General features: G+C 72.3%; 44 protein-coding genes and 1 other RNA gene (1 of these 45 running past the window's edge). 17 read left to right on the forward strand and 28 right to left on the reverse strand.

Features of this window, described 5'->3' with window-relative positions:
* Positions 1–182: 182 nt before the first annotated feature.
* The 7 genes from ACZ7G1_RS37525 to ACZ7G1_RS37555 form a co-directional block, all read right to left on the reverse strand.
* Positions 183–464, reverse strand: coding sequence for an HU family DNA-binding protein (locus ACZ7G1_RS37525; RefSeq protein ID WP_017237029.1), 282 nt, complete (start codon positions 462–464; stop codon positions 183–185).
* Positions 465–785: 321 nt separating this feature from the next.
* On the reverse strand, positions 786–2,216 hold the full coding sequence (locus ACZ7G1_RS37530; protein ID WP_470876632.1) for an NAD-dependent malic enzyme: 1,431 nt from the start codon (positions 2,214–2,216) through the stop codon (positions 786–788).
* A gap of 423 nt (positions 2,217–2,639) precedes the next feature.
* Positions 2,640–4,973 (reverse strand): HelD family protein, encoded by a 2,334-nt coding sequence (locus ACZ7G1_RS37535; protein WP_470876634.1) that lies wholly within the window; start codon positions 4,971–4,973, stop codon positions 2,640–2,642.
* Between the two features lie 63 nt (positions 4,974–5,036).
* Entirely contained in the window at positions 5,037–5,564 is a 528-nt protein-coding gene (locus ACZ7G1_RS37540) for a GNAT family N-acetyltransferase (RefSeq protein ID WP_470876636.1), read from the reverse strand.
* Between the two features lie 29 nt (positions 5,565–5,593).
* On the reverse strand, positions 5,594–6,730 hold the full coding sequence (locus ACZ7G1_RS37545) for a uroporphyrinogen-III synthase (protein WP_470876638.1): 1,137 nt from the start codon (positions 6,728–6,730) through the stop codon (positions 5,594–5,596).
* An 84-nt stretch (positions 6,731–6,814) separates the two neighbouring features.
* On the reverse strand, positions 6,815–8,170 hold the full coding sequence (locus ACZ7G1_RS37550; protein ID WP_470876640.1) for a nitrate/nitrite transporter: 1,356 nt from the start codon (positions 8,168–8,170) through the stop codon (positions 6,815–6,817).
* A gap of 208 nt (positions 8,171–8,378) precedes the next feature.
* Positions 8,379–9,347, reverse strand: a complete 969-nt coding sequence (locus tag ACZ7G1_RS37555; RefSeq protein ID WP_470876642.1) for a LysR family transcriptional regulator — start codon at positions 9,345–9,347, stop codon at positions 8,379–8,381.
* Positions 9,348–9,430: 83 nt separating this feature from the next.
* On the opposite strand from ACZ7G1_RS37555, the gene ACZ7G1_RS37560 reads away from it, so the two are divergent.
* The gene (locus ACZ7G1_RS37560) at positions 9,431–10,693 is read left to right on the forward strand and encodes an MFS transporter (RefSeq protein WP_470876644.1); all 1,263 of its coding nucleotides are present in this window, start codon (positions 9,431–9,433) and stop codon (positions 10,691–10,693) included.
* Here the strand turns inward: ACZ7G1_RS37560 and ACZ7G1_RS37565 are convergent.
* The 6 genes from ACZ7G1_RS37565 to ftsE form a co-directional block, all read right to left on the reverse strand.
* Positions 10,690–11,766 (reverse strand): glycoside hydrolase family 18 protein, encoded by a 1,077-nt coding sequence (locus ACZ7G1_RS37565; protein ID WP_470876646.1) that lies wholly within the window; start codon positions 11,764–11,766, stop codon positions 10,690–10,692. The two genes, ACZ7G1_RS37560 and ACZ7G1_RS37565, sit on opposite strands and share 4 nt — an antisense overlap.
* 149 nt (positions 11,767–11,915) lie before the next feature.
* Positions 11,916–12,309: a transfer-messenger RNA gene (ssrA, locus tag ACZ7G1_RS37570) on the reverse strand.
* An 80-nt stretch (positions 12,310–12,389) separates the two neighbouring features.
* The gene (smpB, locus tag ACZ7G1_RS37575; RefSeq protein ID WP_470876648.1) at positions 12,390–12,938 is read right to left on the reverse strand and encodes an SsrA-binding protein SmpB; all 549 of its coding nucleotides are present in this window, start codon (positions 12,936–12,938) and stop codon (positions 12,390–12,392) included.
* Positions 12,939–12,956: 18 nt separating this feature from the next.
* Positions 12,957–14,132 (reverse strand): S41 family peptidase, encoded by a 1,176-nt coding sequence (locus ACZ7G1_RS37580; protein WP_470876649.1) that lies wholly within the window; start codon positions 14,130–14,132, stop codon positions 12,957–12,959.
* A gap of 78 nt (positions 14,133–14,210) precedes the next feature.
* Positions 14,211–15,128, reverse strand: a complete 918-nt coding sequence (gene ftsX / locus ACZ7G1_RS37585; protein WP_470876651.1) for a permease-like cell division protein FtsX — start codon at positions 15,126–15,128, stop codon at positions 14,211–14,213.
* 29 nt (positions 15,129–15,157) lie between these two features.
* Positions 15,158–15,847: a cell division ATP-binding protein FtsE gene (ftsE, locus tag ACZ7G1_RS37590; RefSeq protein ID WP_030692056.1), complete on the reverse strand. Its 690-nt coding sequence runs from the start codon at positions 15,845–15,847 to the stop codon at positions 15,158–15,160.
* A 234-nt stretch (positions 15,848–16,081) separates the two neighbouring features.
* Between ftsE and ACZ7G1_RS37595 the strand changes: the two genes are divergently transcribed.
* Positions 16,082–16,264 carry a hypothetical protein gene (locus ACZ7G1_RS37595; protein WP_470876653.1) on the forward strand — a complete coding sequence of 61 codons (183 nt, stop codon included), beginning with the start codon at positions 16,082–16,084 and terminating at the stop codon, positions 16,262–16,264.
* Positions 16,265–16,348: 84 nt separating this feature from the next.
* On the opposite strand, the gene ACZ7G1_RS37600 is transcribed toward ACZ7G1_RS37595, so the two are convergent.
* Entirely contained in the window at positions 16,349–16,549 is a 201-nt protein-coding gene (locus ACZ7G1_RS37600) for an LPXTG cell wall anchor domain-containing protein (protein ID WP_470876654.1), read from the reverse strand.
* On the opposite strand from ACZ7G1_RS37600, the gene ACZ7G1_RS37605 reads away from it, so the two are divergent.
* Positions 16,542–17,453, forward strand: coding sequence for a hypothetical protein (locus ACZ7G1_RS37605; protein ID WP_470876656.1), 912 nt, complete (start codon positions 16,542–16,544; stop codon positions 17,451–17,453). The genes ACZ7G1_RS37600 and ACZ7G1_RS37605 overlap by 8 nt on opposite strands.
* A 232-nt stretch (positions 17,454–17,685) precedes the next feature.
* Here ACZ7G1_RS37605 and prfB read toward each other — a convergent pair whose 3' ends face one another.
* From prfB to ACZ7G1_RS37620, 3 genes are all read right to left on the reverse strand, one after another.
* Positions 17,686–18,789, reverse strand: a complete 1,104-nt coding sequence (gene prfB / locus ACZ7G1_RS37610; RefSeq protein WP_470876657.1) for a peptide chain release factor 2 — start codon at positions 18,787–18,789, stop codon at positions 17,686–17,688.
* Positions 18,790–18,825: 36 nt separating this feature from the next.
* Entirely contained in the window at positions 18,826–20,067 is a 1,242-nt protein-coding gene (locus tag ACZ7G1_RS37615; RefSeq protein WP_470876658.1) for a serine/threonine-protein kinase, read from the reverse strand.
* Between the two features lie 106 nt (positions 20,068–20,173).
* Positions 20,174–22,012, reverse strand: a complete 1,839-nt coding sequence (locus ACZ7G1_RS37620; RefSeq protein ID WP_470876660.1) for a serine/threonine-protein kinase — start codon at positions 22,010–22,012, stop codon at positions 20,174–20,176.
* Positions 22,013–22,524: 512 nt separating this feature from the next.
* On the opposite strand from ACZ7G1_RS37620, the gene ACZ7G1_RS37625 reads away from it, so the two are divergent.
* The 4 genes from ACZ7G1_RS37625 to ACZ7G1_RS37640 all read left to right on the forward strand — a co-directional run bounded on the left by ACZ7G1_RS37625 (position 22,525) and on the right by ACZ7G1_RS37640 (position 29,854).
* Entirely contained in the window at positions 22,525–26,088 is a 3,564-nt protein-coding gene (locus tag ACZ7G1_RS37625) for an FHA domain-containing protein (protein WP_470876661.1), read from the forward strand.
* Positions 26,089–26,208: 120 nt separating this feature from the next.
* Positions 26,209–27,558, forward strand: coding sequence for an ABC transporter substrate-binding protein (locus ACZ7G1_RS37630; RefSeq protein ID WP_470876663.1), 1,350 nt, complete (start codon positions 26,209–26,211; stop codon positions 27,556–27,558).
* Positions 27,559–27,566: 8 nt separating this feature from the next.
* The gene (locus tag ACZ7G1_RS37635; protein ID WP_470876664.1) at positions 27,567–28,958 is read left to right on the forward strand and encodes a carbohydrate ABC transporter permease; all 1,392 of its coding nucleotides are present in this window, start codon (positions 27,567–27,569) and stop codon (positions 28,956–28,958) included.
* Positions 28,955–29,854 (forward strand): carbohydrate ABC transporter permease, encoded by a 900-nt coding sequence (locus ACZ7G1_RS37640; protein ID WP_470876666.1) that lies wholly within the window; start codon positions 28,955–28,957, stop codon positions 29,852–29,854. Before ACZ7G1_RS37635 ends, ACZ7G1_RS37640 begins: the two co-directional genes overlap by 4 nt.
* 6 nt (positions 29,855–29,860) lie before the next feature.
* Here the strand turns inward: ACZ7G1_RS37640 and ACZ7G1_RS37645 are convergent, their stop codons facing one another.
* Positions 29,861–30,460 (reverse strand): TetR/AcrR family transcriptional regulator, encoded by a 600-nt coding sequence (locus tag ACZ7G1_RS37645; RefSeq protein WP_470876668.1) that lies wholly within the window; start codon positions 30,458–30,460, stop codon positions 29,861–29,863.
* 153 nt (positions 30,461–30,613) lie between these two features.
* On the opposite strand from ACZ7G1_RS37645, the gene ACZ7G1_RS37650 reads away from it, so the two are divergent.
* The 3 genes from ACZ7G1_RS37650 to ACZ7G1_RS37660 are packed head-to-tail and all read left to right on the forward strand — an operon-like array spanning position 30,614 to position 33,682.
* Positions 30,614–31,522 carry an ABC transporter permease gene (locus tag ACZ7G1_RS37650; RefSeq protein WP_470876669.1) on the forward strand — a complete coding sequence of 303 codons (909 nt, stop codon included), beginning with the start codon at positions 30,614–30,616 and terminating at the stop codon, positions 31,520–31,522.
* Complete coding sequence (locus tag ACZ7G1_RS37655) at positions 31,515–32,327, forward strand: ABC transporter ATP-binding protein (protein ID WP_470876670.1); 813 nt, start codon at positions 31,515–31,517, stop codon at positions 32,325–32,327. Before ACZ7G1_RS37650 ends, ACZ7G1_RS37655 begins: the two co-directional genes overlap by 8 nt.
* An 11-nt stretch (positions 32,328–32,338) precedes the next feature.
* A complete protein-coding gene (locus ACZ7G1_RS37660; protein WP_470876671.1) occupies positions 32,339–33,682 on the forward strand; it encodes a glycosyltransferase 87 family protein in 1,344 nt (447 codons plus the stop codon).
* Between the two features lie 100 nt (positions 33,683–33,782).
* Here the strand turns inward: ACZ7G1_RS37660 and ACZ7G1_RS37665 are convergent, their stop codons facing one another.
* Complete coding sequence (locus ACZ7G1_RS37665) at positions 33,783–38,747, reverse strand: NAD-glutamate dehydrogenase (RefSeq protein ID WP_470876673.1); 4,965 nt, start codon at positions 38,745–38,747, stop codon at positions 33,783–33,785.
* A gap of 430 nt (positions 38,748–39,177) precedes the next feature.
* Between ACZ7G1_RS37665 and ACZ7G1_RS37670 the strand changes: the two genes are divergently transcribed.
* Entirely contained in the window at positions 39,178–39,732 is a 555-nt protein-coding gene (locus ACZ7G1_RS37670; protein WP_470876674.1) for a DJ-1/PfpI family protein, read from the forward strand.
* Between the two features lie 117 nt (positions 39,733–39,849).
* On the opposite strand, the gene ACZ7G1_RS37675 is transcribed toward ACZ7G1_RS37670, so the two are convergent.
* Together ACZ7G1_RS37675 and ACZ7G1_RS37680 are read right to left on the reverse strand one after the other, a co-directional pair.
* Positions 39,850–40,506, reverse strand: coding sequence for an HAD family hydrolase (locus tag ACZ7G1_RS37675; protein ID WP_470876675.1), 657 nt, complete (start codon positions 40,504–40,506; stop codon positions 39,850–39,852).
* A 67-nt stretch (positions 40,507–40,573) separates the two neighbouring features.
* Positions 40,574–41,080, reverse strand: coding sequence for a DUF6912 family protein (locus tag ACZ7G1_RS37680; protein ID WP_470876676.1), 507 nt, complete (start codon positions 41,078–41,080; stop codon positions 40,574–40,576).
* A gap of 287 nt (positions 41,081–41,367) precedes the next feature.
* Between ACZ7G1_RS37680 and ACZ7G1_RS37685 the strand changes: the two genes are divergently transcribed.
* Positions 41,368–41,877: an Rv3235 family protein gene (locus tag ACZ7G1_RS37685; protein WP_470876677.1), complete on the forward strand. Its 510-nt coding sequence runs from the start codon at positions 41,368–41,370 to the stop codon at positions 41,875–41,877.
* Positions 41,878–41,962: 85 nt separating this feature from the next.
* Here the strand turns inward: ACZ7G1_RS37685 and secA are convergent, their stop codons facing one another.
* Positions 41,963–44,770, reverse strand: a complete 2,808-nt coding sequence (gene secA, locus ACZ7G1_RS37690) for a preprotein translocase subunit SecA (RefSeq protein WP_470876678.1) — start codon at positions 44,768–44,770, stop codon at positions 41,963–41,965.
* A gap of 239 nt (positions 44,771–45,009) precedes the next feature.
* On the opposite strand from secA, the gene ACZ7G1_RS37695 reads away from it, so the two are divergent.
* Complete coding sequence (locus ACZ7G1_RS37695; RefSeq protein WP_470876679.1) at positions 45,010–45,597, forward strand: GNAT family N-acetyltransferase; 588 nt, start codon at positions 45,010–45,012, stop codon at positions 45,595–45,597.
* A 36-nt stretch (positions 45,598–45,633) separates the two neighbouring features.
* Positions 45,634–46,824 carry a winged helix-turn-helix domain-containing protein gene (locus ACZ7G1_RS37700; RefSeq protein ID WP_470876680.1) on the forward strand — a complete coding sequence of 397 codons (1,191 nt, stop codon included), beginning with the start codon at positions 45,634–45,636 and terminating at the stop codon, positions 46,822–46,824.
* A gap of 7 nt (positions 46,825–46,831) precedes the next feature.
* Here ACZ7G1_RS37700 and ACZ7G1_RS37705 read toward each other — a convergent pair whose 3' ends face one another.
* From ACZ7G1_RS37705 to mtrA, 6 genes are all read right to left on the reverse strand, one after another.
* The gene (locus ACZ7G1_RS37705) at positions 46,832–47,584 is read right to left on the reverse strand and encodes a response regulator (RefSeq protein ID WP_470876681.1); all 753 of its coding nucleotides are present in this window, start codon (positions 47,582–47,584) and stop codon (positions 46,832–46,834) included.
* A gap of 212 nt (positions 47,585–47,796) precedes the next feature.
* The gene (hpf, locus tag ACZ7G1_RS37710; protein WP_469759686.1) at positions 47,797–48,477 is read right to left on the reverse strand and encodes a ribosome hibernation-promoting factor, HPF/YfiA family; all 681 of its coding nucleotides are present in this window, start codon (positions 48,475–48,477) and stop codon (positions 47,797–47,799) included.
* Between the two features lie 297 nt (positions 48,478–48,774).
* Positions 48,775–49,581, reverse strand: a complete 807-nt coding sequence (locus ACZ7G1_RS37715) for a ComF family protein (protein WP_470876682.1) — start codon at positions 49,579–49,581, stop codon at positions 48,775–48,777.
* 217 nt (positions 49,582–49,798) lie between these two features.
* Entirely contained in the window at positions 49,799–51,664 is a 1,866-nt protein-coding gene (locus tag ACZ7G1_RS37720) for an LpqB family beta-propeller domain-containing protein (RefSeq protein WP_470876683.1), read from the reverse strand.
* Positions 51,654–53,672 (reverse strand): MtrAB system histidine kinase MtrB, encoded by a 2,019-nt coding sequence (gene mtrB, locus ACZ7G1_RS37725; protein ID WP_470876685.1) that lies wholly within the window; start codon positions 53,670–53,672, stop codon positions 51,654–51,656. The genes ACZ7G1_RS37720 and mtrB overlap by 11 nt, the downstream gene beginning before the upstream one ends.
* A gap of 1 nt (position 53,673) precedes the next feature.
* On the reverse strand, positions 53,674–54,351 hold the full coding sequence (mtrA, locus tag ACZ7G1_RS37730) for a two-component system response regulator MtrA (protein ID WP_010356958.1): 678 nt from the start codon (positions 54,349–54,351) through the stop codon (positions 53,674–53,676).
* A gap of 430 nt (positions 54,352–54,781) precedes the next feature.
* Here mtrA and ACZ7G1_RS37735 point away from each other — a divergent pair, with 430 nt between their 5' ends.
* The 3 genes in view from ACZ7G1_RS37735 to ACZ7G1_RS37745 are tightly spaced (at most 4 nt apart) and all read left to right on the forward strand, a layout consistent with a single transcriptional unit that may run on beyond the window.
* Positions 54,782–55,996 (forward strand): hypothetical protein, encoded by a 1,215-nt coding sequence (locus ACZ7G1_RS37735; RefSeq protein WP_470876687.1) that lies wholly within the window; start codon positions 54,782–54,784, stop codon positions 55,994–55,996.
* Between the two features lie 4 nt (positions 55,997–56,000).
* Complete coding sequence (locus tag ACZ7G1_RS37740) at positions 56,001–56,696, forward strand: DUF4129 domain-containing protein (protein ID WP_470876688.1); 696 nt, start codon at positions 56,001–56,003, stop codon at positions 56,694–56,696.
* Positions 56,693–57,671 carry the 5' portion of a DUF4350 domain-containing protein gene (locus tag ACZ7G1_RS37745; RefSeq protein WP_470876690.1) on the forward strand. It continues 215 nt past the right edge of the window, so the window shows 979 of its 1,194 coding nt (coding positions 1–979); its start codon is at positions 56,693–56,695; the stop codon falls past the right edge of the window. Before ACZ7G1_RS37740 ends, ACZ7G1_RS37745 begins: the two co-directional genes overlap by 4 nt.

Here is a 57,671-nt window from a genome sequence, read left to right on the forward strand (position 1 = left end):
ACAACCGCGGGGGCCCCCGCTGGATGGGGCACCGTGTGTGTTGGTCCCTTCGTTTCGTGTGCCCCCTACCCCTCGAGGTACCTCACACCCCCCCCCCCCCCCCCCCGGGCCCGTACAGGCGCAAACGGAAGGGCGGCCACCCCCTGACAGGGTGGCCGCCCTCACGGCGCCTCTAGGCTGCCTTACTTGCCCTTGGCGGCTTCCTTGAGCTTCGAGCCCGCGGAGACCTTCACGCTGTAGCCGGCCGGGATGTTGATCGGGTCGCCGGTCTGCGGGTTACGAGCGGTGCGAGCGGCACGGTGGGTGCGCTCGAAGGTCAGGAAGCCGGGGATGGTGACCTTCTCGTCACCCTTGGCGACGACCTCACCGACGGTCTCGGCGAGAGCGGCCAGCACGGCGTCGGCGTCCTTGCGGGTCACCTCGGCGCGGTCGGCCAGGGCGGCCACCAGCTCACTGCGGTTCATGTTGTTACTCCCGTGTTCTTCTTGCCTGTGAGGCGTGCCACGCGGCGGAAGCCGCGCGATTGGGTACAGCGAAGCCGATGCTGCCAGGGCCCTCGGACAGTCCCCGGACCCGGGTCTAATGACAGACCCTCGCGCCCAAACACGCATCCTGCCCCCACCAGCGGCGGGAACGCCAATCCGGCACCCCCTGGGGTCACACGAAAAGCGCCAGGGCCCCGTCGTGGTGACGTTCTGTCGACTCCTGCCGACTCCGCGCATGTCCGCGGAGCCGAAAAGCAACCCTAAAGGCGGGTTTACGGCTCCGCGAATCGCGACGCGCCGTCAGCGCCCGCTCGGCGCACCGCCGGCGGCCGCCGCCTTCGCCGCGGTGCGCACCGCGCCGGCGACCGCGCCCGCGACCTTGTCGTTGAAGACCGACGGGATGATGTAGTTCGGGTTCAGCTCGTCCTCGGTGACGACGTCGGCGAGGGCCGAGGCGGCCGCCAGCATCATCTCCGTGTTGACCGTACGCGACTGGGCGTCGAGCAGGCCGCGGAAGACACCGGGGAAGACCAGCACGTTGTTGATCTGGTTCGGGAAGTCCGAGCGGCCGGTGGCGACGACGGCGGCGGTCTGGCGCGCGGCGGCCGGGTCGACCTCCGGGTCGGGGTTCGCGAGCGCGAACACGATGGAGCCCTCCGCCATGGCGGCGACGTCCTCCGCGCCCAGCAGGTTCGGGGCCGAGACGCCGATGAAGACGTCCGCGCCGACGACGGCCTCCTTGAGGGTGCCGGTGACGCCCTCCGGGTTGGTGTTGTCGGCGATCCAGCGCAGCGGGGTGCCGGGCGCGGCATCGACCAGGTCCTCGCGGTCCGCGTGCACGACGCCGTGGATGTCGGCGACGACGGCGTGCTTGACGCCCGCCGCGATCAGCAGCTTCAGGATGGCCGTACCGGCCGCGCCGGCACCGGACATGACGACCCGTACGTCGCCGATGCCCTTGCCGACCACGCGCAGCGCGTTGGTGAGGGCGGCGAGGACGACGATGGCGGTGCCGTGCTGGTCGTCGTGGAAGACGGGGATGTCGAGGGCCTCGCGCAGCCGGGCCTCGATCTCGAAGCAGCGGGGCGCGGAGATGTCCTCCAGGTTGATGCCCGCGAAGCCGGGGGCGATCGCCTTGACGATCGCGACGATCTCGTCGGTGTCCTGGGTGTCGAGGCAGATCGGCCAGGCGTCGATGTCGGCGAAGCGCTTGAAGAGGGCCGCCTTGCCCTCCATGACCGGCATGGCGGCCATCGGGCCGATGTTGCCGAGGCCGAGGACGGCGGAGCCGTCGGTGACGACCGCGACGGTGTTGCGCTTGATGGTGAGGCGGCGGGCGTCCTCGGGGTTCTCGGCGATCGCCATGCACACGCGGGCGACGCCCGGGGTGTAGATCATCGAGAGGTCGTCACGGTTGCGGATGGGGTGCTTGGACGCCATCTCGATCTTGCCGCCGAGGTGCATCAGGAACGTACGGTCCGAGACCTTGCCGAGGACGACGCCCTCGATGGTCTTCAGCTGCTGCACGATCTCGTCGGCGTGCGCCGTGGAGGTCGCGGCGATGGTGACGTCGATGCGGAGCTTCTCGTGGCCGGAGGCGGTCACGTCGAGGCCGGTGACGGACCCGCCGTGGGACTCGACCGCCGTGGTGAGCTGGGAGACCGCGGTCCCGCTCGCGGGTACCTCAAGGCGGACCGTCATCGAGTACGAGACGCTGGGCGCCGTTGCCATGGCCGGGTTCCTCTGCTTTCCCTGAGCTTCGTTGCTACGCCGCCCCGGCTGGTTGCCTGGCGGCGCCCTCCGATGGTCGCACCTACCTGCCGGTAGCAGGTAATGCGGTCATTTTGTCTTCGGAAAGTAGTTTCCACCATACGAGAAGTCCTGGGGAAACAGAAGAGGCCCCCGTCACCCGGTGGTGACGAGGGCCTCGACTTCGTACGTACGTCTAAGTGGCACCGACCCGCCATGCTCGCCTCGCGGCAAGTGGTCCCTCTGAGGGACGAAGGTTGGGCCCGGGGGCTTGGATCGAGCCGGTGCCACGACAAGGCTAACAAACCACCCTGCTCGGTGATTCCAGCGCCACAGGTTGACCTGAAATCAGCCCCGCGGTCTTGACGGACCGCGACGGGACCGCCGGAGCCGGATAAGCGCCGGTCAGTCCCGCAGCAGGTCCGGGACCCCCGCCGCGTCCGGCATGTCCCGGTCGCCCGAAAGGACGGTCAGGGCCTGCGTCGACCGGGTGAGGGCCACGTACAGCACCCGCAGTCCGGCCGGAGACTCGTCGGCGATCTCCGCGGGCGAGACGACCACCGTGGCGTCGTACTCCAGGCCCTTCGCCTCGAGGGAGCCGAGCGCCACCACCCGGTCGCCCAGCTCGGCGAGCCAGCGGGCCGCCTCGGCGCGCCGGTTCATGGCGACGACGACACCGACCGTGCCCTCCACCCGCTCCAGGAGCAGCCGCGCCTCGGACCGTACGGTTTCGGCCAGATCCGCCTTGTCCGGGACCGCCACGAAGCGGGGCTCGACGCCCGTCGAGCGGACCGCGCGCGGCGACTCCTTGCCCGGCATGGCCAGGGCGAGGACCTTGGCGGCGAGCTCGGCGATCTCGGCCGGGTTCCGGTAGTTCACGGTCAGCTCGAAGCGGCGCCGCGGCCGGGTGCCGAGGGCCTCGTCGCGGGACTCGGCGGCCTCGTCCGGGTCCGACCAGGAGGACTGCGCCGGGTCGCCGACGACCGTCCAGGTGGCGTGCCGGCCGCGCCGGCCGACCATCCGCCACTGCATGGGCGTCAGGTCCTGGGCCTCGTCGACGATCACGTGCGCGTACTCGGTGCGCTCCGCCGCCAGCCGCTCGGCCCGCTCCCGCTGCGTCTCCTCGCGGACGGGCATCAGCTCCTCCAGGCCCGTCAGCTGGTCCAGCGGGTCGTACTCCCGCTTCTTGCGCGGCCGCGCCGGGGCGCCGAGCAGGGTGTGCAGCTCGTCGAGGAGGGCCACGTCGTGCACGGACAGCTCGGAGCGGCGCAGCGAGCGGGCCAGCCGGCGCACCTCGCCCGGGTTGAGGATGCGGCGGGCCCAGCGGCCGAGCCGCCGCTCGTCGGCCATCGCGTCGAGGACCTGGCGGGGGGTGAGCTCGGGCCACCAGGCGTCGAGGAAGGCGAGGAAGGAGTCCTCCGTCGACACGTCCTCGTCGAAGGAGGACCGCAGCTCGGCGGCGAGCTCGGGGTCGCTGTGCCGGCCGGACGCGCCGGACCGCGCGTACAGCGCGTCGAGGAGCAGCCTGCGGGCGCGCGGGCGGAGCAGGTTCACCGGGGCGCTGCCGCCGAGGACGTTGTGGCGGATGCGCCGCAGGTCCTCGGCCTCCAGCTCGATCCGCCGCCCGAAGGCGACGACCCGCAGGCGCGTGGGGGTGCCGGCGGGCTCGGTGGCCTCGTCCTCCCCGAGTTCCGGCTGGCGGTTCTTCGGGGCGGGGGTCTCCAGGGCGCCGCGGGCCGCCTTGCGCAGCACGTGGACCATGCGGGAGGAGCCCTTGATCCGGGCGACGGCCGGATCGTCGTACGCGGTGGCCTCGGCGCCGTCGACGAGCGAGCCGACGGCGCGGATGGCGACCTGGCCCTCCTCGCCGAGCGAGGGCAGGACGCCCTCGGTGTACGAGACGAGCAGCGGGGTCGGCGAGACGATCAGGATGCCGCCCGCGTACCGCCGCCGGTCCTGGTAGAGCAGGTAGGCGGCCCGGTGCAGCGCGACCGCCGTCTTCCCGGTGCCGGGGCCGCCCTCGACGTAGGTGACGGAGGCGGCGGGGGCGCGGATGACGAGGTCCTGCTCCGCCTGGATCGAGGACACGATGTCGCGCATGGTGTGGCTGCGGGCCTGGCCGAGCGCGGCCATCAGGGCGCCGTCGCCGATGACGGGCAGCTCGTTCCCGCCGAGGGTGGCCTTCAGCTCCGGGCGCATCAGGTCGTCCTCCACGCCGAGGACCTGGCGGCCCTTGGAGCGGATGACCCGGCGGCGTACGACCCGGCCGGGGTCGACGGGGGTGGACCGGTAGAAGGGCGCGGCGGCGGGCGCGCGCCAGTCGATCACCAGGGGCGCGTAGTCGGAGTCGAGGACACCGATCCGCCCGATGTGGAGGGTCTCCCCGATCTCGGCCGTGTTGTCGGGCCGTACGGCGTCCTCCGCGGGCTCGACGGACGTGTAGGCGCCGTCGGGCCCCCTCTTCCCGTCCTTGCCGTACAGCAGGTCGATCCGGCCGAAGAGGAAGTCCTCGAACTCGTTGTTGAGCCGGTTGAGGTGGATGCCGGCGCGGAACACCTGGGCGTCGCGCTCGGCGAGAGCGCCGGGTGTGCCGACATGGCCCTTCTGGGCCGCGTCGTTCATCAGGAACTCCGCCTCGTGGATCTTCTCCTCGAGGCGGCGGTAGACCTGATCCAGATGTTCCTGCTCGACACCGATCTCACGGTCCCTGACCGTGTCCACGGCTTCCTGCGCGGCCACCTAAGGCCCCCTTCTCACGTGCACTGGGCAGCCGTCGAGCGTACGCCACCAGGGGGCGCCGTGTCAGGCGCGGGGAACACCCGGCGGCGGGTCGTCGTGCAGCACCAGCTGGAGGAGGTGGTGATCGCGCCACTCCCCGTCGATGTGGAGGAACTTCGGCGCGGTCCCGATCAGCGCGAACCCGCTCTTCTCCAGGATCCGTCGGGAGGCGTGGTTGTCCGGCATCGTCGACGCCTCGATCCGGTGCAGCCCGAGCTCGTCGCGCGCCTCCCGGCACACGACCTCGACCATGGCCGAGGCGACGCCCCGCCCGGTGTACGCCTCGTCCACCCAGTACCCGAGCGAGGCACTGCACAGCGGCCCGCGCACGACCCCGGCCAGGTGCGCCATCCCCACGATCCGCCGCGCGTCCATGGCGAACCACCGGACGCCGCCGTCCGCCAGCCGCTCCGCCTGCGCCGCTTCCGTGTAGTACGTCTCCGCCCGGTAGGGCTCTCTCGGACGCATGTACGCCCGGTTCCTCACCAGCGCCCGCGCCAGCTCCGCCGCGTCGCCGACCCCGCCCCGCCGTACCGAAATCCCCTGGATCATGGCCCCACGCTATCCGGGGGCGCGGGCCGTCAGGATTCGTACTTGTCGTCGGCGACGGCGTCGAGGGCCAGCCGGTAGCCGCGCTTGACGACCGTCTGGATCAGCTTGGGCGTGCCGAGGGCCGTACGGAGGCGGGCCATCGCCGTCTCGACGGCGTGCTCGTCGCGCCCCGCGCCCGGCAGTGCGCGCAGCAGGTCGGCGCGGGAGACGACCCAGCCGGGGCGGTGGGCGAGGAGGCCGAGGAGGGCCATGCCGGCCGGCGGGACGGGCCGGAGGTCGCCGTCGACGAGGACGGCGTGGCCGCGGATCTCGACGCGGTGGCCGGCCACGGGCAGGACCCGGGAGCGGGTGGGGAGTTCGCGGCAGAGGAGCTGGACGAGGGGGCCGAGGCGGAAGCGCTCGGGCTGGTGGGTGTCGATGCCCTCGGCCTGCAGCGGCAGGGCGGTCACGGGCCCGACGCAGACGGCGAGGACGTCGTGCCGCAGCGCCTCGACGAGCCCGGCCCGTACGCCCTTCTGCTCGGCGCGGGAGAACAGCGAGGCGGCGGCCGGGGCGGAGGTGAAGGTCACGGCGTCGAGGCTCCGCGCGAGCACCCCGTCGAGGAGCCGGTCGAGCGGGCCGATGTCCTCCGGCGGCATCCAGCGGTAGACGGGGACGCCCACGACCTCCGCGCCACCGGCTTCGAGGGTCTCGACGAAGCCGGGCAGCGGCTCGCCGTGGAGCTGGAGCGCGATCCGCCGTCCTTCGACGCCTTCGGCGAGGAGCCGGTCGAGGACCTCGGCCATGGATTCCGAGGAGGGCGACCAGGACTCGGTGAGCCCGGCGGCCCGCACGGCCCCCTTGACCTTGGGGCCGCGGGCGAGGAGTTCGACGCCTCGCAGGACGGCGAGGAGTTCCTCCCCGTACCCCCAGCCCTCGGCGGCCTCGACCCACCCCCGGAAGCCGATCGCCGTGGTGGCGACGACGACCTCCGGGGGGTGGGCGATGAGTTCCTTCGTGGCGGCGAGGAGTTCGGTGTCGTCGGCGAGGGGCACGATCCGCAGCGCGGGTCCGTGGACGACGGCCGCGCCGCGCCGGCGCAGCAGCGCGATGAGTTCGTCCGCGCGCCGCGCCGCGGTGACGCCCACGGTGAAGCCGGCGAGGGGGCCGTGTTCTTGCTCGTCCATGGCTCCAGAGCCTGACGGGACCGCGTGACGGATGAGGTTCGCGCGTATTTCCTGGTCGTTACGGTCCGCGCCGGGCATCGGGCGTCACACCTTCGCGTATCCGGGCCGGGGCTCCGGCTCCGTGACGGCCTCGGCGGTCTCGGGGACGGTGGTGGGGTTGCGAAGGTATACCGCCCAGGTGACGACCATGCAGGCCGCGTAGAAGGCGAGGAAGGCGACGAAGGCCCCGGTGCCGGTGCCGGCGGTCTGGAAGGACTGGCGGAAGGCGAGGTTGATGCCGAGTCCGCCGAGCGCGCCGACCGCTCCGATGAGGCCCATGGAGGCACCGGAGAGCCGCCGCCCGTAGGCCTCGGCGGGCTCGCCGACGAGGCCCTTGCGGTGCCCCTGGGCGAGGAAGATCGCCGGGATCATCTTGTACGTGGAGCCGTTGCCGAGGCCGCTGAGGACGAAGAGTCCGATGAAGCCGACGAGGAAGACGGTCAGCGATTCGGCGACGGAGGCGTAGATCACCACCGAGGTGGCGACGGCCATCGCGGCGAAGGTGCCGAGGGTGATGCGGGCGCCGCCGTGCCGGTCGGCGAGGGAGCCGCCGACGGGCCGGATGAGGGAGCCGAGGAGCGGGCCGATGAAGGTGAGCGAGGCGGCCTGCAGGGGGGTGCGGCCGAACTGGGTCTGCAGGACGAGGCCGAAGGCGAAGCTGTACCCGATGAACGAGCCGAAGGTGCCGATGTAGAGGAAGGCCATGATCCAGGTGTGGCGGGCCGTCACGGCCTCCTTGACCGCGCCGGTGTCGTTCTTGACCGGGGCGAGGTTGTCCATGAAGAGCGCGGAGCAGACGGCGGCGACCACGATGAGCGGCAGGTAGACGCCGAGCACGACCCGGGGGTGCAGGGCTCCGGCGGTGCCGATGACGAGGAGGCCGACGAGCTGGACGACGGGGACGCCGATGTTGCCGCCGCCCGCGTTGAGGCCGAGCGCCCAGCCCTTCTTGCGCAGCGGGAAGAAGGCGTTGATGTTGGTCATCGAGGAGGCGAAGTTGCCGCCGCCGACGCCGGTCAGCGCCGCCACCAGGACGAAGGTGGTGTACGAGGTGCCGGGCTCCATCACCGCGAACGCGACGCCGGTGGGCAGCAGGAGCAACAGGGCGCTGAAGACCGTCCAGTTGCGGCCGCCGAAGCGGGCGACGGCGAAGGTGTACGGGATGCGGATGAGCGCGCCGACGAAGGTCGCGGTCGCGATCAGGAAGAACTTGCCGGCCGGGTCGATGCCGTACTGCGGGCCCATGAAGAGGACCATGACGGACCACAGGCTCCAGATGGAGAAGCCGATGTGCTCGGAGAACACGGAGAAGATCAGGTTCCGTCGTGCGATCCGCTCCCCCTTCTCGCGCCAGAAGGTCTCGTCCTCCGGCTCCCACCGTTCGATCCAACGGCCGCCCATGTCGTACCTCCGCGGTGTCGGGTCCTGAGGCGTCCACAGCCCCGGTCCTCCTGCTCTCCGACGCTAGGGAGGCCGCGTTTCAGGCCGGTGCCGCGAGGTGACGGGTGCGGAACCTTGCTCTCACCCGGCGCGCGGGGCTCCTGTGAGCGCCCCCGCATTCTCGGCCGAGCCCGCTCCGGGTCCGGTCAAGGGGTACTGGACCTTCCGCTCACCCGACCGCCGGCAGCCCCGGTTCGTCCGCCGGCAGCCAGGAGCCGGCCGGCCGCGACCGGCCGCCCTCCAGGGCGCCGATCTCCGCCGCCGCGGTCCGCAGCGCGTCCAGACCGGGGTGCCGCAGCCCCTTGCGCCACACCAGACTCACCGGTGACAGGGGTACGGGGTCGACGAGCGGCCGCAGGACGCAGCCGGGCATGTCCGGGAAGTCGACGACGACGAGCACCGGGCGGCGGTGCTTCTCCATGACCCTGAGGAACTCCTCGTGGCCGACGGCGAGCGGCGCGGGCGGGGCCAGCTCGATGCCGCGCCCGGCGAACAGCCGGGCGGCGAGGTCGGTCCACTCGGTCGTGCGGTCGTTCCCCGCGCCCGCGTAGACCCGCTCCCCGGCGAGCCGGGCGAGCGGCACCTCGGGCAGCGCGGCGAGCGGATGGTCCTCGGGCAGCAGCACGGCCATCGGCTCGTACCGTACGAACTGGGCGTCGAGCCTCGCCCTGAGCCCGGCGTCGAGCCCTCCGTACCGGCCGAAGGAGGTGTCGAGCCGCCCCGCGAGGATCTCCCGCGCGGCGCCGGTCAGGCCGCTCTCGAAACGGGCCATCAGCTCGTGCTCGGGGGCGAGTTCGCGGGCCCGGCGCAGTATGCGGTCCTGGACGAGGCCGGGGGTGTTGAGGTCCACGAGCAGCGGCCTCGCCCCGGCCCGGAAGGCGTCGAGCAGCTCGTCGTGCGCGGCCGACACCCTTCGCGCGTACGGGAGAAGGCGCTCGCCCTCGGGCGTGAGCGCCACCTGCCGGGTGGTCCGTACGAACAGCTCGACGCCCAACTCCCGCTCCAGGCGCCGGATGTCACGGCTCAGCGCCTGCTGGGCGACGTAGCGCCGGGCGGCGGCGCGGGTGAAGTGCAGCTCCTCGGCGACGGCGGTGAACGCGCGCAGCAGCCGGGGGTCGATGTCGTGCGAGGGGGCCATCGCCGCATTCAACAACACAGGTGCGTGAATGGCCACCGATCAGGTGTTGGACCCCTCCGCCCCACCCCCGCGAACCTTGGTCCATGCCACCGGCCGACCTCACCCTCACCCCGGCGGGCCCCGCCCTGGCCCCCCGCTACCGCCCCGCCACCGCCGCGCGCGAGCCGCGCAACCCCTACCTCCGCCTCTTCACCCGCCCCGGCACCCGGGCCTTCACCGCGGGCAACCTCATCGCCCGTCTCCCGATCGGCATGTTCGGCGTGAGCGCCGTCATCATGATCGCGGGCCGGTACGACTCGTACGCCCTCGCCGGCGCCGTCACCGCCACCGGCCTGGCCGTCGGATCGCTCACCGCCCCCTGGATCGCCCGGCTCGTCGACCGGTACGGGCAGGCCCGCGTCGCGGTCCCGGCCGCCGCGTACGCCGCCCTCGGCCAGCTGGTCCTGCTCCTCTGCGTGCACCAGAAGACCCCGGTCTGGGCGCTCTTCCTGACCTGCGCGCTCACCGCGACCCAGCCGAACATGGGCGGCATGTCCCGAGCCCGCTGGGCGCACCTCCTGCGCGACGACCCGGACGCCCTGCACACGGCGAACGCCTTCGAGCAGGCCGTCGACGAGCTCTGCTACATGGTCGGGCCGGTGCTGGCGGCACTCCTCTGCTCGGCGCTCTTCCCCGAGGCGGGCACCCTCCTCGCCGCCGTCCTCTACCTCACCGGGGCCCTGATCTTCACGGCCCAGCGCTCCACCGAGCCGCCGGTCGCGCCCCGCACCGCCGCGGGCTCCCCGCTGCGGACCCCCGGCATGGTCCCGCTGCTCGCGGTCTTCCTCGCCACCGGCGCGATCTTCGGCTCGATGGAGGTGGTCGCCCTCGCGTACGTGGACGGCCCCGTCGCCGGCCCCGTGCTCGCCCTCCAGGCGGCGGGCTCCTGCGCGGCCGGCCTGCTCTACGGCCGGCTCCGCCGCACCTTCACGCTCCGCACCTGCCTCGCGGCGATGACCGTCACCATGGCGATGCCGCTGCTCGCGGCCACCACCGGCTCGCTCCTCGCGCTCGCCGCCGGCCTGCTCGTCGCCGGCATGGCGACAGCCCCGACCATGATCACCGGCATGGGCCTCGTCCAGCGCCTCACTCCCCCGGCCCAGCTCAACGAGGGCATGACCCTCGCCGTGACCGCCCTGCTCGCCGGCATCGCGGCCGGCTCCGCCACCGGCGGCTGGTCCGCCGACCACGCCCCCTTCCCGTCCTTCGGCTTCCTGGTCCCGGTGGGGGCGGCCGCGGTGGCGCTGGTGCTGTGCGCGGCGACCGGGGTCGGCCGCCGCGCACGGGCCTCCGTGCGACTCGGCTAGCTCTGCCGCAGCGGCGGCATCGGCACCTGGACGCCGTAAGCGGTCGCCCCGGCGCCCGCGCCGCCCGCGCACCCGTTGGGTTCCTGGGTGCCGAGGCCCCGCGTGGACGGCTTCTCGGCGGCCCAGAACATGTACCCGAGCAGACCCGAGGTCGTCCCCGCCCCGTTGGGCGCCGCGTTCCGCACCCAGTCCCCCGTCGCCTTCTGCAGCGAGTTCGCGAAGTCCGTGCACTCGGGCAGCGGGCTGCGGCCGTACGCGAGGTAGAGCCCGGCCGTGAACTTGGCGGGGGCCAGCGGCGCGACCGGCGGCGAGAACTGCGACTTGCCGTCGAGGTGCTCCTGCCAGTTGGCGATGTGGGTGCTCGCCGAGGAGGGCCGGGCGGTCACCATCGCGTTGGCGTAGTCGAGGACGGGCTTGTCGGTGCGCAGCCAGTCGGCGGTGGCCTTGCGGTTGATGTCGATGAGCCAGCGGTCGCCGGCGGCGGTGTCGAGGGTGAGGCGCGCGGCCAGCCGCGTACCGGAGGCGTCGTAGGGGTGGACCGACCGGTAGGCGTCGATGAAGGCCTGGAGACCGGTGAGGTTCGGCCCGGTGTTCTGCTCGTAGTCGATCTCGATGCCGACGCCGAGGTCCGCCGCGACGGCGGCGGCGTTCAGCCCCAGCTGGGTGGCGTTCTCGGCGAGGGCCGCGTCCCACTCGTCGGTGTACGTGATCCCGCCGATCGACAGCATCACGCGGACCCCGCGGGAGGTGAAGTACTGGACGATCTCGCGGCTCATGCCGACGGGAACGCCGTGCGCGGTGGTGGCGTCATCGGTGCGGCGCAGCAGTTTGAGGGGTTCGACGAAGCTGAGGACGACCAGGTTGACGGAGGGGCGCCCGTCGCCGCGGTCGATCAGCCAGTGGTTCTTGGCGTCGAACTCGGCGACGGAGCGGACCGTGCCCCAGGTGCAGTAGTCGTCCCCGCAGTGCCACGCGCCGTAGACCTGCACGGGGGCGGCGGCCGAGGCCGGGGCGGCGGTCGGGATCAGGAGGGCGAAAAGCATGAGCAGGACCGCGAGGGGTCTGTGACGCATACGTACCTCCGGGAGTGCCGTGGCGTGAGGGGCGGCCCCGGCAGGGTGGCAGGTACAGACCAAGTCGACAAGAGGGCGGACACGACGACACCCGGCATGACAAAGGCCCGGCCGTCGTGATGACTGCCGGGCCTGTGCCCACATGGGATGAGTGGAGATGGCGGGAATCGAACCCGCGTCCAACGGTGCGGAATCAGGGCTTCTCCGTGTGCAGTCTGGTACGAGTTTCTCAGCCCTCCGGATCACCCAGACAAGTCCGGAACGGGCTCAGTCACTGTTTGATTTCCCCCCTGCCCCCGTGACCGGGGCAGGAGGTTTAGATCCCTAAATGACGCCAGGATCCGGGTCGGGACCACCCCCGGGCTGACGCTCCTCACAGAGGCTTCTGTTCGTTACCTAAAATTAGGCAGCGAGGGCGAAGCGGGAGTTATCGCTCTTGGAGTTGGCGATTATTGGTTGCGACATATGGTTTACGAGATCATTGCCGCTTCCTCGACACGCTTCCCACTGCTTCGACATCCGCTGTCGAAACCGATCATCCCCATGTTGTGTTTTCAATGCGTGCACCCTCGGTGGGGTGCGTGACCCATCGTACGTGACCGACGGGTGCGGTTGCCAGCGAATTAGCCGCGCGCGGCAGCCTGGGCCGCCCGCTGACGCCGCTTCGCCGACGCGATCGCCCGCGCGGTCTCGCGCGTGTCCTGCTGCTCCCGCAGGGTCTGGCGCTTGTCGTACTCCTTCTTGCCCTTGGCGAGCGCGATCTCGCACTTCACCCGGCCGTTCAGGAAGTACAGCGCGAGGGGCACGATCGTGTGACCCGTCTCCTGCGACTTCGACTCCAGCTTGTCGATCTCGGCCCGGTGCAGCAGCAGCTTCCGCTTCCGCTTCGCCGAGTGGTTGGTCCAGCTGCCCTGCATGTACTCGGGCACGTGGATGTTGTGCAGCCACGCCTCGTGGTTGTCGATCTGGACGAAGCCGTCGACCAGCGAGGCCCGGCCCATCCGCAGCGACTTCACCTCGGTGCCCATGAGCACGACACCGCACTCGTAGGTGTCGATGATGTGGTAGTCGTGGCGCGTCTTCTTGTTCTGCGCGATCAGCTTGCGCTCGGGCGCCTTGTCCGTCGTCTTCTTCGCAGGCTTGCCCTGCACGTTCACGAGTCCCTTTGCCATAGTGCGGTCATTTTCGCACTACGAGCCCCCTCCGAGGCCACTCAATACCGTACGAGCCCGCTCCTCGGCCCGGTCCCCCGCCGCCAGGTCCGGCGTGATGCCCCGGCCGTCCAACGCGTGCCCCGCCGGGGTGCGGTAGTGGCCGACGGTCAGCTCGGCGACCGAGCCGTCCGGCAGCGCGCTCGGCATCTGCACCGAGCCCTTCCCGAAGGTCCGCGAGCCCACCGTCACCGCCCGGCCCCGGTCCTGCAGGGCGCCCGTCAGCAGTTCGGCCGCGCTCATCGTGCCGCCGTCGATCAGCGCCACGAGCGGCCGCCCGGTGTCGCCGCCGCCCTCCGCGTACACGGCCCGCTGCTCGCCCTCGACGTCATACGTGGCGACGAGCCCGCCGTCCAGGAACGCGGACGCGGCCACCGCGGCCTCCGCGACCAGGCCCCCCGCGTTCCCCCGCAGGTCGAGCAGGACCCCGGCACCCGCGGGCGCGGCCCGTACCGCGTCCCGCACGCGCGCGCCCGCGCCCTTGGTGAAGGCGGCCACCCGGATCAGCAGCGTCCCGTCGTCCAGCCGCCGTACGGTGACCGGCTCCGTGGCGAGCCGCGCCCGCCGCAGGGTCCGCGTCCAGGAGGCCCGCCCCCGCTCCACGCCGAGGGCCACCGGCGAACCGGCCACGCCGTCCCCGCGGAGCAGCGACACCACCTCGGAGACCGAAAGCCCGCCGACCGGGCGTCCGTCGACGGCCACCAGCCGGTCCCCGACCCGCAGCCCGGCCCGCTCCGCCGGTCCGCCGGCCTGCACCCGGGTCACCTTGACCCCGTCGGCCCCGGCGCGTCCCGCCGAAAGCCCGACCCCCGTGTAGGTCCCGTCCAGGGCCTGCTCGAACTCGGCGTACTCCCTCTTGTCGTACACCGCCCCCCAGCGGTCCCCGCTCCGGCTGACGAACTCCTCCGCCGCCTGCTTCCCCGACTTCCCGTCCGCCATCGCCGCGGCGGCCGCCCGGCTCAGGGCCCCCCTGTCGACGGTCCCCGCCTTGCCGGCGGATGTCGCGGTCTCCCGGGTCACGCCCCCGGCCTCCTGCCGGGGCAGCACGCCGGTGACCGCGGCCGCGCCCAGGACGCCGGCGAACACCAACGTCAGAACGGCCCCACGGAGCACTCCGCGGGGCCGGATACAGAAGAGATCACCGCCGGCCGGCATGCCGCCCACTCTAGGACAAGGCGATGGCGCCGCACGGGCTTTGGCCGTGCGGCGCCATCCGCCGTCAGGGGTGTCTTCTCACACCTTCAGGTACTTGCGCAGGGCGATGAAGGCGGCCACGGCGGGCATGAGCAGGCCGATGGCGATGACGAGGGGGAGCTTGGCGAGGACGGCGTCCCAGCCGATGAAGTTGACCAGCTGCATCTTGTCGGCGAGCGCGATGCCGTGGTCGATGAGGAAGTACCGGCCGACGAGCAGCAGGACACAGGCGACCGCGCCGCCCAGGAGCCCGGCGAAGGCGGCCTCCATGATGAAGGGCATCTGGATGTAGAAGCTGGACGCTCCGACGAGCCGCATGATGCCGGTCTCGCGGCGGCGGCTGAAGGCCGAGACGCGGACCGTGTTGACGATCAGCATCAGCGCGATGATCAGCATGAGGCCCATGACGCCGAGGGCGGCGATGTTCATGCCGTTCATCAGGTCGAAGAGGTTCTGCAGGATGTTCCGCTGGTCCTGGACCGATTCGACGCCGTCGCGGCCGGCGAAGGCCGTGGCGACCACCTTGTACTTCTCCGGGTCCTTGAGCTTGACCCGGAACGACTCCTGCATCTGGTCCGGCGTGATGACGGAGGCGATGGCGGTGTCGCTGTACTGCTCCTTGTAGTGCTTGAAGGCCTCGTCGGCCGACTCGTGGTGGACGTCCTCCACGATGTCCATCTTCTTCAGATCGGCTTCGATCTGTTCCTTCTGCTGAGCGGTGACCGCGCCCTTGGAGCACTTGGGCGCGGTGGCCGCGTCGGTCTTGTTGCAGAGGAAGATGGAGACGTTGACCTTGTCGTACCAGTAGTCCTTCATCGTGCTGACCTGCTCGCGCATGAGCAGCGCGCCGCCGAAGAGGGCGAGCGAGAGGGCCACGGAGACGATGACGGCGAAGGTCATCGTCAGGTTGCGCCGGAGTCCGACGCCGATCTCGGAAAGCACGAACTGAGCGCGCATGGGTCTGCTTTCTCCTACTCGCTACAGGCTCAGTGCTGGTATCCGTAGACGCCGCGCGCCTGGTCGCGGACGAGGCGGCCCTTTTCGAGCTCGATGACGCGCTTGCGCATCTGGTCGACGATGTTCTGGTCGTGGGTCGCCATGACGACGGTGGTCCCTGTCCTGTTGATCCGGTCGAGCAGCTTCATGATGCCGACGGAGGTCTGCGGGTCGAGGTTGCCGGTGGGCTCGTCGGCGATCAGCAGCATCGGGCGGTTGACGAAGGCGCGGGCGATGGCGACGCGCTGCTGCTCACCACCCGAGAGCTCGCCCGGCATGCGGTCCTCCTTGCCGCCGAGGCCGACCAGGTCGAGCACCTGCGGCACGGCCTTGCGGATCTCGCCGCGCGGCTTGCCGATGACCTCCTGGGCGAAGGCCACGTTCTCGGCGACGGTCTTGTTGGGCAGCAGGCGGAAGTCCTGGAAGACGGTGCCCAGCTGGCGCCGCATCTGCGGCACCTTCCAGTTGGAGAGCCGGGCCAGGTCCTTGCCGAGGACGTGCACCTGGCCCTGGCTGGCGCGCTCCTCGCGCAGGAGCAGTCGCAGGAAAGTCGACTTTCCGGAGCCGGAGGAACCGACGAGGAAGACGAACTCCCCCTTCTCGATCTCCAGGGAGACATCCCGGAGGGCGGGGCGGCTCTGCTTCGGATAGGACTTGGAGACGTTGTCGAATCGGATCACGGATGCACCACGGTCGGCCGGGAGTAGGTGTGCGTGACCTTACGCGAACGGGGAAGCCCCGCGCAGTCGCGGTCCCAGCTTGCGTGCTTTATCCTTTTCGCCCTTCCGGTCGAAGGGGGACGATCCGGTGGGGCGCGCCGAAACGCCGCGGAGCTGGCACAGTGGTAGGGGGAACGTCCGGGTCCCACCGGACGTTGTCCTGTTGTGAACCCCAGTGCGGGAGGAGGAGAGCGCATGACCTACGACCGACTGGTGTGCGCCAACTGCGCGGCCCCGGTCGCCGAGGGCCGCTGCCCCGTCTGCCGCGCGAACCGGGAGCGACTGACCCCCCAGGGCCCGTCCCCCGCGATGCTGCTGACGCTGGCGATCGCCCTGCTCGCGGCGATCGCGCTGCTCGCGGCCGTCCAGACGATCTGACCGCAGGGCCATACGAGCCGGCCCCATGCGAAAGGGCCGGGGAGTGATCTCCCCGGCCCTTCGTCATGCCCTCAGGCGCGTACGTCAGACAGCGGTACGCCCGCCGCCGACCAGACGCGGCAGCATCCGGAAGCCGATGCCGCCGGCGATCATCGTCGCCGCACCGATGATCAGGAACGAGGTCTCGGCCGCACCGGTCTCGGCGAGCTCCTCCTTCGCCTGCCCCTGCTGCACGGGCTGCGAGCCCTCGTTGTTCGTGTCCGGGTTGTTGTTGTCCGTGTCCACGCACTCCGCGCCGTCGAGGTCGACGGTGCAGGTGCCGGGGTCACCCGTGGTGGACGGGCCGCCCGTGGTGCTCGACGAGGTCGAGGACGCCGAGGACGGGTCACCCGTGGTCGAGGACGCCGAGGACGGCTGGCCCGACGTCGAGGACGACGACGAGGAGGACGTCGACGAGGAGGACGACGACGGGTTGCCCGTGGTCGAGGACGAGGACGACGGCTCACCCGAGGACGAGGACGACGTGGTCGTCGACGACGAGGAGGACGGCTCGCCCGAGGTCGACGACGTGGTCGTCGAGGAGGAGGACGACGGCTCGCCCGAGGTGGAGGACGCCGAGGACGACGGGTCGCCCGAGGTCGTCGTCGTGGTCGTCGAGGACGGGTCGCCCGAGGTGGACGACGTGGTGGTCGTCGAGGACGACGGGTCACCGCTGGTCGACGACGTGGACGACGGGTCGCCCGAAGAGGACGACGTGGTGGTCGTCGAGGTCGACGGGTCACCGCTGGTCGACGACGTGGACGACGGGTCACCCGAGGAGGACGACGTCGACGTCGTGGACGTCGTGGTGTCACCGACGATCGTGTTGCCCTCGGTGTCCTGCTGGGACTGGATGCCGAGGCCCACGTCCTGCGACTTGGCCGGCTCCGTCCCGAATCCGCCGACGGCCTGTGCGGCACCGGCCGCCGTCAGGGACGCACCGGCGATGATCACGGCGCTGGCCGCGACCCGCACCAGGCGGATCCGCGTCTTGTTCGTCATCTGGCTGCTACCCCCAGTAGCTCATCTCGTCATGGGGCAGCGCTCCGGGCCCTCGCGACAGGGGCGATGTCACTGCTCGACCGGCCCCCGTACACACGCGTCCCAGAAAAGCGCATGCCAGTACGTCACCCTTCCGAGTTTCCGATGAAGCGTCAAGGTCGTTGCGCGTGCGATGCCCGAAAGATCATCAGATGACCGCAATACGGCGATGCAACTGTGACGTAAACCCTGAACTACGGGGCTCGCGTGAGCAGTTCCCTTGTCGACAAAGCGTCCCGGGAGGTGCGGTTGCGCTTGCGGCAGCGAACGCGGGGTTCCGTATGAAACGCGTTCGGCCCCGCACCGGAAAGTGCGGGGCCGAACGCGTAGAACGAGGGGGGTTACTTCTCCTGCTGCTTGCGCCAGCGGATGCCGGCCTCCAGGAAGCCGTCGATCTCGCCGTCGAGGACCGCCTGCGGGTTGCCGACCTCGAACTCCGTCCGGAGGTCCTTGACCATCTGGTACGGGTGGAGGACGTAGGAGCGCATCTGGTTGCCCCAGGAGCTGCCGCTGTCCTTGAGGGCGTCCATCTTGGCGCGCTCCTCCTGGCGCTGGCGCTCGAGGAGCTTGGCCTGGAGGACGTTCATGGCGCTCGCCTTGTTCTGGATCTGGGAGCGCTCGTTCTGGCAGGAGACGACGATGCCGGTCGGGAGGTGCGTGATGCGCACGGCCGAGTCGGTCGTGTTGACGCCCTGGCCGCCGGGGCCGGAGGCGCGGTAGACGTCGACGCGGAGCTCCGACTCGTCGATCTCGACGTGGTCGGAGGACTCGACGACCGGGAGGACCTCGACGCCCGCGAAGGACGTCTGGCGGCGGCCCTGGTTGTCGAAGGGCGAGATGCGGACGAGACGGTGGGTGCCCTGCTCGACGGAGAGCGTGCCGTAGGCGTACGGCGACTTCACGACGAAGGTGGTCGACTTGATGCCGGCCTCTTCCGCGTACGAGGTCTCGTAGATCTCGGTGGGGTAGCCGTGGCGCTCCGCCCAGCGCAGGTACATGCGCTGGAGTCGCTCGGCGAAGTCGGAGGCGTCGACGCCACCGGCCTCGGCGCGGATGTTGACCAGCGCCTCGCGCTCGTCGTACTCGCCGGAGAGGAGGGTGCGGACCTCCATCTCGTCGAGGGCCTTGCGGACGGAGGTGAGCTCCGTCTCGGCCTCGGCGAGGGTGTCCGGGTCGTCCATCTCCTCGGCGAGCTCGAAGAGCACCGCGAGGTCGTCGATCCGGCCCCGCAGGGTCTCGGCCTTGCGGACCTCGGCCTGGAGGTGCGAAAGCTTGCTCGTGATCTTCTGCGCCGCCTCCGGGTCGTCCCACAGGGACGGGGCCGCGGCCTGCTCTTCGAGCACGGCGATGTCGGCCCTCAGCTTCTCGAGGTCCAGGACGGCCTCGATCGACCCCATGGTCGAGGAGAGGGACTTCAGCTCTTCGGATACATCGACGACTGCCACGCGTCCAGCGTAACGGCTCCGGGCCTGGAGCCGAACCTACGGCTGGGAGGACTGCTTGGAGTCCTGCGGCGGGGCGTCCCCGTCACCGGAGGCCGCGAGGTAGCCGCCGGCGCCGAGCGCGCCCGCGACGACGACCGCGGCGACGGCGAGCGTGATGCGTCTCTTCCGGACGGTGCCCGCCTTGTGCCGGGCCGAGCCGGGGCGGGGGGCGCCCGCCGGGCGGGGGGCGCGGGCGGTGCCGAGGGGGCCGCCGGAGAGCTCGTCGGGGGCCGGCACCCGCATGGAGGTGTGGGTGTCGCGGTGGGAGTCGGCGGAGGCGCCGGGGACGAGCGGGACGGCGGCCCGCCGCGGCCCGGGCTCGCCGGCGGCACCGGTGCCGGTGGCGTACGCCTCCTCCTCGTACGGCTCCGGGGCCGGTTCCGCGTCGGGCTCGTCCACGTCCAGTGGCGGGATGCCCTTGAGCAGCGGCAGGACGTCCCCGAGGCGGGCGGCGAGCTCGGAGGCGCGCAGCCGGGAGGCGGGGGCCTTGGCGAGGCACTGGACGATGAGCTGCCACAGCTCCTCGGGGATGCCCGGGAGCGGGACGACGGTCTCGGTGACGTGGCGGCGCAGCACGGCGCCGGGGTGGCCGCCGCCGAACGGGGTGAAGCCGGCGAGCAGCTCGTACAGGACGGTCGCGAGGGCGTAGATGTCGACGGCGGCGCGCGGCGGGAGGCCCTCGACGATCTCGGGGGCGAGGTAGTCGGGGGTGCCGATGATGCGGGTGGCCTTGGTGCGGCCGGGGGTGTCGATCAGCTTGGCGATGCCGAAGTCGGTGAGGAGGGCGGGGTGGGCGCCGCCGGGCCCGAGGGGGCCCTCCATGTCGAGCAGGATGTTCTCGGGCTTGACGTCCCGGTGGACGACGCCGGCCTTGTGGGCGACGGCGAGGGCCTCGGCGACGTCCTTGACGATGGCGACGGCGGCCTCGGGCGCGAGGCGCCGCTCGCGGTCGAGGCGGGTGCGCAGGTCGGTGCCGCGGACCAGGTCCATGACGAGGGCGAGGTCGTTGCCGTCGACGACGAGGTCGCGGACCTTGACCACGTGCGGGTGGTCGAGCCCGAGGAGCGCGGTGCGCTCCTGGACGAAGCGGCCGACGAGTTCCTGGTCGGAGGCCAGGTCCTCGCGCAGCAGTTTGACGGCGACGGGCCCTTCGGGCCCCTCGCCGAGCCACACCGTTCCGGCGCTGCCCCGCCCGAGGATCTGGTGGGTGGTGTAGCGGCTGCCGATGTTCCGTGCCAAGACTGCTCCCTCAGCGGCTGCGGTTATGCCAAAGCTACGCGTCCGCGGCCGCCGGTCGTCACTTCCGAGGGGAAATCACCCCTCGGAAGTCGATAAATCGGCAGTATTACTGTCCCGTACCGCCGGTAGTACCCGTGCCGCTCCCGCTGTCGACGAGGTCGGAGACCCAGTCGGTGAAGGAACCGATGCCGTCGCCGATGGCCTCCCAGTAGCCCTTGCCCTCGGCGATCCAGCCCTGGAGCGGGGTGAGCTCCCAGACCAGCCAGCCGGCCACGACGAAGAGGACGATCATGACCAGGCAGCCCTTGAGGCAGCCGAGGCCGGGGATCCTCATCGGGTTGGCGCCGCGCTGACGCGGCGGGCGCGGGGTCGGCGCCTGCGGGGGCGGCTGCGGGGGCTGGTACTGCTGCTGCGGCGGTGCGGCGTACTGCTGGGGCGCCGGCGCGTACTGCGGCTGCTGCTGGTGCTGCGGCGGGTACGGCTGGGGCGCCGGCCGCTGCGGGGCCGGGCGCTGCTGCCCGTACTGTCCCCCGGGGCCCTGCGGCCCGGGAGGTGCCCCCGGCGGCTGCTGCTGTCCGTATCCCTGCTGCGGCTGCTGTCCGTACGGGCCGGGCCTGCGGTCCTGCGGGGGCTGCTGCGGCTGCGGGCGCTGCGGGCGGCGGCGCAGGGGGTCCTCGCTGGGGTCCAGGTACTGCACCTGGGTCTGCTCGTTGCGGTCGCGGACCTGGCGCATCTGGTTCTGCCAGGGGTGCGGGTCCTCGGACTGCGCGCCCTGCCCGGACTGCGGCGGCTGCGGCGGTACGGGAGGCATGACGGCCGTCGGATCGGCGGCGCCCGCGGGGCCGCCCGCGGGCAGGACGCTGGTGGCGCCCGCGGGGTCGTACTGCGGCGGGGCCGAGGCGCCGGTCGGCAGCACGCTGGTCGCGCCGGCCGGGTCATACTGCGGCGGCATCCCGGCGCCGGTGGGCAGCACCTGGGTGGGGTCGGCGGCGCCCGGGTTCTGGGCGGCCGGGGTCTCCGGGACCGGCGCGGGGGCCGGGTCGGGGGCGAGGAGCGCACCGACGCCCTCCGCCGCCTCGATCTGGGCGGGGCTGGCGTGCACGCCGATGCCGGCGGCGACCGCGCGCAGGCCGCGCGCCAGGTTCTCGGCGCTCGGCCGGCGGTCGGGGTCCTTGCTGAGGCAGCGCTCTATGACCGTCCACAGCGGGCCGGGCACGGTGGAGGGGCGGCGCGGCTCCTCGCTGAGGTGCCGGTGCAGGACTTCGAGGGCGGTGCCGCCCGCGAACGGGGGGCGGCCGGTGACGAGCTCGTAGAGCAGGATGCCGGCGCCGTAGATGTCGACGGCGGAGGTCTGCGGGCGGCCCTCGGCGGACTCCGGCGCCACGTACGCGGGCGTGCCGACGAATTCGTGGGTGCGGGTGAGGCCCGGGGAGTCGGCGAGGCGCGCGATGCCGAAGTCGGTGAGCATCGGGTGCATCTGCCCGCCCTGCTCGGCGAGCAGGACGTTGGCCGGCTTGAGGTCGCGGTGGACGACGCCGTCGGCGTGACTGGCGGCGAGCGCGTCGGCGATCTGGGCCGTCAGGAGCGAGGCGGCGACCGGGGTGAGCGGGCCGCTCTCCCGGAGGTAGCGGTGCAGGTCGGGGCCCTCGACGAGGTCCATGACGAGGGCGAGGACATCGCCCTCGACGACCAGGTCGCGGGTGCGCACGATGTTGGGGTGGGTGAGCCGGAGCAGCACGGACCGCTCGCGCAGGAAGCGCATCACGATGTCCGCGTCGTTGGCCAGCTCCTCCTTGAGGACCTTGATCGCCACGGTCTCGCCGGGCTGGCCGGGCACGGCCGCCTCGGCTCCGGCCGCCTCACGCTGGCGGGCTCGCCAGACGGTGCCCGTGGCGCCGCGGCCGAGCGGCTCCTCGAGCAGGTACTTGCTGCCGATAGGCCGCACGTCACGCGCTCCCTGCTGATCGTGGTCCTGGGGTGGTCCTGTGGTGTCCCCGGGGTCCCTGTCCTCTGTTGTGACCCGTCCGGGTGTCCGACCCACTTTAGTGCGGCCGAACGGGTCACAGGCCGGTCGTCCACAGGCGGATTCCGACGGGGTCCCCGCTGCCGTGTCCGCGGCCTCGCCCGCGCTTCGCCGGGGGCCGCGGAGGCTCCCGTACCGTGCGGAACTTGTCCGGAAGAAGACGCTCCAGGAGGGGCGACGGTTGCCACGCATGCTCCGAAGGCATGCCCAACCAGGCGATTTCGCGTCCGGAGCCGACCATTCAAGATCACTTATGGCCGACCCGGGGGTGGGTTGTCGGCGGCAGGTGCGAGGATGCCTCCAGCACGTCGCATCGGGGTCGGGAGCCCCCGCGCCGTGCCGACCTGTACCGGACGACGCGTCCGTGCCGGGTGGGGGGACTCACAGGGCGGTTCCCCTGCCGGCATCTCGCGCAGAAGGGACCGCTGACGGCGATGCAGATCCGGCTGACCGTCCTCGCGCCGTACGCCGGCCACGGCGCCGGGCGCGCCTGCGACGTGCTCGTCACGGCCCCCGCCGGGACGGCGCTCGCCGCCGTCGCCTCCGGTCTGGCCGCCGCCGTGACCGGCCCCGACACCTCCGCCTCGGGCACCACCGTGCTCTACGCGGGCGCGGAGCGGCTCGACACCCGCCGCTGCGTCCTCGGCGAGCCGCCGCTCGTCGACGGCGCCGTCCTCTCCCTCCAGCTCCCCGGCCCCGACGACCGCCTCGGCGAGACCGCCTCGGCCCGGCTGCACGTGGTGGCCGGCCCGGACGCGGGCGGGGTGCACCTGCTGCACGGCGGGGCGATCAGGATCGGCCGTTCCGTCGACGCCGACGTGCCGCTCGACGACCCCGACGTCTCCCGCGCGCACTGCACGGTGACCGTCGGGGAGAGCGGCCGGGTGACCGTCTGCGACCTCGGCTCGACCAACGGCACGACCCTCGACGGCGTCCCCGTCGGCGACCGCCCCGTCCGGCTCCGCCCCGGCGCCCTGCTGCGCCTCGGCGAGTCCGCGCTCCGCCTCACCGGCCCCGGCGATGCCCTCGGCGGTACGGAGACGAGGGCGACGGCACCGGACGGCGAGGGCCACCTGCGGGTGACGCGGGGCCCCGACGGCCCCGACACCGGCGACCGCACGTTCCCGGCCACCGGCTCCGGCACGGTCCCGCCCCGCCCCGCGGACGCCACCACCCACGACACGACCCACGGCGGCGCGCGCGGTATCGCCTTCGCCGACCCGGCCGACGCCCCGCACGGCTACGACGGACACCCCGACCGGTACGCCGACCCCGCCGACCGCCACCCCGCTCCCTACGGCTCCGACGACCCCGGCCACGCGCGCGCGGGAGACCCCGCCGACGCGCCCGGCGACGGCGGCGAGGCCCACAGCAGGACCCGGCAGACCGGCTCCGGCCGGGCGGGCGGCAAGCGCGGGCTCGGCGCCTGGGCCCGGCGCCTGACCGGCGGGCGCGAGGAACTCCCGGCCACCGCGGCCGCCCCTGGCCCCGTCCCCGACACGCACCCCGGCACCCGGACCCCCACCGGCACCCGCGAAGGCGCCGCCGGTCCCGTGCCGGTGGCCGACACCTGGCCCGACCCGGCGACCGTGCTGCTCACCGCCCTCGGCCCGGGGCCCCGGCTCTGGGAGCGGGAGGCCGGCCACCCCGAGGCGCTGGTGGTGCGGCTCGGCACGACGGACCGCGCCGAGCTCTCCGGGGTGCCCGTCACCGTCGGACTGCGCGAGGCCGGCTCGCTCGGCCTCGCGGGTCCCGCCGACCGTCTCGCCGGGCTCGCCCGCTCGGTCGTCGCCCAGCTCGCCGCCCTGCACTCGCCCTCCGACCTGGAGATCGTGCTCATCAGCGCCGACCGGAACCGCTCCCTCGACGAGCGGCGCCGGGCCTGGGGCTGGCTCGGCTGGCTCCCGCACGTCCGCCCGGCCCACGGCCAGGACTGCCGGCTGCTCCTGGCGTACGACCGCGAGCAGGCCCAGGCACGGACGGCGGAGCTGACCCGGCGGCTCGACGACGGCCCGCTCGGCCCCGGCTGGCCGAGCGCCGACCGCACCCTGGTCGCCGAGACCGCGGCCCGCCACGACGGACCGACGACGGTCGTCATCGTGGACGGCGACCCCGGTTCGGCCGCGCTGCGCGAGACGGTGGCCCGCCTCGCGGGCGTCGGCGCGGCGGCCGGCATCCACCTCCTGTGCCTCGCCGAGGCCCCCTCGGCCACCCCGGACTCGCCGGTGGCCGCCACCTACGAGACCGCCTGCGCCGCCTCCCTCGCCTTCCGCGAGTGCGGAGCCGCCGCGCTGCTCAGCGGCGACGTGGCGACGGCCCTGCGGCTGCTGCGCACCTCCGGCGGCCGGGTCGCGGGTCACGGCACCGTCGGCGTCGTCGACGCGGTGTCCGTCGCCTGGGCCGAGCGCTTCGGACGCGCCCTCGCTCCCCTGCGTACGGAGACGGCGGCGGCGCCCTACGGCCGGGCGGCCGCGCTGCCCCCCTCGGCCCGCCTCCTCGACGAGCTCGGCCTCGCCCGCGCCACCCCCGCCTCCCTGATGGCCCGCTGGGCCTCCGCCGGCGACGGGACGGCCGTCCTGGGCGCGGGGCCGCGCGGCCCGCTGGCGGTGGACCTCACCCAGGAGGGCCCGCACCTGCTGATCGAGGGCCCCGCGGGCAGCGGGCGCACCGAGCTGCTCCGCTCGATCGCCGCCTCCCTCGCGGCCGGCGGCCGCCCCGACCGGCTCGGCCTGCTCCTCGTGGACGGGGCGGGCGGCGAGCGCGGCGAGGGCCTCGCGGTCTGTACGGAGCTGCCGCACGTCACCGAGCACCTGGTCGCCTCGGACCCGGTGCGGATGCGGGAGTTCGCGCAGGCGCTCGGCGCCGAGCTGAAGCGCCGCGCGGAGCTCCTGGGCGACGCCCACTTCGCCGACCGCCGCGGCGGCCGCCCCGCGTCCCCCGCCGACCGGCTGATCGGCCAGCGCTCCCCCAGCGCCGCGGAGTCGGTGCCCCAGGGCGCCCGCGCGGCCGTCCGCGTCCCCGACACCGGCGACCTCGCCGACCGCCCGAGCGGCCGTACGCTCCGCACCGGCGACGGCTCGATCGGCTCCCTCCCCAGCGGCCGCACCACCGGCAGCCCCCACGACCGCGTCGCCTTCCCCGGCACCGGCGCGGGCGACCTCTCCGGCCGCCCCAGCAGCCGCACCCTCCGCACCACCGACGACGACCTCACCCCCCACCCCAGCGGCCGCACCCCCTACCCGGGCGCGGACGACATCAACGGCCGCACGAGCGGGCGTACGCCGTACCCCGGCGCGGAGGACGTCAACGGCCGGGCGAGCGGGCGCATCCCGTACCCCGGCGCGGAGGACGTCAACGGCCGGGCGAGCGGGCGTACGCCGTATCCGGGGGCCGAGCAGGTCGAGGGGCGGATTCCGCGGCCTGCGTCGGGGGAGCAGGCGGCGGCGAGGGCGGCGGGTGGCGGGTATCTGCCACGGCTCGTGGTGCTGGTGGACGACTTCGACGCGCTGGTGGCACCGGCGCTCGGTGCTCCGGGACGGCCGGCGGCGGGGTCCGTGGTGCGGGCCCTGGAGGCGGTGGCGCGGAACGGCGAGCGGCTGGGGGTGCACCTGGTGGCGACCTCGGCGCGGCCGGACCGCACGGCCGACACGGAGCTGGCCCACGGGGCCCGGCTGCGGATCGTGCTGGACGCGCCGCCGGTGGTCGCGGGCCCGGACGTCCCGGTGGCCGGGCGCGGCCGGCTCGGGCATCCGGACGGCCGGGTGACCCCGTTCCAGGCGGGCCGGGTCACCGGGCGGATCCCCCGGACGGCGACGCTCCGGCCGACGGTCGTCCCGCTGGAGTGGGAGCGGATGGGCGACCCGCCGACCCGGCGGCCGGTCCGCGAGCTGGGCAACGGGCCGACGGACCTGGCGCTGCTCGCGAGCGCGCTCGACCGGGCGGCCCGCTCGGTGGAGGCGACTCCGATAGCGCCACTGAGCCCCGCGACGCAGAGCTGACGGCACGTCACGAGGGCACAACGATCGGCCGCTTGACACGCAAGGCGGTATTGCGGGGCGCCGTGGCCCGGCGTAGACCTGTCGGACGGGACAGCGAAGCGCACGGGAGACGGGGCAGCGATGCGTACAACTCTTCGTCCACGCAAGACCGCGGTGACGTTCACGGCGCTCACCGCGCTGGCCCTCGCGGCCTGCGCGGGAGGCGGGTCCGAGAAGGAGCCAGGACCGACGGCCGGCGGCGAACTGCCGCTCAAGGGCGAGAAGATCGAGGTCACCGCCGTCTGGACCGGCCCCGAGCAGGAGAACTTCACCAAGGTCTTAAGGGAGTTCGAGAAGCGCACCGGTGCGACGGTCACCTTCGTGCCGGCGCAGGACCCGATCGTGAACTTCCTCGGCACGAAGATCGCCGGCGGCTCACCGCCCGATGTGGCGATGCTCCCGCAGGTGGGCGCGATCCAGCAGGCCGCCGCGCAGAAGTGGCTCAAGCCGGTCGGCCCCGAGGCGGAGGCCGCGCTCGCCGCGAACTACTCGCACGGCTGGCAGGCGCTCGGCGCGGTGGACGGCACCCAGTACGGGGTGTACTTCAAGGCCGCCAACAAGTCCCTGGTCTGGTACAACACCGCCGTCTTCGAGAACGCCGGCGCGTCCGAGCCGAAGACCTGGAAGGACTTCCTCGCCACCGCCGAGACGATCTCGGCCTCCGGCGTCACCCCCGTCTCGGTCGGCGGCGCGGACGGCTGGACGCTCACCGACTGGTTCGAGAACGTCTACCTCTCCCAGGCGGGCCCGGCCAAGTACGACCAGCTGGCGAAGCACACGATCAAGTGGACGGACCCGTCGGTCGCGGCGGCCCTGACCACCCTCGCGGAGCTGTTCGGCAAGCCGGCGCTGCTCGCGGGCGGGACGAACGGCGCGCTGCAGACGGAGTACCCGGTCTCGGTCACCCAGACCTTCACGGGCGGCGACCAGCCCAAGGGCGCGATGGTCTTCGAGGGCGACTTCGCCGCGGTCAACATCGCCCAGACGAAGGCGAAGATCGGTACGGACGCGAAGGTCTTCCCGTTCCCGGTGGTCGGCTCGGGCACGGCCCCGGTGGTGACGGCCGGCGACGCGGCCGTGGCGCTGAAGGACACCAAGGGCGCGAAGGCGCTGCTGGCCTTCCTCGCCTCCCCGGACGCGGCGAAGATCTGGGCGGCCGAGGGCGGTTTCCTCTCCCCCAACAAGAACCTGGACCCGGCCGCGTACCCGAACGACGTGCAGCGCGAGATCGCGAAGGCGCTCATCGGTGCCGGTGACGACTTCCGCTTCGACATGTCGGACCAGATGCCGCAGTCCTTCGGCGGCACGCCGGGCAAGGGCGAGTGGAAGGCGCTCCAGGACTTCCTGAAGAACCCGAAGGACGTCGCCGGGGCGCAGGCGCGGCTGGAGGCCGACGCGGCGAAGGCGTACCGGGCCGCCGCGAAGGGCTGAGGCCCGCCATGCCGAGGGTCGACCGCACGAGCAAGGGCCCGACCGGGGCCACCGCGAGCGGGTCCGTTCCGAAGAGCACCCGCACCAGCAAGGCCGTGCCGAGCGTCACGCGCACGAGCAGGGGTGTGGCGGCGGGGTTCCTGCTGCCCGCGCTTCTGCTGCTCGGCGCGCTGGTGGTCTACCCGATCGGGTACTCGGTGCGGCGCTCGTTCCTCGACCGTCCGGGCACCTCGTTCGTCGGCCTGGACAACTACCTGGCGCTGGTCACCGACGACTCGCTGCGGACCGCCGTCCGCAACAACCTGGTGTGGCTGGTCGTGGCGCCCGCCGTGGCGACCGCGCTCGGGCTGATCTTCGCGGTGCTCACCGAACGCGTCCGCTGGGGCACGGCGTTCAAGCTGGTCGTCTTCATGCCGATGGCGATCTCGATGCTCGCCGCCGGGATCATCTTCCGGCTGGTCTACGAGCAGGACCCGGACCGGGGCGTCGCCAACGCGGTCTGGGTCGGCGTCCACGACACCTTCGCCGAGGCCTCCGGCTTCCCGCGCGCCCGGCCGCTGCCCGTGCATCCGCTGAGGGCGGCGGGCGGCGGCGCGTTCGTCACCAAGGAGCCGGTCCGCGCCGGGGAGCCCGTACGGCTGCCGCTGATCGGGGTGGCTCCGGGGCAGATGCCGGAGGAGGCCCGGCCGGCCCGCGACCCGGCCGCCGCGCCGGGCGGGCCGGGAACGGTCACCGGTACGGCGTGGCTGGACTTCACCAAGGGTGGCGGCGGACGGCCGAACGTCGTCGACCGGGCCGAACGGGGCCTGGCGGGGCTGCGGATCGAGGCCGTTCGGGACGGGAAGGTGGTGGCGACGGCCACGGCTGCGGCCGACGGCACCTTCGCGCTGCCGGCCGACCGGGCCGACGGAGCCGTACTGCGGCTGCCCGCGAGCAACTTCCGCGAGCAGTACGACGGCGTGGAGTGGCTGGGGCCCTCGCTCGTGACCCCTGCGGTCATCGGGTCGTACGTGTGGATGTGGGCCGGGTTCGCGATGGTGCTGATCGGGGCGGGGCTCGCGGCCGTGCCGCGCGAGCTGCTCGAAGCGGCGCGGGTGGACGGGGCGAACGAGTGGCAGGTGTTCCGCCGGATCACCGTGCCGCTGCTCGCCCCGGTCCTCGTGGTCGTCCTCGTGACGCTGATGATCAACGTGCTCAAGGTCTTCGACCTGGTCTTCGTCATCGCACCCGGCTCGGCCCAGGACGACGCGAACGTGCTCGCGCTCCAGCTGTACCGCTCGTCCTTCGGCACGGACGCGGACCTCGGGGTGGGCTCGGCGATCGCGGTCGTCCTGCTCCTGCTCGTGATGCCGGTGATGGCGGTCAACATCCGCCGGATACGAAGGGAGACCCGCCGATGACCTCGCTCGCCTCCCGGGCCGCCGCGAAGGCCGCCCCCCGCGCCGCCACGAGGGCCGCCTCCCGGGCCGCCGCGCGCGCCGCCTCGGGCGCGGTCCGGGTCTTCCTTCTGCTGGCCGGCCTGTTCTGGCTGCTGCCGACGATCGGCCTGCTCGTCTCCTCGCTCCGCTCGCCCTCTGACATCGCGGCGGGCGGCTGGTGGCAGGTGTTCACGGCCCCGGCCCAGCTGACCACCGAGAACTACGCGCACCTCCTGGCGAACGACACGATCACCGGCTCGCTCGTCTCGACCGTGCTCATCACCGTGCCGGCCACGCTCCTGGTCCTCGTCCTCGGCTCGTTCGCCGGGTACGCGTTCGCGTGGCTGGAGTTCCCGGGCCGGGACTGGTGGTTCCTCGGGGTGGTCGCCCTGCTCGTGGTGCCGGTGCAGGTGGCTCTGGTGCCGGTGTCGAAGCTGTTCGGGGCGGTCGGGCTCTTCGAGACGACGCTCGGGGTCGTCCTCTTCCACACGGCCTTCGGCCTGCCGTTCGCGATCTTCCTGCTGCGGAACTTCTTCGCCGAGATCCCGCGCGAACTCCTGGAGGCCGCGCGGCTCGACGGGGCGGGCGAGATACGGCTCTTCGCCCGGGTGGTCCTGCCGCTGGGCGGTCCCGCGATCGCCTCGCTGGGCATCTTCCAGTTCCTCTGGGTCTGGAACGACATGCTGATCGCGCTGATCTTCGCGGACTCCCAGTCGCCGCCGATCACGGTGGCCCTCCAGCAGCAGGTCCGCCAGTTCGGCAACAACGTGGACGTGCTCGCGCCGGGGGCGTTCGTGTCGATGGTCGTGCCGCTGGTGGTCTTCTTCGCCTTCCAGCGCCAGTTCACGACCGGGGTGATGGCCGGCGCGGTGAAGTGAGACCCCCTACGCCGTGAGCGCCGCGACCGCCGAGCGCGCGAGGTCGTCGGCGTACCCCGGCGGCAGGGGTGTGCGGACGACGACGAGCCGCCAGTAGAGGGGGCCGACGATCAGGTCGAGGGCGCGGGCGGGGTTGGTGTCCGCGGGGAGTTCGCCGCGGGCGACGGCCTCGCGGACGATCCGGGTCACCACGCCCTGCTGGCCGTCGAGCAGCGCGGACTTCACGGTCTCGGCGATCTCGGGGTGCCGGGCGGCCTCGACGAGCAGGTCGGGGATGACCTTCGAGGCGACCGGGTGGCGCAGGGCGTGCGAGGCCACTTCGAGGAGCGCGCGGACGTCGCCGTGGAGGGAGCCGGTGTCGGGGGCGGGCAGGCCCTGGACGGCGAAGGCGCCGACGAGGTCGAGGACGAGGGCGAGCTTGGACTTCCAGCGCCGGTAGACGGCGGTCTTGCCGACTCCCGCGCGGCGCGCGATGCCCTCGATGGACATGCGTGCGAAGCCCACGGCCGCGAGCTCCTCGAAGACGGCGGCGCGGATGGCCTCGGTCACGTCCTCGCGGAGTACGGCGGCTCCCGCGGGGGCGCGGCGGGGGGTCGGTTCGGTCATGAACGGCATCCTAACCAACGGCTACGTCACGACGATACGGTTGCGTTCCGATGTCACGGCGGCCTACTCTCCCCTCAGCGAAACGACGATACGGACCCGTCCCGTCGTCAGACGCCCCCGTGCCCGGAGCCCCCTCGCCGAAAGCACCCGCCCGTGACCACGACACTCGCCCCACCCGAGCCGCAGGCCCCCGCGGAGGATCTGCGCGCCCTCGCGCTCCGCCACGGCCTCACCGTCAGCGGCGCCCGCCCCTCGCTCCCCGCCTACGTCCGGCAACTCTGGTCCCGCCGCGACTTCATCGCCGCGTTCGCGACGGCCCGCCTGACCGCCCAGTACAGCCAGGCGCGCCTCGGCCAGGTCTGGCAGGTGATGACCCCGCTGCTCAACGCGGCCGTGTACTACGCGATCTTCGGCGTCCTGATGGACGCCAAGCACGGCGTCCCCGACTACGTGCCCTTCCTGATCACCGGCATCTTCGTGTGGACCTTCACCTCCGACACGGTCATGGCCGGCACCCGCGCGATCAGCGGCAACCTGGGCCTGGTCCGCGCCCTGCACTTCCCGCGCGCGAGCCTGCCGATCTCGCTGGCGCTCCAGCAGCTCCAGCAGCTGCTGCTCTCGCTCGGCGCGCTGGTCGTGATCCTGTTCTGCTTCGGCGAGTTCCCCACCTGGAGCTGGCTGCTCGCCGTCCCCGCGCTCGCCCTCCAGGCCCTGTTCAACACGGGCGTGGCGCTCGTCCTGGCCCGGCTCGCGGCCCGCACGCCGGACATCACCCAGCTGATGCCGTTCGTGCTGCGCACCTGGATGTACGCGTCGGGCGCGATGTGGTCGATCCAGAACCTGGCGGTCGGCGGGCGCTTCCCGCACGGCGTGGTGCTCGCGCTCCAGTGCAACCCGGCGGCGGTCTACATCGACCTCATGCGCTTCGCCCTGATCAGGAGCTACACCGCCGCCCAGCTGCCGCCGCACGTCTGGGCGCTCGCCGCCGGCTGGGCCCTGCTGGCCTTCTGCGGCGGCTTCATCTGGTTCTGGAAGGCTGAGGAGACCTACGGCCGTGGCTGACACCGAGAAGACCCCCACCGTCGTCGTCGACGGCGTGCACGTCACGTACACCGTCAGCGGAGGCGGCGGCGGCCGGGGCAACGCCACCGCCGCCCTCGGCCGGATCCTGCGCCGGGGCGGTACGGCTCCGGCCGGGCGCCGCGTCCACGCCGTCCGGGGCGTCAGCTTCGTGGCGTACCGCGGCGAGGCAATTGGCCTGATCGGTTCGAACGGGAGTGGGAAGTCCACCCTCCTGAAGGCCATCGCGGGCCTCCAGCCCGTCAGCGAGGGCCAGGTCTACACCCAGGACCGGCCCTCCCTCCTCGGCGTCAACGCGGCCCTGATGAACGACCTGACCGGCGAGCGGAACGTGATCCTCGGCGGCCTCGCGATGGGCATGAGCCGCGCCGAGGTGCGCGAGCGCTACGACGGGATCGTGGAGTTCTCCGGCATCAACGAGAAGGACGACGCCATCTCCCGCCCCATGCGGACCTACTCCTCCGGGATGGGCGCCCGGCTGCGCTTCTCCATCGCCGCCGCCCGGAGCCACGACGTGCTGCTGATCGACGAGGCCCTGTCGACGGGTGACGCGCGCTTCCGCCGCCGCAGCCAGCGCAGGATCGACGAACTGCGGGCCGAGGCCGGCACGGTCTTCCTGGTCAGCCACTCGAACTCCACCATCACCGAGACCTGCGAGCGGGCCCTGTGGCTGGAGGCGGGCACCCTGCGGATGGACGGCCCGGCGGAGGAGGTGGTGGCGGCGTACGAGGAGTTCACGGCCAAGCCGGGACCGAAGACGACGAATAATCAGGACATTACGGTCTAAAGTGCGGTGGGATGACGAACGATCAGCCCCAGCCCCCACCCCGAGCCGGACAGGCGGCCGCCGGAGGCGAGACGTCCGCCCCACCCCGGACCGGCAGTGAACCCCCCGCCCTGACCGGCTCCCCCTTCGACTCGGACACCTTCACCTCGGCCACCTTCGTCACGGTCGGCCGCGGCCCCTGGCTCGCCGTCGCCACCGTCTGGCTGCTCACCCGGGCCGGCATGGCCCTGCTCCTCGTCCGCGACGACCTCGGCATCGGCGGGGTGGCCCGCGAGATCTCCCTCTACCGGTACTGGTACGGGCAGTTCGCCCAGGGCACCTTCCCGCCCGGCGACGCCACCTGGCAGTACCCGCCCGGGGCCGGGCTCGTGATCATGTCGCCGGGCCTCGTCCCCTGGCTCACCTACTTCCAGGCGTTCGTCGCCCTCACCCTGCTCGCAGACGCCGTCGTCACCCTCGCCCTCGTCCGCGCCGACAGCGCGCGCCTCACCCACGGCGCCTGGATCTGGGTCTGCGGCCTCCCGCTGCTCCTGCACCTCCCGCTGGCCCGGTACGACGTCCAGACCACCGCCCTCGCCGTCCTGGCGCTCCTCGCCCTCACTGCCCGCTCCACCGCCGCCCACCAGCTCGGCGGGGCGCTCGCCGGGATCGGCGCGATGGTCAAGGTCTGGCCGGCGCTCGCCCTGATCGGCACGCCCCGGGGGCGTACGACCCGGGAGGCCTGGACCGCGGCCGCCGTCACCGCCCTCGTGCTCCTCGCCACCCTCGCGCTGCTCTTCTCCGAGTCCCTGGGCTTCCTGCGCCAGCAGGGCGACCGGGGCATCCAGATCGAGTCGCTCGGCGGCACGGCCCTGGCGCTCGCCAAGGCGGCCGGCGGGTGGCCCGGCGGGGTCGAGTTCCGCTACGGCGCCTTCGAGTACGTCGGCCCGTACGTCTCCAGCCTCGGCCACCTCGCCCTGCTGCTCACCGTCTGCGCCTTCGGCTGGCTGCTGCTCTGGCGCGTCCGGGCCCGCCGCTGGACCCCGGCCACCCCGCTCGACGCGGCCTTCGCCGCCGTGCTGCTCTTCACCGTCACCAGCCGGGTGATCAGCCCCCAGTACATGATCTGGCTCATCGGCCTCGCCGCCGTCTGCCTGACCTCCCGCCGCACGGTGATGCGCCCGGTGGCCCTGCTGCTGCTCCCGGCCGCCGCGCTGAGCTCGCTCGCGTACCCCGTGCTCTACCTCGACGTCGTCGCCGGCACCCCCACCGGCCTCACCGTCATGGTCCTCCGCAACGGCCTCCTCCTCGCCGCCGCCCTCCTCGCCGCCCGCCGCCTCTGGACCTCGACGGTCACCCCGCCCGCCGACACGTGAACGGTCCCGCGCCAAGGTCCCGCGCCAGACCCCGTGCCATCCCGCGCCAAAGGGAAGGGCCCCGCCGGAAACCCGGCGGGGCCCTTCCTTCGTCAGACGACTAGCTGTGCGTGCGGAGCAGGGTGCGCATCGTCCGCATGGCGACCGAGAGGTTCGCCAGGTCGAAGGTGTCCGAGCCCTGGATCTCCTCCAGGGTCGTCCGCGCGCGGCCCAGGATCGCGGAGTTCTTCTCCTCCCAGGCCTTGAACCGCTCCTCGGGGCTCGTCGTGCCGTTGCCCACGGTGAGGACGTCGGCGGTGAGCGCCGAGTGCGCCGCGAAGAGGTCCTCGCGGATCGAGGCGCGGGCCATCGACTGCCACCGGTCGGCGCGCGGCAGCTCGATGATGCGGTCCATGAGGTCGGTGATCCGCAGACGGTCCGCCAGGTCGTAGTAGACCTCGGCGACCGCGAGCGGCTCCTTGCCCATGCGGTCCGCGATCGCGACGATGTCGAGGATCGGGAAGGCGGAGGAGAAGCCGGCGACCCGCAGGGCGAGCTCCTCCGGCACGCCGAACCCGGTCAGCTCGTCCAGGATCGACTGGTACCACTCCAGGTCGGCGCCGCGCAGCAGCGTCGGCAGCTGCTGCCAGACCTCCTCGACGCGCTCGGCGAAGAACTCGATGGTCTCGCCGATCTGGAGCGGCTGCGGCCGGTTGTTGAGCAGCCAGCGCGTGCCGCGCTCGACGAGCCGGCGGGAGTGCAGGCGCATCTGCGTCTGCGTCTCGGCCGGCACCCGGTTGTCCAGGGCCTCGACGGCGTCCCAGACCTCGCCGAGCCGGAAGACGGCGCGGGCGGCGGTCTGCGCGCGGACGATCTCCTCGATCGACGCGCCGGTCTCCTCGCGGAGGCGGTGCAGGAAGGTCGAGCCACCGGTGTTGACGGTGTCGTTGACCAGGACCGTGGTGATGATCTCGCGGCGCAGGGCGTGGTTGTCGACGGCCTCGGTGAACTTCTCGCGCAGCAGCGTCGGGAAGTACGCGTGGAGCAGGCCGCGCAGGTACGGGTCGTCCGGGAGCTCGGTGCCGATCAGCTCGTCGGCCACCGTGATCTTGGTGTACGCGAGGAGGACGGCGAGCTCCGGCTGGCTCAGGCCCTTGGAGTTGTTGAGCAGGTCGCGGATCTGCCGGTCGCTGGGCAGGAACTCGAGCGAGCGGTCGAGGCTGCCGTCACGGCCCAGGCGGCGCATGAACCGCTGGTGGGCGTGGAGCAGCGAGGGCGACTGGGCGACGGCGTTGGCGAGGGCGGTGTTCTGCGCGTAGTTGTTGCGCAGGACGAGCCGGCCGACCTCGTCCGTCATCTCGGCGAGGATCTTGTTGCGCTGCTTGACGGTCATGTCGCCCTCGGCGACGAGCCCGTTGAGCAGGATCTTGATGTTGACCTCGTGGTCGGAGGTGTCGACGCCGGCGCTGTTGTCGATGGCGTCGGTGTTGACCTTGCCGCCCTCGCCCTCGGGGCCGCCGACGCGGGCGAACTCGATGCGGCCGAGCTGGGTCGCGCCGAGGTTGCCGCCCTCGCCGATGACCTTGGCGCGGACGTCCTGGCCGTCGACGCGGATGGCGTCGTTGGCCTTGTCGCCGACGTCGGCGTTGGACTCGACGGAGGACTTCACGTAGGTGCCGATGCCGCCGTTCCACAGCAGGTCGACGGGCGACTGGAGGATCGCCTTCATCAGCTCGGCCGGGGTCAGCTTGGTGACGCCGTCCTCGATGCCGAGGGCGGCCCGCATCTGCGCGTTGACCGGGATGGACTTGGCGGTACGGGGGTGGACGCCGCCGCCCGCGGAGAGCAGCGAGGTGTCGTAGTCCGCCCACGAGGACCGCGGCAGGTCGAAGAGCCTGCGGCGCTCGGCGTACGAGGCGGCCGCGTCCGGGTTCGGGTCGATGAAGATGTGCCGGTGGTCGAACGCGGCAACCAGGCGGATGTGCTCGGAGAGCAGCATGCCGTTGCCGAAGACGTCACCGGACATGTCGCCGACGCCGACGACGGTGAAGTCCTCGGTCTGGGTGTCGTGGCCCAGCTCGCGGAAGTGCCGCTTGACGGACTCCCAGGCGCCGCGGGCGGTGATGCCCATGCCCTTGTGGTCGTAGCCAGCGGAGCCGCCGGAGGCGAAGGCGTCGCCGAGCCAGAAGCCGTAGTCCTCCGCGACCCCGTTGGCGATGTCGGAGAAGGTGGCGGTGCCCTTGTCGGCGGCGACCACGAGGTACGTGTCGTCCTCGTCGTGGCGGACCACGTCGGCCGGCGGCACGACCTCGCCCGCGACCAGGTTGTCGGTGATGTCGAGCAGCGCCGAGATGAAGGTCTTGTACGACTCGATGCCCTCGGCCAGCCAGGCGTCGCGGTCCACGGACGGGTCCGGGAGCTGCTTGGCGACGAAGCCGCCCTTGGCGCCGACGGGCACGATGACGGTGTTCTTCACCATCTGCGCCTTGACCAGGCCGAGGATCTCGGTACGGAAGTCCTCGCGGCGGTCGGACCAGCGCAGGCCGCCTCGGGCGACCTTGCCGAAGCGCAGGTGGACGCCCTCGACGCGGGGCGAGTACACCCAGATCTCGAAGGCGGGGCGCGGGGCCGGCAGGTCGGGGATGGCCTGCGGGTCGAACTTCATCGACACGTAGGCGTGCGGGGTGCCGTCGACCGACTTCTGGAAGAAGTTGGTCCGCAGGGTGGCCTTGATGACGGTGAGGAAGGAGCGCAGGATGCGGTCCTCGTCCAGGCTCGCGACCTGGTCGAGGGCGCCGTCGAGCTCCTCCAGGATGCCGTCGATCAGCTCGGTGCCGGCGCGCTGGCGCTCCGGGGCCATCCGGGCCTCGAAGAGGGAGACGAGCAGCCGGGTGGTGTGGACGTTGTTGCGGAGGGTGTCCTCCATGTAGTCCTGGCTGAAGGTCGCACCGGCCTGGCGCAGGTACTTGGCGTAGGCGCGCAGCACCATCGCCTCGCGCCAGGTGAGCCCGGCGGAGAGGACGAGGGAGTTGAAGTTGTCGTTCTCGGCCTCGCCGGTCCAGGTGGCGGCGAAGGCCTCCTGGAAGCGCTCGCGGGCGTCGTCGCCGACGTAGTCGCCGCCGTTGCCGGTCGGGGCGGGCATCCGCAGGCCGAAGTCGTAGATCCAGGCGTGGGTGCGGTCGGCGCAGCGGAGCTCGTACGGACGCTCGTCGGTGACCTCGACGCCGAGGCGGTTCAGGACCGGGAGGACGGCGGAGAGGGAGATCTGGTCGCCGGTCTTGTAGATCTTGAAGCGGCGCTCGCCGGGGCCGGCGGCGACGGGCTCGTAGAGGGAGAGCGCGAAGTCCTTGCCGCTGGCGGCGACGGCCTCCATGCGGACCAGGTCGGCGACGGCGGCGCGCGGCGAGTGGTCGGCCTTGTAGCCCTCGGAGAAGGCGCTGCCGTAGCGGCGGAGCAGCTCGGCGGCGCGCTCCTCGCCGAACTCGGCGTTCAGCGCCTCGGCGAAGCCGTCCGCCCAGGAGCGGGCGGCCTCGACCAGCCGGGCCTCGATGCGGTCGACGTCGGCGTCGGTGAGCTTGGCGAGCTCGGTGCCGGGCTTGACGCGGACGACGAAGTGGAGGCGGGAGAGGATCGACTCGGTGTTCCAGGCCGTGAAGTCGACGCTGGTGCCGCTGAGCTCCTCCTTCAGGATGTCGATGATCCGCAGCCGGACGCGGGTCGTGTAGCGGTCGCGCGGCAGGTAGACGAGGGCCGAGTAGTAGCGGCCGTACTCGTCCTGGCGCAGGTAGAGCCGCAGCCGGCGCCGCTCCTGCAGGTACAGGACGCTGGTGACGATGGACTGGAGCTGGTCGACCGGGGTCTGGAACAGCTCGTCGCGCGGGTAGGTCTCCAGGATCTGGAGCAGGTCGCGGCCGTCGTGGCTGTTCGGCGAGAAGCCGGCGCCCGCGAGGACCTCCTGGACCTTGCGCTTGACGACCGGGACCCGGCGGACGGACTCGGTGTAGGCGGCCGACGAGAACAGGCCGAGGAAGCGGCGCTCGCCGATGACGTTGCCGTCGGCGTCGAACTTCTTCACACCGACGTAGTCGAGGTACGAGGGGCGGTGCACGGTCGCGCGGCTGTTGGCCTTCGTCAGGATCAGCAGCTTGTGCTCGCGCGCCTTGGCGCGGACGTCGACGGGCAGCCGGCTGAAGGAGGGCGAGACGGGGTGGGCGTGGTGGCCCTCGTCGTCGCCGGCGTGCTGCGGGTCGGAGCGCAGGATGCCGAGGCCGGTGCCGGGCACGGCGGTCAGGGCGTCGCCGTTGACCAGCTCGTACTCGCGGTAGCCGAGGAAGGTGAAGTGGTCGTCGGCGAGCCAGCGCAGCAGCTCGCGGGCCTCCTCCACCTCGGTCGGACGCAGGTCGGACGCGGTGGGCTCGTCGGGCAGGCCCTCGGCGATGCGCAGCGCGGCGTCGCGCATCTTCTCCCAGTCCTCGACCGTCTCGCGGACGTCGGACAGGACGCGGAGCAGGTCGGCGGTGATCTGCTTGAGGTCGGCGCGGTCGGTCTCGCGGTCGATCTCGACGTGGATCCACGACTCCGTGAGGGCGTCGTGCGGCAGCTCGCCGTCGATCTGCGCCGACAGGACCTCGATGAGCTTGCCGGTGAGGTCACGGCGGACGAGGACCTGCGGGTGGATCACGACGTGGATGCCGCGGCCCTGGCGGGACAGCTCGTTGGTCACCGAGTCGACCAGGAAGGGCATGTCGTCGGTGACGACCTCGACGACGGAGTGGCTGGAGGTCCAGCCGTTCTCCTCGACCGTCGGGGTGTGGACCCGCACGTTCGCGGTGCCCTGCGGGCGGTTCTCCGCGAGCCGGTAGTGAGAGAGCGCGGCGCCGAAGACGTCGACCGGGTCGCGGTCGCCCAGGTCCTCCGGCGCGGTGTGCAGGTAGTAGCGCTGGAGGTACTCGAGCACGGTGTCCCGGTCCGGGCGCTCGCCCGCACTGTCACCCGTCGGAAGTCGCCCCCCGACCGGGCTGTGCTCAGCTACCCGAGCGGCCCTTTCGAGCAGCTCGGCCTTGGCTTCGTCCAGCTTGGTCTGCATGTCCTCTGACTCCTGTCGCGCGCCGTTGCGTGACGTCGGTGGAAGAAAGGACACAACGCCACGACGCGGTGATTCCGGTCGAAGTCGACGTTATGCCCCGATGAGAGATGCCCGGATCGTTATCGGCCACGGAGCGTGGCGCGTCCGGACGGGAGGGATCGGCGAACGCACGGTCGACCCGGCCGCTGTAGCGGACCGGGCGGCAGCCGGGGGCTTCGCTGCCCCCACGGCGTATCGCGCTGATCACGGCAAAAGCCTATCGCCCTCGCCCCCCGAACCGTCATGAGCCGTATGCGTACAAAAGAGCGGGCGAAGTTTGACGTTATGGACAGCGACACGTGTCCTCTTGGCAAACCGGCCCGTCGGGGGCAGCGTGTACGCGAGCATGGACACCGCACCACAGACCGACCATCCGTGATCTGGGAGAGCCATGGCGAAGATCCTGATCGTGACCGGCGACGCGGCGGAATCGCTGGAGGTGATGTACCCCTACCAGCGGCTTCTGGAGGAGGGCTACGAGGTCGACATCGCCGCCCCGGCGCGCAAGACGCTCCGCTTCGTCGTCCACGACTTCGAGCCCGGCTACGACACGTACACCGAGAAGCCCGGCTACACCTGGCCCGCCGACCTCGCCTTCTCCGAGGTCGACCCGGGCGCCTACCTCGCGGTGGTCATCCCCGGCGGCCGCGCCCCGGAGTACCTCCGCAACGACCCCGAGCTCCGCAAGATCCTCAAGGCCTTCTTCGACGCCGACAAGCCCGTCGCCCAGATCTGCCACGGCCCGCTGCTCACGGCCGCGATCGGCAGCCTCGAAGGCCGCCGCGTCACCGCGTACCCCGCCCTCGAACTCGACATGCAGGCCGCCGGCGCCACCTTCCAGGACTCCGCCGCCGTCGTCGACGGGCTCCTGGTCTCCTCCCGCGCCTGGCCGGACCACCCGACCTGGATGCGGGAGTTCCTCACCGTTCTGCGCGCCAAGTCCTGACTCGCCTGAACGAGTGGTCCTCGGGTCATCGAGGGCCCTGCCCGCCGGGCCGCACCCGGTCCGGCGGGTGGGCGGAAGCCGCTAGGGCCTGTCCGGCGGATCATGGCCGGACAGGCCCTAGACGAACGACTCCGCGACCGCCACGGCCTCCTCCAGGGAGTCCACCACCGGCACGCCCACGCGCGAGAGCGACGCCCGGCTGTGCGACCCGCCGGTGTAGAGCACGGCCCGCGCGCCCACGTGTCCGGCCGCCACGGCGTCGTCCGCCGCGTCACCGATGACGACCACCCGCTCGGCGGGGACGCCGAGCGCGGCCAGGTGCCGCACCATGTGCCCGGACTTCCCGTCGGTCGACGCGTCGACGCGCCCGTCCATCCGTACGAACCGCTCCGCGATGCCGTGCCGCCGCACGAGCGGTATCAGCTCGGCGTGCGGCGCCAGCGAGAGCAGCGACTGCGTGAGGCCGGACTCCTGCCGCGCGGCGAGCAGCTCGGCGGCGCCCGCGGTAAGGCCGCAGGACTCGGCCCGCTCCCAGTAGTGCCGGTGGAAGGCCCCGTCCATGACGGTCCACTCCGCGTCGGTGGGCAGCCGCCCCATCAGCCGCTCGTAGAACTTCGGCACCGGCACCGTGTACAGGTCGCGGTACCGCTCCAGCGTGATCGATTCGAGCCCGAGCTCGGCGAAGGCGGCGTTCGTCGCGCCGATCACCGCGCCGATGTCGTCGAGCAGTGTGCCGTTCCAGTCCCAGACCAGGTGCTTTCCGTGCTTCCCCATGCGGAGACGGTACCCGCAGCCCCTGACGGCGAAGACAGCCGGTGCCGTCGGCCGGGCGGGTCGGGGATCAGCCCAGCAGCCCGGGGATCTCCTGCACCCCGAACCAGAGCAGCTCGTGGTCCTCGGCGCCGTCCACGACGAACTGGGCGTCGTCGTCGCCCTGGTCCGCCGCTCCCAGCGCGCCGGCCGCCGCGGTGACGTCCGCCTCGGCGTCGTCGGCGTCGGCGTGCACGGCCGCGGCCTTGGCGAGCGGGACGGGTCCGGCGATCCGGACCTCGCCGATGGAGGCGGCGTCGAAGCCGCCGTCGGGGTCGGCGACCGCGTCCTTGTCGGCGACGTCGACGGCGACGACGATCCGGCGGCGGGGCGCCCCGGGCTCTCCGGCGAGGAGGCGCAGGGAGGCGGCGGCGGCCCGGTTGAGCGCCGCGTACTCCAGCTCCTCGATGTCGTCGGAGACGTACCACTCGCGCAGCGCGGGGGTGACGGCGTAGGCGGTCAGCGGGCCGGGGCCGAGCTCGCCCGCCTTGTGCGCCTGTGCGAGACCGGGGAGGGTCAGGGGGACGTACACGCGCATGGCTGGCCGCTTTCGTAGACGGAGAGGCCCTCAGGATACGTGCGCGGTCCCCCTTCGGGGCGGGACGCCCGAGCGGACCGCCGCCGCACCCGGGAAGACCCCCCGCGCCCCGCCCGCCGGGCCCGCGAGGACCCCGCACCCCGTCCCGTCACCCGGATAGGTGATCCGATCCCCGGACCGCCCGCCCCGCGCAGGCTCCTTGCCGACCGCCGAGGTCCCCCCGTACAAGATCCCCAACGAAAGTTACTGACTGGTACCACCCGGTTACGCAACGACAGGGGCCCGCCATGACCGTCACGCTCACCACCACGCCCTCCCCCACCCCGCGCCCCCGCACGGCCCCCGGCGGCCCGGCCGGCACGCGCCCGCGCGGCTCGGCCGGCGCACGCCCCCGCGGTACGGCCGGCACCCGGCCCCGTGCCGCCGCCCAGAGCGGCCCACCCCGCAGCGCGCCCCGCACGCTCCCCCCGCACACGGTCTTCGCCGAGCGCCTGCTCGCCGTGCTCAGCGGGGAACGGCCGGTGCACTGGATGCTCGGCCACACCGTCGGCGAGGCGTACGAGCAGCTCGTCCTGCTCGCCCCGCGCACGCCCCTGCGGTCGCTCGGCCCCCGCCCGGTCCTGCGCCGCTGCTCGGTCCAGGTGCACCCCGACACCACGGCCGTGGAGGCCTTCGCCACCATCGCCACCGGCCCCCGTGTCCGCGCCATGGCCTTCCGCCTGGAACGCGGCGCCGACCACCGCTGGCGCTGCGCCGCCGTCGAACTCGACGGCCTCGGCCCGAGCCCCCGCCGCTGACACCCCACGGCGAAGGGGCCGGCCGCCCACCGGGCAGCCGACCCCTTCACCTGCGTCGGACCGTCAGAGCGTCAGCTCGACGACGTCACTTCTTCCGGCGACGCCCGCCGCCCGCGTTCTTCTGGGCCTTGCGGCGCTCCGCGCGGGTCATCCCGTCGCCGCCGTCGTCGTCGGAGGCGAAGTCGCCCTCGATGACGCCGCCGTCGCCGTCGACCGTCGGCGCGGAGAAGTGCAGCCGGTCAGGCCGCTGCGGGGCGTCGAGACCCTTGGCGCGGATCTCCGGACGGCCCGCGGGCGCCGGGACGGCGTCCTCCTTGGTGAGCGACGGCGCGCCCGCCTGCACCGGGACCTCCTCGACCTGCTGCTCGACCTGGACCTCCAGGTTGAACAGGTAGCCGACGGACTCCTCCTTGATGCCCTCCATCATGGCGGTGAACATGTCGAAGCCCTCGCGCTGGTACTCGACCAGCGGGTCCTTCTGCGCCATCGCGCGCAGGCCGATGCCCTCCTGGAGGTAGTCCATCTCGTAGAGGTGCTCGCGCCACTTGCGGTCCAGGACGGAGAGGACCACGCGCCGCTCCAGCTCACGCATGATCTCCGAGCCGAGCTGCTTCTCGCGGGTCTCGTACTGCTCGTGGATGTCGTCCTTGATGGACTCGGCGATGAACTCGGCGGTGATGCCCGCCCGGTCCCCGGCCGCGTCCTCCAGCTCCTCCACGGTGACCTTCACCGGGTAGAGCTGCTTGAAGGCGTTCCACAGACGGTCGAGGTCCCACTCCTCCGCGAAGCCCTCGGCGGTCTCCTGGCGGATGTAGTCGTCGATCGTGTCGTCCATGAAGTGCTGGATCTGCTCGTGCAGGTCCTCGCCCTCCAGGACGCGGCGGCGCTCGCCGTAGATGACCTCGCGCTGCCGGTTGAGGACCTCGTCGTACTTCAGGACGTTCTTGCGCGTCTCGAAGTTCTGGGTCTCGACCTGGGACTGCGCGGAGGCGATGGCACGGGTGACCATCTTGTTCTCGATCGGCACGTCGTCCGGCACGTTGGCCATGGCCATCACGCGCTCGACCATCTGCGCCTTGAACAGCCGCATCAGGTCGTCGCCGAGGGAGAGGTAGAAGCGGGACTCGCCGGGGTCGCCCTGACGGCCGGAGCGGCCGCGGAGCTGGTTGTCGATACGGCGGGACTCGTGGCGCTCGGTGCCCAGGACGTACAGCCCGCCGAGCTCCTTGACCTCCTCGAACTCCGCCTTCACGGCCTTCTCGGCGCGCTCCAGGGCGCCGGGGAGGGCCGCGGCCCACTCCTCGACGTGCTCGACCGGGTCGAGGCCCGCCTGGCGCAGCTCGGCCTCGGCGAGGTCGTCCGGGTTGCCGCCGAGCTTGATGTCCGTACCGCGGCCGGCCATGTTCGTGGCGACCGTGACGGCGCCGCGGCGGCCGGCCTGGGCGACGATGCTGGCCTCGCGCTCGTGGTGCTTGGCGTTGAGCACCTCGTGCTGGACGCCGCGCTTGGAGAGCTGCTGCGAGAGGTACTCGGACTTCTCGACGGAGGTCGTGCCGACCAGGATCGGCTGGCCCTTCTCGTGCTTCTCCGCGATGTCGTCGACGACGGCGGCGAACTTCGCGACCTCGGTCCGGTAGATCAGGTCGGACTGGTCCTTGCGGATCATCGGCCTGTTCGTGGGGATCGGGACGACGCCCAGCTTGTAGATCTGGTGGAACTCGGCGGCCTCGGTCATGGCCGTACCGGTCATGCCGGAGAGCTTCGAGTACAGGCGGAAGAAGTTCTGCAGGGTGATCGTGGCGAGGGTCTGGTTCTCGTCCTTGATCTGCACCCCTTCCTTCGCCTCGATCGCCTGGTGCATGCCCTCGTTGTAGCGGCGGCCGGCGAGGATACGACCGGTGTGCTCGTCGACGATCATGACTTCGCCGTCCATGACGACGTAGTCCTTGTCCTTCTTGAACAGTTCCTTCGCCTTGATGGCGTTGTTCAGGTAACCGACGAGCGGGGTGTTCACCGACTCGTAGAGGTTGTCGATGCCCAGCCAGTCCTCGACCTTGGCGACACCGGCCTCGTGGATGGCGACGGTGCGCTTCTTCTCGTCGACCTCGTAGTCGCCGGTCTCCTCGATGCCCTTCAGCGGGTTGCCGGGCTCACCCTTGGAGAGGCGGGTCACGAGCTTGGCGAAGTCGCCGTACCACTTGGTCGCCTGGTCGGCCGGGCCGGAGATGATCAGCGGCGTACGGGCCTCGTCGACGAGGATCGAGTCGACCTCGTCGACACAGGCGAAGTTGTGGCCGCGCTGGACGAGCTCGTCCTTGGACCACGCCATGTTGTCGCGGAGGTAGTCGAAGCCGAACTCGTTGTTCGTGCCGTAGGTGATGTCGCAGTTGTACTGCTCACGGCGCTGGGCCGGCGTCATGTTCGCCAGGATGCAGCCGACGGTCAGGCCGAGGAACTTGTGCACCCGGCCCATCAGCTCGGAGTCGCGCTCGGCCAGGTAGTCGTTGACCGTGATCAGGTGCACGCCCTTGCCGGACAGCGCGTTGAGGTAGGCCGGGAGGGTGCCGACGAGGGTCTTGCCCTCACCGGTCTTCATCTCGGCGACGTGGCCGAGGTGGAGCGCGGCGCCGCCCATCAGCTGGACGTCGTAGTGACGCTGGCCGAGGACACGCTTGGCGGCCTCGCGCACGGTCGCGAACGCCTCGGGCATGAGGTCGTCGAGGCTCTCGCCGTCGGCGTACCGCTGCTTGTACTCCTCGGTGAGCGCCCGCAGGTCGGCGTCGGAGAGGTTGACGAAGTCCTCTTCGATGGAGTTGACCTGGTCCGCGATGCGGTGCAGTTTGCGCAGGATCTTGCCTTCGCCTGCACGCATGAGCTTGTTGAAGACGGACACTGAGGCTGGTCTCCTTGCCGGTCGGGCCTGGCACTGGGTCTTGTGAAGGACGCGAGCGCGGGCACGGCAGGTGGTCCCCACCGCAACGGCCATCGTAAGCGAGACCGCCCGCGCAGAGGGAGGCCCGCAGTGCCGGAGCCGTACGTCCGCCCGGAAAGAGAACGCCCGAGGTGGGCGGAAGGTGCCGCCCCACCCGAAAAGTGTTCGCTTCCGGTCGGTGGGGTCACCACAATCCCGGCATGGATCCCATCACCCTCACCACGGACCGTCTGCGGCTGCGCAACCTCGTCCCCGAGGACGCCGAGGCCGTGTACGCCGTCTGTCAGGACCCCGACATCCAGCGCTGGACCGTCGTCCCCTCCCCGTACCAGCGCGAGGACGCCGAGCTCTTCGTCCTCCGCCTCGCGCCGGACGGCTGGCGCGACGACACCGAGTACTCGTTCGCCGTCGAACCGGTGGCCGGCGGCCCGCTGCTCGCCGCGACCTCGCTGTCCAGCCGCGGCCAGGGCGTCTGGGAGGTCGGCTACTGGCTGGCGAAGGAGCATCGCGGCGCCGGCTACATGACCGAGACCGTCCGCGCCCTCGCCCACTGGGCCTTCACGGGCCTCGGCTGCACCCGCCTGATCTGGCGCGCCGAGGTCGGGAACGCCGGCTCACGCGCGGTGGCCGAGCGGGTCGGCTTCGTCATGGAGGGCACCCAGCGGGCCGGCCTGGCCAACAAGGGCACCCTCCGGGACGCCTGGATCGGCGCGCTCCTCCCCTCCGACTTCGGCCTCCCCAGCCCCCTGCCCTACCTCCCGGCCCCCGAGCGCCCCACCGCCGGCTGAACCGGCTTGTCAGTGCCGGGGCCTAGGGTGCGGTCCATGACGACTGCGCCGCGCCCCGCCGCCGAACTGTCCGCCGACGACGCCCGCCGGATCGCGCTGCGCGCCCAGGGCTTCCTGGGCGCGCCGGACCGCCGGGCCGGGGTCCGCGGGGTCCTCCGCTCGCTCGGCCAGGTCCAGCTCGACACCATCTCCGTACTGGCCCGCTCGCACGAGCTCATTCCGTACGCCCGCCTGGGCGCCGTGGGGCGCACGACGGTCGAGGAGGCCTACTGGCCCACCGGGCCCGACGGCGCGCCTCCGGCACGACGCACCGCCTTCGAGTACTGGTCGCACGCCGCCTGCGTGCTGCCCGTCGAGGAGTGGCCGCACTTCGCCTTCCGCCGCCGCGCCTACCGCTCCCGCCCGCACTGGGGCCACGAGCTGTCGCCGGGGGCGTACGACAAGGTGATCGCCCAGCTGCGGGACGAGGGGCCGCTGACGGCGACCGAGCTGGGCGGCGCGAAGAACAAGGGCGAGTGGTGGGACTGGTCCGACTCCAAGATCGCCGTCGAGCGCGCGCTGATGTACGGCGAGGTCGTCGTGACGGAGCGGCGCGGCTGGAAGCGGGTGTACGACCTGGCCGAGCGCGCGATCCCGCAGGAGCTGCTCCATGACGACCTGGACGACACCGAGTGCGTGCGGCGCCTGGTGCGGCAGGCCGGCGAGGCGCTCGGCGTGGGCACCCGCACGGACATCGCCGACTACCACCGGATCAAGGCGGAGCAGTTCGACGCGGTGGTGGAGGCCTCGGGTCTCGTGCCCGTGACCGTGGCGGGCTGGGGGAAGCCCGCCTGGGCCGATCCGGCGGCGCTCGCGACGGAGCCGCGCGGCCGGCACCGTACGACCCTGCTGTCGCCGTTCGACTCGCTGATCTGGGAGCGGCCCCGCACCGAGCGGATCTTCGGCTTCACCCACCGCCTGGAGGCGTACGTCCCGAAGCCGAAGCGGGTGCACGGCTACTTCGCGATGCCGGTCCTCGCCGGCGGCCGCCTCGTCGGCCGCGTCGACCCCGCCCGCGAGGGCCGCACCCTCGTCGCCCGCCAGATCACCCTCGACGGCCCCAAGGCCGTCCCCGCCGTCGCCCGCGCCCTCCGCGAGGCCGCCGAATGGGTCGGCTGCGACGCCGTCTCCATCGAGCGCCTCAGCCACCCGGAGCTGACCCCCGACCTGCTGAAGGCCCTCGGCTAGGCCGCGCTCAGCGGATCTCCAGGATCTTCTCCCGCATCGCGTAGACCACGGCCTCCATCCGGGAGTGCAGCTGAAGCTTCTCCAGGATGTTCCGGACGTGGTTCTTCACGGTGTTCTCGGAAATGAACAGCTCCTTGGCGATGTCGCGGTTGTTCATCCCGGTGGCGACGAGCTTGAGGACCTCCAGCTCGCGGTCGGTGAGGCGGGGCGCGGGGACGAGCCGGCGCTCGTCGGTGCGCTGGATCATCGATTTGAACTCGGTGAGGAGCTTCGACGCCATCGACGGGCTGATCTGCGACTGCCCGTCCGCGACCGCCCGGATCGCCGTCGCGACCTCGTCGGTGGAGATCTCCTTGAGGAGGTAGCCGGTGGCGCCCGCCTTGATCGCGTCGTAGAGGTCGGCCTCCTCGTCGCTGATCGTCAGCATGATGATCTTCGCGCTGGGGGCCACCTCCTTGATGGAGGTGCACGCCTCGATGCCGCCGCGCCGGGGCATCCGGACGTCCATCAGGACGATGTCCGGCAGCAGGTCGGCGGCCTTGTCGACGGCCTCGGCGCCGTCACCGGCCTCTCCGACGACCTGGATGTCCTCTTCCTGGGCGAGGACGATCTCCAGTCCGCGCCGGAAGAGGGCGTGGTCGTCCACGACGAGGACCCGGATCGGCTCCTTGCGGAATCCGCCGCTGTCCGGTTCCGATCCCTGCGGGACCACACCACCGTGCTCGCGCCCGCTGAGCACCGGCCCGAAGCTGTCCGCCATCGTTCCTCCCCCTGAAGGCCGTGGCCTGAATTCGTTTCCGGTCCTTCAACCGCTGCTGGGAGAGCACCGGTTGGCGTGCACGCATGATTTCATGCCCCGGCGTCGCCGGGGTGCTGCATGGGCGCACGGGGGTGCCCCGGGAGGCGACCACGCGCTCCAGGGGCACCGGGTGGGACAGCTGTGGTGGGGGGTGGTGCGGGGGTGGCGGCCGGTCAGCCGCCGAGTGCACCACCGGCGCCGCCGCCCTCGGCGAGCGGGTCGCTCTCCAGGTGGATGACGCCGTAGTCGTACGCGTGTCGCCGGTAGACGACGCTCGGCTGCTTGTTGTCGGAGTCGACGAAGAGGTAGAAGTCGTGGCCGACCAGCTCCATCTCGTAGAGCGCCTGGTCGAGCGTCATCGGGGCGGCCCGGTGGGTCTTCTCGCGGACCACCAGCGGGCCTTCGCCCTGGACTTCGATCGAGCCCATCATCGTGGTGGGCACCTTGTCGGGCTCGTCCACGGCCAGCTGGCCGTCTCCGTTGAGCTGCGCGGCGCCGGGCACCACGTCCCCGACCTCCGCTGCCGACAGCCTGCCGTTGCCGCGGCGGGTGTACCGCTTGTCATGCTGCTTGCGCAGTCGTGCCTCGAGCTTGTCGCTGGCGAGGTCGAGGGCTGCGTACGGGTCGCCTGCCGCAGCTTCCGCCCGGATCACCGGGCCTCGGGAGTGGAGGGTGATCTCCACGCGGTCGGACCGGTCGGCCTGCCGCGGGTTGTGCTCCTTGGACACCTCGACGTCGAGGCTGATCACCTTGCCGTCGAGCTTCTGGATCTTCTCCAGCTTCAGCTTCTCGGCCACGTGCTTGCGGAACCGCTCGGGCACCTCGGTCTTGCGGCCCTTGACGACGATGTCCACGCAGAACTCCGTTCCCGGATCGCCCGGACCGGCTCCTTGGCCGCCGGGCATCTCCCTTTGCACCAGACTCCGGCTGGATTAGCCGGAGCTCGGACTTGGCGACTTTCACCTCCTCCTCCCCAGTCGACAAGATCCCCACCCCATCGACACGAGGTTAATTCGCCCTGAACTCCTGTCCTGTAGGCGCAACCATGTATGCGGTGAGGCGATGGCATTCGCCATTCCTCACAACCGAACATAGCCCCTTCGGACGGGTGTCGGCACCCGCTACCGCGACATAGCTCCGTTCGGGTGCTTTCACCACTCACCACCTGCAACGATCCAAGTTCCCGGCGAGTTCCGGTTTATTTCGAACGAAGCGGGAGAGGATGCGATTACAGCCGCCACCCGCTGTTCGATTTCGCGCTGCGCCGAACCCGCCGGTAAGCCGTGCGGTATTCCGTGAATGAACGGAAGGTGTACGGCTCCGAGGGCGCGCGACGCTTCCGCGAGCGAGGCCCCGGTGGTCATCAGGTCGTCCACGAGCACCACCCGTCCCGCCGTCAGAAGCCTCTCTCCGCCCGACACGAGCTCCAGCGCCCCCGCCAGGTTCGCGAGCCGTCCGCGCGCGCCGAGACCCGCCTGGTCCGCCACGTACCGCCGCTGCCGCAGCACAGGCACAACTCGCGCCGCCCGGCCCGCCCTCCGCAGCCGCGCCGCCGCCGCGAGCGCGATCCGCCGCGTCGGATCGTGGCCACGCGCCCGTACGGAACGCCGGGAGGACGGCACCGGTACGAGGAGCAACGGCCGCTCTCCCAGCCCTCTGGACACCCCTGCGGCGGCCTCCACGGCGGTCGCCAGCGCCCCGCCCAGGGGACGCGCCAGCCTCAGTGCCCCGCGCTCCTTGTGAGCGAGCAACAGCTCCCGTACGCCACCCGCGTACGGCGCCACGGCGTGGACCACGGGCAGTCCTTCGGGCTCGGGCGACGGCCGCACCCGGCTCGGCCGCCCCGGCCCGTGCAGCGCGGCCGCGCAGGCCGGACACAGCTCCGTCCGCGGCCTGCCGCACCCTCCACAGGCGACCGGCAGCACCAGCCCGGCGATCTCCCGCCACCACCCCCGCATGTCTCCACTGTGCGCCTCCCGGCGCCCCCGGGCCACCCCTGTGGAAAACCCCGCGGAGGCCACCGGAAGCCCCGGGGAAGCCGCCGGAAGCCCCCGGGGAAGGCCCCGGGAAGCCCCCGGGGAAGGGCCTCAGGAGCCCCTAGGGATGGGCCCCGGAAGCCCCCGGAAGGCCCCCGGAGTACGTCAGGTGCTGCCCGCCCCGGAGGGACCCGCGCGCCTATCCCGGATAGACCGGCACCTTCCCCGTCTTGACCACCGGCTGCCAGTTCGTGCCCGGCACGAGCCGGACGATGCCGTCGTTGCCGGAGTCGGCGACGAGGGACGACTTGTCGTTGTACGGCGCCGCGACCGAGGTCACCCCGTCCAGACCGGGCAGCACGGACGTCGCCGAGGTCGAGCCGTCGGTCTGGAGGTAGCGGATCTGCTGGACGCCGCCCGCTTCCCTGCCGACCACGACGAGCCGGCTCGGCCCGGCCCAGGAGACGGCCGTGACCGACTCCATGCGGGGCGCGGCGGGCTGGAGGTCGAGCACCGAGACGACGGGCTCGTCGTCCGAGGTCTGCCGCTGGACCCGGCCGATCTGCAGGGTCGTACGGTCGCCCCTGGTGACCACCAGGGCGATCCGGACGCCGTCCGCGGACACCCGCAGGGAGTCGATCCGGGTGTCGTCGTCCAGCCAGGGCGTACGGACCTCGATGGGCTCGCCGGTGCCGTGCGGCACCATCCACAGATGCGGCGACGCGGGGTCCCGGTCGGCGACCCACAGATCGCCCCGGCCGTCCCAGCTGGGCGCGGAGAGGCGGTCCTCCGGCTTGGCGGCCTTGCTCTTGAGGACGGCGGGCGACAGGTCCTGCTCGGTGCTGATCGAGGAGACGAACAGCTCGCGGCCGGCCGACCCGACCCCGGCCGCCCTGGCCTCGCCCCGGTCGACGGCGACGGACCCGAGCGGCACCGTGCCCTTGCCGAACGGCCCCGGCACCTCGGCCGGCGCGGCGCCCTCCTTGGCTCCGAACATCAGCATCATCAGCTTGCCGTGCCCGTCGACGAAGTACGGGTTCTCCTGCCGGTCCCCGTTGCGGACCGCGGCGAACTCGGCGGCCTGCCCCTTGCCGAGGCGGCACAGCGACTGGCCGCCGGAGCCGAGGAGCTCCACCTGCTCGACCCGCACCGACGTCAGATCCCCGAGCGTGAACAGCAGCTGCGCGGCCATCCGCCGGCACGCGACACCGCCCGACCGGTCCGCCTTGGCGTTGAGCGGCACCCGCAGGGTGGACTGGTCGTCCGGGGTCAGCGTGGTGACGCCCTCCCTCAGCTCCATACCGGAGAGGAAGGACGAGTCGACGGCCGGCTTCAGCCAGTTCGTCGGACCTTCGAGGAGCGCCTTCACGGTCTGCGTCACCGGGTCCATCCGGGTGACGGGGTCCTGGCGCTGGCGGATGTAGACCGGGTCGGCGACGACCCAGTCCTCCCCGGAGGCGAAGTAGTACTTGTTGACCGAACGGTAGTTGCGCAGGAAGTCGGCCTCGCCGAGCACCAGGCCGGGCGGGAGGCTGTCGATCCGCCACTCCTTGCCCTTGCCGTTCGCCGTGGGCTGCTGCACGACGTGGATCGACTGCTCGTACTCGGCCGGGCTGACCGGCTGGTACGCGTGCCGGGCGTCCACCGTCGCGATCTTGCGGCCGGAGAGCGGGTAGGCGCGGCCCTGGTTCTCCGGGTCGGCGTTGCGGTCAGCCTGCTCGCGGTCGGGCGCGGTGGTGAGCACGGTGATGCTCTGCTCCGGCTTCCAGCTCCGCGCGGCCTTGCCGGTCAGGTACTTGCGGGCGGTCGCGAAGCCGGGGTCGTCACTCGTCATGGCCTCCAGGAAGCCGTCGACGATCTCGTCCGGTTCCGCGTTGTCCCGCGGCGCGACGGCGTAGACCCGCACCTGCGAGTCACCCGGGTTGGCCCCCTTCACCTCCTGGACCTCACCGCTGTCGGGCATCGTCGCGCAGGCGGACATGAGCAGCCCGCCGCAGGCGGCCAGCACGGCCACCCGCGTCACCCGTCCCCGCCCCGCGTGCTCCGCTCGGGAGTCAGCGCCCACGTGTCCCGTCCTCCCGCTCAGCGTTCCCGTTGCCACCGGCCCCCGCCGTGTTCGCCTCGGCGCCGTCGGTCTCCGCCACCGCACGCGCCACCACCCGCGCGCCGCTGCCGGGCAGGGCCGTCGGGTCGACGGTCGCCCGCGACGGCGCGGGCAGCCTCGGCGGTACGGGGAGCGGGGGCCGCTCCCCGGCGTGCTGCGCCGGCACCGCCACCCGGTGCGCGCTCTCCTGGGCGCGCCCGGCGGCCGCCTGCTCGCGGTTGCGCCGCGAGTCCTCCGGCTCCAGCGGGATCGGGGAACCGCGCAGCGGCTCGTCCGCGGTGCGCGGCAGGGTGAGCCGGAACTGCGAACCGCCACCGGCCTCGCCCCAGGCCTGGAGCCAGCCGCCGTGCAGCCGGGCGTCCTCGACGGCGATCGACAGGCCGAGGCCCGTGCCGCCGGTCGTACGGGCGCGGGCCGGGTCGGCGCGCCAGAAGCGGTTGAAGACCCGGGTGGCCTCGCCGGGCTTGAGGCCCACGCCGTAGTCGCGGACGGCGACGGCGACGGCTCCGCCCGCGGCGGCCAGCTTCACCACCACGTCCCGGCCCTCGCCGTGCTCGACGGCGTTGACGACGAGATTGCGCAGCACCCGCTCGACCCGGCGGGCGTCCGCCTCGGCCACCACGGGCTGCTGGTCGCCGACGACCACGATCCGGGTGCCCTTGCGCTCGGCGAGGGGTTCGGCACCGCCGATGACCCGGCGCACGACCTGGCGCAGGTCTATCGGCTCGGCTTCGAGGGCCGCCGCTCCCGCGTCGAAGCGGCTGATCTCCAGGAGGTCGGAAAGCAGCGACTCAAAGCGGTCGAGCTGGTCGCCGAGGAGCTCGGCGGAGCGCGCGGTCACCGGGTCGAAGTCCACCCGGGCCTCGTGGATGACGTCGGCCGCCATCCGGACCGTGGTCAGCGGGGTGCGCAGCTCGTGCGACACGTCCGAGACGAACCGCCGCTGCATCCGCGACAGCTCCTCCAGCTGCTGGATCTTCGACTGAAGGCTCTGGGCCATCTTGTTGAAGGCCTCGCCGAGCCGCGCGATGTCGTCCTCGCCGGTGACCTTCATCCGCTCCTGGAGCCGGCCGGCGGAGAGCCGCTCGGCGATCCCCGCGGCCATCCGCACGGGCGTGACGACCTGGCGCACCACGAGCCAGGCGATGGCGCCGAGCAGCACGACCACGAACAGTCCCGCGGTCGCAAGGGTGCCCTTGACCAGGGTGAGGGAGTCCTCCTCCTGCGTCAGCGGGAAGAGGTAGTACAGCTCGTACGGCTTGCCCTCGGCGTCGTTCAGCCGCTTACCGATCACAAGGCCGCGCTCGGACGGCTTGCCGCTGGTGTAGTGGATCCGGGTGGACTGCTGGAAGGTGTTCGTGCCAAGGGCAACCGAGGAGCGCAGTTCGGCGGGGATGCTCGTGGTCGGGTCGACCTCGCCGGAGGCACGCGCGCCCCGGCTCGCGGCCTCACCGGTGTCGAGGGAGAGCGCGACCACGTTGAAGGCGCTCTGGCCACCACTGGCGAGCTGCTCGACCAGCGTGGAGCGCCAGTTCACGGAGGCGCCCGCCCGGACGCCCTCCTGCTGGCCAGGGGCCGAGGGAGTGGTCGCCGCCCGGTCCTGGGCGGCGGAGAACCCGCCCGCGGCCTGGCTCTGGGCAGCCTTCTCCTTGGCGTCGAACAGGCCGTTGCGGACCTGTCCGATCACCACGATGCCGAGCAGCAGCACCACGCCGAGGGACATCAGGAGGGTGCCCGCGACGACCCGCAGCTGCAGGTTCCGCCGCCACAGGCGCACGGCGGGCAGCAGCGGCCGGCGCACCCAGCGCACGAAGAGCCCGAAAACGGTTCCTCCCCGGGCCCCGTCCTGAAAGAGCCGTCCGCCGCGCGGCAGACGGCCGGAACGCGAGCCCCCCCGCCTCGGTCCGGCAGTCCGCCCCGTACGGACTCCCGGGTCCCCGGGCTTCGGAGCAGCACTGCCTGCACTCATGTCAGCTCGGTCCCGCCTTGTAACCGACACCACGGACGGTCACCACGATCTCCGGGCGCTCCGGGTCCTTCTCGACCTTCGAGCGCAGCCGCTGGACGTGCACGTTCACCAGCCGGGTGTCGGCCGCGTGCCGGTAACCCCAGACCTGCTCCAGCAGGACCTCACGGGTGAACACCTGCCACGGCTTGCGCGCCAGCGCCACCAGCAGGTCGAACTCGAGCGGAGTCAGCGCGATGGACTGCCCGTCCCGCTTCACCGAATGCCCCGCCACATCGATGACCAGGTCACCGATGGTCAGCTGCTCCGGCGCCGGCTCCTCCGACCTCCGCAGCCGCGCCCTGATACGAGCCACCAGCTCCTTCGGCTTGAACGGCTTCACGATGTAGTCGTCGGCCCCCGACTCCAGGCCCACCACCACATCCACCGTGTCGCTCTTCGCCGTCAGCATCACGATCGGCACACCCGATTCCGCCCTGATCAGACGGCACACCTCGATGCCGTCCCGTCCGGGCAACATCAGGTCGAGCAGCACCAGGTCAGGCTTCGCCTCCCGAAATGCGGCCAGCGCCTTGTCCCCGTCCGCGACGAACGACGGCTCGAACCCTTCACCCCGCAGCACAATGCCGAGCATCTCGGCCAGCGCGGTGTCGTCGTCGACGACAAGAACGCGTCCCTTCATATCGACATCATCCCATTTCCGTATCAGTCCTAAGGCGACTGGTGAGATACCTCACTGACCTGCGGCGACGTCCTGGATCAACCACCAGTGACTGCCCGTACCCACGCACCTCGACGCCAGTCACCACCACCCCCACGGTCGCGCAGAACCGTACCCCGCGAGGCCACCCGCAGCCCATGCGACGGAACGCGCCACTTCCGTACCTCCTTGGCCGGCCATCACGCCACAGGCGAGGTCGAGCAGCGTGCTGTCCGTGGCTCGCGCCATGAAGGTCCGGACGAAGGTACGACCGAGTCGGCGGCCCAGGCCCACGCGCGGGCGGCGCGTGGCACGATGGCAGCCGGCCCGCCGCCGTGTCAGGTGTCGGCCGCCGTGACCGAGCCGGTTTCGCCGATCCGGCACCGCGACCATTCCTCCGAGGTGGACGACCGTGAACGACACTCCGGGCTGGACCTCGCCCGGATCCGCCCCCTCCGACGGCCAGGACGGTTCCGGGGTTCCCCGGCCGACCGCTCCGGCCGACGCGAACGGCTCCGCTCCCCAGTGGTCGAAGGACCAGCCGCCCGCCGGCCAGTGGTCCGCGCCCACCGGGCAGACGCCGCCTCCCGCTCCCGGCGCGAACTGGGGGGCTCCGCCCCCGAACGCGCACTGGGGCACGGCGCCGGCCGCGAAGCCGGGTGTGATCCCGCTGCGTCCGCTCGGGATGGGCGAGATCCTCGACGGGGCGGCGAAGACCCTCCGCGTGTACTGGCGGACGGTGCTGGCCATCACGGTCACGGTCGCGGTGATCTCCCAGATCGCCGACATCCTGGCCCAGCGCTATCTGGTCCCGGCACCCCCGGAGATCAGCGCGGACGCCACCCCCGCCGAGGAACTCCAGCAGTCCCTCGAATCGCTCCAGTCCTCCATGATCGGTCTGGGCCCCTCCCTCCTTGTCACGCTCATGGCGTCCACGGTCAGCGCGGCCCTGCTGACGGTCGTCATCAGCCGCGCCGTCCTCGGCCGCCCGGTCTCGCTGGGCTCCGCCTGGCAGGAGGCCCGCCCCCGGCTGCTCCAGCTGATCGGTCTGACGCTGCTCATGGCGGCGCTGAGCGCGGCCGTCGTCGCCGTCGGCATCCTCCCGGGACTCCTGATCGGCGGCGCCCCCGGCGTGGCCCTCGTCCTCCTCGGCGGCTTCGGCTCCCTCGCGGCGGCGACCTGGCTGGTGATCCGCTTCAGCCTCGCCTCCCCGGCGCTGATGCTCGAACGCCAGGGCGTGATCCGGTCCCTGAAGCGCTCGGCCAAGCTGGTGCAGGGCTCGTGGTGGCGGATCTTCGGAATCACGCTCCTCACCCAGCTGCTGATCTTCCTCTTCACCATGCTGGTCGCGATCCCGTTCGTCGCCATCGGCATCGCGGTCGACGGCGAGGGCTTCTCCGGCCTCCTCTCCGGCTCCACCACCGAGTTCGGCTGGCCGTTCCTGATCGTCACCGGCATCGGCGGCGTGATCACCAGCGCGGTGACCTACCCGATCTCTGCCGGCGTGACCGTCCTGCTCTACGTCGACCAGCGCATCCGCCGCGAAGCCCTGGACCTCGAACTGGCCCGGGCTGCGGGGCTCCCCGGCTACGACACCACCCCGGGCGACCGGATCGTCGGAGGCTGATGCCGTGACGGTCACGGGGGGAACGACCGCGGCACTGCCGACACAGCTGCTCGCCGACGGCGACGTACCGGTGGACATCTCCCGCGTCCCCGCCCGCGAGGCGGCGGAGCGGGAGCTGTCCGATCCGATGTACCACCAGAACGATCCGAGCCTCCTCCAGCGCGGCCTCGACCGCTTCTGGAAGTGGCTCGACGAGCTGTTCGGCGCCGCCTCGGGGGCCACCCCGGGCGGCGTCCTCGGCCTCGTCGCCATCACCCTGGTCGTGATCGCCCTCGTCGCCGCCCTCTGGTGGCGCCTGGGCACCCCGCACCGGGCCCCCGCCACGACCGGTGACTCCCTCTTCGCCGAAGGCCCCCGCACCGCCGAGGAGCACCGCGCGACCGCCGCCCGCCACGCCGCCGCGGGCCGCTGGAACGAGGCCGTCCAGGAGCGGATGCGAGCCATCGTCCGCTCCCTCGAAGAGCGCACAGTGCTCGACCCCCGCCCCGGCCGCACCGCGGACGAGGCCGCCGCCGAAGCCGGCCGCTCCCTGCCCGCCCACGCGGACGACCTGCGCCTCGCGGCCCGCGCTTTCGACGACGTCACATACGGCGGCCGCACCGCCGACGAGCCCGCGTACCGCCGCCTCGAAGAGCTGGACACCGCCCTGGAGCGCGCCCGTCCCACCTTCGACACCTCCTCCACGGGGGCTCCCGCATGAGCCGCCTCGCCACCGCCCCCACCTCGACCGCCCCCTCCGCCCGCCGGGTCTGGACCCGCGTCCGCGGCGCGGTCCTGGTCATCGCCCTCGTACTGATCGGCGGCATCGCCCTCGCGACGGTGCGCTCCACCGACTCCCACGGCGCCCTCGACCCCCGCTCCGCCGACCCCTCGGGCAGCCGCGCAGTCGCCGAACTCCTCAAGGCACGAGGCGTCACCCTCACCCTGGCCACCACCCTCGACCAGGCCACCTACGCGACCGGTCCCACGACCACGCTCCTCGTCGCCACCCCCGACCTGCTGACGGAGTCCCAGCAGGCCACCCTCCGCTCGACCATGACCAGCTCCGGCCGCACCGTCCTCGTCGGCGCGGGCACGGCCTCCCTCGACACCCTGGCCCCCGGAGTCACCACCGCCCCCAGCACCCCGGTCCGGAACCTCGACCCCTCCTGCACGCTGCCCGCCGCCACCCGCGCCGGCAGCGTCGACCTCGGCGGCGAGCGCTACCGCACCACCCCCGGCGCCGACATCTGCTACCCCTCCGACGGCTTGCCGACCCTGGTCCGCCTCCCCGGCCCCGGCTCCACGGACACGGTCCTCCTCGGCTCGCCCGACATCCTCTCCAACAACCGTCTCGACCAGCAGGGCAACGCCTCGCTCGCCCTGCAACTCCTCGGCTCCCGGCCTCATCTCGTCTGGTACCTCCCCTCCCTCGCCGACACCTCCGCCACCACCGACGACCCCGCCGGCGACACCACGGGCAACTTCCTCTCCCTCATCCCCTCCGGCTGGCTGTGGGGGACCCTCCAACTCGCCGTCGCGGCCCTGCTCGCCGCCCTCTGGCGGGGCCGCCGCCTCGGCCCCCTCGTGACCGAGCGACTCCCCGTCGCGCTCCGCGCCTCCGAAGCCACCGAGGGCCGCGCCCGCCTCTACCGCAAGGCCGACGCCCGCGACCGCGCCGCCTCCGTCCTGCGCA

This window comes from Streptomyces sp. NPDC037273, assembly GCF_055603625.1.

Coding starts and splice junctions, on each gene's coding strand:
- ACZ7G1_RS37625 (WP_470876661.1), top strand. CDS start 22,525: ATGCAGATCCGGCTGACCGTCCTCGCGCCGTACGCCGGCCACGGCGCC.
- ACZ7G1_RS37540 (WP_470876636.1), bottom strand. CDS start 5,564: ATGATCCAGGGGATTTCGGTACGGCGGGGCGGGGTCGGCGACGCGGCG.
- ACZ7G1_RS37675 (WP_470876675.1), bottom strand. CDS start 40,506: ATGGGGAAGCACGGAAAGCACCTGGTCTGGGACTGGAACGGCACACTG.
- mtrB (WP_470876685.1), bottom strand. CDS start 53,672: ATGAGTGCAGGCAGTGCTGCTCCGAAGCCCGGGGACCCGGGAGTCCGT.
- ACZ7G1_RS37670 (WP_470876674.1), top strand. CDS start 39,178: ATGGCGAAGATCCTGATCGTGACCGGCGACGCGGCGGAATCGCTGGAG.
- ACZ7G1_RS37545 (WP_470876638.1), bottom strand. CDS start 6,730: ATGGACGAGCAAGAACACGGCCCCCTCGCCGGCTTCACCGTGGGCGTC.
- ACZ7G1_RS37565 (WP_470876646.1), bottom strand. CDS start 11,766: ATGCGTCACAGACCCCTCGCGGTCCTGCTCATGCTTTTCGCCCTCCTG.
- ACZ7G1_RS37640 (WP_470876666.1), top strand. CDS start 28,955: ATGACCTCGCTCGCCTCCCGGGCCGCCGCGAAGGCCGCCCCCCGCGCC.
- ACZ7G1_RS37580 (WP_470876649.1), bottom strand. CDS start 14,132: ATGCCGGCCGGCGGTGATCTCTTCTGTATCCGGCCCCGCGGAGTGCTC.
- ACZ7G1_RS37525 (WP_017237029.1), bottom strand. CDS start 464: ATGAACCGCAGTGAGCTGGTGGCCGCCCTGGCCGACCGCGCCGAGGTG.
- ACZ7G1_RS37685 (WP_470876677.1), top strand. CDS start 41,368: ATGACCGTCACGCTCACCACCACGCCCTCCCCCACCCCGCGCCCCCGC.
- ACZ7G1_RS37680 (WP_470876676.1), bottom strand. CDS start 41,080: ATGCGCGTGTACGTCCCCCTGACCCTCCCCGGTCTCGCACAGGCGCAC.
- ACZ7G1_RS37595 (WP_470876653.1), top strand. CDS start 16,082: ATGACCTACGACCGACTGGTGTGCGCCAACTGCGCGGCCCCGGTCGCC.
- ACZ7G1_RS37695 (WP_470876679.1), top strand. CDS start 45,010: ATGGATCCCATCACCCTCACCACGGACCGTCTGCGGCTGCGCAACCTC.
- ACZ7G1_RS37715 (WP_470876682.1), bottom strand. CDS start 49,581: ATGCGGGGGTGGTGGCGGGAGATCGCCGGGCTGGTGCTGCCGGTCGCC.
- ACZ7G1_RS37665 (WP_470876673.1), bottom strand. CDS start 38,747: ATGCAGACCAAGCTGGACGAAGCCAAGGCCGAGCTGCTCGAAAGGGCC.
- mtrA (WP_010356958.1), bottom strand. CDS start 54,351: ATGAAGGGACGCGTTCTTGTCGTCGACGACGACACCGCGCTGGCCGAG.
- ACZ7G1_RS37560 (WP_470876644.1), top strand. CDS start 9,431: ATGCCACCGGCCGACCTCACCCTCACCCCGGCGGGCCCCGCCCTGGCC.
- ftsX (WP_470876651.1), bottom strand. CDS start 15,128: ATGCGCGCTCAGTTCGTGCTTTCCGAGATCGGCGTCGGACTCCGGCGC.
- ACZ7G1_RS37630 (WP_470876663.1), top strand. CDS start 26,209: ATGCGTACAACTCTTCGTCCACGCAAGACCGCGGTGACGTTCACGGCG.
- ACZ7G1_RS37635 (WP_470876664.1), top strand. CDS start 27,567: ATGCCGAGGGTCGACCGCACGAGCAAGGGCCCGACCGGGGCCACCGCG.
- ACZ7G1_RS37555 (WP_470876642.1), bottom strand. CDS start 9,347: ATGGCCCCCTCGCACGACATCGACCCCCGGCTGCTGCGCGCGTTCACC.
- ACZ7G1_RS37700 (WP_470876680.1), top strand. CDS start 45,634: ATGACGACTGCGCCGCGCCCCGCCGCCGAACTGTCCGCCGACGACGCC.
- ACZ7G1_RS37645 (WP_470876668.1), bottom strand. CDS start 30,460: ATGACCGAACCGACCCCCCGCCGCGCCCCCGCGGGAGCCGCCGTACTC.
- smpB (WP_470876648.1), bottom strand. CDS start 12,938: ATGGCAAAGGGACTCGTGAACGTGCAGGGCAAGCCTGCGAAGAAGACG.
- ACZ7G1_RS37660 (WP_470876671.1), top strand. CDS start 32,339: ATGACGAACGATCAGCCCCAGCCCCCACCCCGAGCCGGACAGGCGGCC.
- ACZ7G1_RS37550 (WP_470876640.1), bottom strand. CDS start 8,170: ATGGGCGGCCGTTGGATCGAACGGTGGGAGCCGGAGGACGAGACCTTC.
- ACZ7G1_RS37530 (WP_470876632.1), bottom strand. CDS start 2,216: ATGGCAACGGCGCCCAGCGTCTCGTACTCGATGACGGTCCGCCTTGAG.
- ACZ7G1_RS37705 (WP_470876681.1), bottom strand. CDS start 47,584: ATGGCGGACAGCTTCGGGCCGGTGCTCAGCGGGCGCGAGCACGGTGGT.